This is a genomic window from Novosphingobium sp. PhB165 (genome assembly GCF_004341845.1).
GTDB lineage: Bacteria > Pseudomonadota > Alphaproteobacteria > Sphingomonadales > Sphingomonadaceae > Novosphingobium.
Window position 1 is genome coordinate 115,343 of record NZ_SLVB01000001.1, and the last position, 54,085, is coordinate 169,427.

The window sequence follows — 54,085 nt, forward strand, 5'->3', positions numbered from 1 at the left end:
CTGCCGGGTGCGTCCCGCCGGAACCGCCCAAGCGAAGAGCGCGAAGCCCGCCCAGCAGGCCAGCGCGGCGATCCCGGCCTTGCGCGGATCGATGCGGTGCCGCGATGTCGCGGGGGCTTGGGGCAAGTCGCTCATGACGTTAGGAAACTCCGATGGCCCATCTGCGTTCCGCTTCCATGAATGTTCCCCGGATCGTCTGGCTGCGGCGCGACCTGCGCCTGTCCGACCAGCCTGCCATTGTCGAGGCTGCGAGCATAGGGGCGGTGATCCCGGTCTATGTCCTCGATGACGAGACGCCGAAGCACCGGTGCATGGGCGGCGCCTCGCGCTGGTGGCTGCACCATTCGCTGGCCAGTCTGGACAAAGCCCTGCGCGCCAAGGGCTCGCGCCTGATCCTGCGCCGGGGCAAGTGCGAGGACGTGCTGGCCGAAGTCGCGCAGGAGACCGGCGCGCGCGAGGTTCACGCGCTGCACCATTATGAGCCGTGGTGGCGCAATGCCGAGAAGGCGGTGGGCAAAGTGCTCGACCTCCATCTCCACCACGGCAACTACCTCGCGCCGCCGGGGGCGGTGCGCAACGGCGCTGGCAATCCCTATCGCATCTACACGCCGTTCTGGCGGGCGCTGAGCGAGCGGATGCCGCCGCACGAACCGTTATCGGCGCCCCGGAAGATCGATGCACCTGACGTCTGGCCGAAATCGGACCGGCTGGAGGACTGGAACCTTCTCCCGGCAAAGCCCGATTGGGCGGGCGGCATGCGCGCGATGTGGGAGCCGGGCGAGCACGGCGCGAAAAAGCGCCTCGATGCTTTCGTGGACGAGGCCGCGCGCTATGAGGCGCAGCGCAACCTGCCATCGGTGGAGGGAACCTCTTTTCTCTCCCCCCATCTGCATTTCGGGGAAATCTCGCCCGGGCAAGTCTGGCACGCGGTGGCGGGGGAGGGCGGCTCGGTGGGCACCTTCCTCGGCGAACTGGGTTGGCGTGACTATGCGCAGAACGTGATCCTCCAGCTTCCCGATTACGGCAGCCGCTCCGCCAAGGAGGACTTCACTTTGCTCGGCTGGCGCGGTGGCAAGGCGGCGGCGGAGGACTTGCGGGCGTGGCAGCGCGGGATGACCGGCTATCCCATCGTCGATGCCGGAATGCGCCAGCTCTGGCATACCGGCTGGATGCACAACCGCGTGCGGATGATCGCCGCCAGCTTCCTCATCAAGCACCTGTTGATCGACTGGCGAGAGGGCGAGCAATGGTTCTGGGACACGCTGGTCGATGCCGACTACGCCTCCAACGCCGTCAACTGGCAGTGGAGCGCGGGATCAGGCGTCGATGCCCAGATGTTCGTGCGAATCATGGCGCCGCTCAGCCAGTCGGAGAAATTCGATGCCGCCGCCTACATCCGCGAATGGGTGCCGGAGCTTGCGGATCTATCCGATACGGAGATTCACGATCCCCCTTCCATGGTCCGTCCCAAGGCCTATCCGGCGAAGATTATCGAGCATCGGGCCGGGCGCGAGCGTGCTCTTGCGGCTTGGCAGAAGGTAAAGGCAAGTGATTTGACGGCATAGGCAATTGCCCGTGAGCGGCTTCGGGTTCATATCCCTATTCATGAACGCGCATCTACCGGGCAGGGGTGAGGAGCTGGTCGAAGGCGGCCGCGCTATCGGCGTGGGGCCGCAGTGGCTGGCACGGTTGTGGTCGGGCGGCATCGCCCGGATACTCGACCGGATCGACGCGGGGCTTGTCCGCGGCTCGATCGAGGCGACGCTGCCCTCGGGCGAGACGCGTCTGCTGGGCGGGCGAGAGCCGGGCTTCGGCGCGGTGGTGGAGCTGAAGAGCTGGCGCGCCCTGCTGCGATTGGCGACGGCGGGCTCGGTCGGCTGGTATCAGGCCTGGGAAGCCGGCGAGTGGGACAGCCCGGACCCGGTGCCGCTGTTCGCGCTGTTCATGGACAATGCCCTCAGCCTTGGCGGGGCCGCGCGGGCGCGCGGGCCGTGGCGGCTGGCGGGGCGCTTCGTCCACTGGCTGCGCCGCAACAGCCGCTCTGGATCACAGCGCAATATCCATGCGCACTACGACCTCGGCAATGACTTCTACAGCGCCTGGCTGGGCGAGACGATGCTCTATTCAAGCGCGATCTTCGCCCGCCCCGGCAGTGGCCCCAATGCGCTGAGCCAGTTCGTCACCCCGCTCGATGCGGCGCAGTCCAACAAGATCGTCACCATCGCGCGGCGACTTGGGCTCCAGCCCGGCGGCAGCGTGCTGGAGATCGGCTGCGGCTGGGGCACCATGGCGGCGTTCCTGGCGGAGTGCGAGCAAGTCTCGGTCGACGCGATCAGCCTCTCGGACGAGCAGCTGGCCTACGCGCGTGAGCGCTGGCAGTCGACGGTCGGCTCGGTCGATTTCCGCAAGCAGGACTATCGCGACGTATCCGGCCAATACGATGCCATCGTCTCGATCGAGATGGTGGAGGCGGTGGGGCGTGGCTACTGGCCCGAATTCCTCGACTGCGTGGCCCGCAACCTCAAGCCCGGCGGGCGCGCGGCGATCCAGTACATCATGATCGACGAGCGGATTTTCGAGAACTACGCGCGCAGCGCCGATTTCATCCAGACGTTCATTTTCCCCGGCGGCATGCTGGTGAACGAACCGGAATTCCGCAGCCTTGCCGCCGAGCGCGGGCTTGCGTGGGAAGATCGCACCGGCTTCGGCGCGGACTATGCCCGCACCTTGCGCATGTGGCGCGAGAACTTCGACACGGCGGTTGAGGAAGGGCGGCTTCCCGCCGGTTTCGATGAGCGCTTCATTCGTCTCTGGCGCTTCTACCTGATGTACTGCGAAGGCGGTTTTCTGGGGGGCGGCATCGACGTGGCGCAAGTGACGCTCGTCAAGCAGGGCTGAGCGTCTGCTATAAAAATGCGAAAGGGCGGCGGAGAGGATCCGCCTCTCCGCCGCCCTTCCGACAAGTGCTGATCGGTTAGCGGAAGCGAACGCCCACGCCGCCCATGATCCGCTGACGCGCTGTATGATCGTCATATTGCGAATAGACGTACTGCGCGTTGAGGTAGACCGGCATACGCCCTTGCGTGAGGGTATATTCCACGCCGCCGCCAAGCTGGTAGCCGCCGGTATTGAAGTGATCGCGAACAAGCTGGGTGCCGAAGGAATCGTCGATCCGGCGGCGCTGTTCATTGTTCACGTAGCCGCCCTTGGCGAACACGAGCAATTGCGGCGTCACGAGATAGCCGGCCCGCACCGCCGCGCCCCATTCCTCGAACGACTTGTGGCAGATGTTGTTGGTATCGGGGAGAACCTGGCAATTCTCGGCCGAACTGCTTGATTGCCAGTAGCTGCCTTCAGCGCCGATCACGATCCGGTCGCCGATCATGCCGTCAAAGCCGACCGTACCGCCATAGCCGAAATTGTCGTTATGAATGCCTTGCGACTGGAAACGGTCGCCGCCGAAGTTGCCTTCAACGCGCAGGCCCCGGAATGAGGTGCCGTTGGTGGAAGGTGCCGAAGTGTCTGAAGTGGTGGTGGAATCCTGCGCCGCAGCAGGTTGCCATGCAATGCCTGCTGCCAGGGCGGCGGCCAGTGAGAGGGACTTGATGGTCATTGCCTCATCCTTTGATGCTCGTCAGTTGCCCAAGACCCAACAGAACAGGACCATGCTTGGTTGCCCTGGAACTGGTAGTTTTCCGGAAAAGGCGAAGAACTGTGACGTAAGTGCAACGGTTCGGCGGCGCGCGAATCGGGTCGCAAAGGCGCGGTTCGGCACGTCCGGGCTGTGATCGCACCGACGGCCATGGCATTCATGGTCAGAGGCAATTCTGGTGGAATATTAATGACTAATATGACGGATCTGGAACGCTATCTGCACCGGCAAATTCCCCTGTCGGCGGCCATGCAGGTCTCCGTTCTTGAGGCGACGGGGCGCTCCGTCACGCTGGGCGCGCCGCTGGAACCGAACATAAATCACAAGAGCACGATTTTTGGTGGCAGCGCCTCGGCGGTCGCGATTCTGGCGGCATGGGCGCTGCTGCATGTTCGGCTTCTGGAGGAGGGGCTGGCCTCAGAGATCGTGATCCAGTCCAATCGGATGGATTATGATCGCCCCATCGGCGGCGCGTTCACCGCGACGTCGTCGCTGGCGGATCCTGATGCATGGCCGCAGTTCGTGAACACGCTGACGCGCCGGAAGCGCGCACGTGTGGAAGTTCAGTCGGTGCTGACGTTTGAAGATGCCATTGCCGGCCGACTGAGCGGCCGGTTCGTGGCGTTCCTGCGAGAAACGTAGACTCTAAGCCTCAGCCGCCCGCGCCGCTCCAGCGGGTGAGGATCGTCTCCAGGATGATCGGGCTCAGCAGTTGCTCGAAGGAGCAGCCGACAAGCCCGTCCTGCCACCAGACCACGCGGCCGGGCAGCGCTTCCATGCCGGGCAGGGTCAGCCAGCAATAAGTGCCGGGCTGAATGCGGCTGATCGCGGTGGCCGAAAAGCCCGAGAGCGAGAGGTCGCGCACCGCCGTCTGGTAGCCCTTGGTACCGGACGCGCGGAAACCGGCGGGGATGGAAATGCGGATGCGCGGTGCGCTGCGGTCTTCCTGTGCCGCCAGTTCGTAGCGCTGCGGAGGCTGCGTCTTGATCATCGTGCCGGTAACCTGCTTCCCGTGTTGGACGGCGCGGGGATCGTGCGCCGTCCGGATGGATGATCGCCGATTGAGGTTACCGCGAGGTTACGCTGATTGGTTAATGGATTCGCGGTGTCCGCTCGGGAACTGTTCACCAAGCAGCGCGACAAGCCGTTCGGCAACCGCTTCGGGCGGCTTGACCGAGGCGGGCGCTTCGCCCGGATAGGCGCGGGCGCGCATGGCGGTGCGGGTGGCGCCGGGATTGACCACGGCAACGCGCACTTTCGAGGTGTTGCGCGTTTCCTCGGCATAGCATTCCAGCAGCACGTCGCCGGCGGCCTTGGTGGCGGCATAGGCGCCCCAGAAAGCGCGGGGCTTGGTGGCCACGCCGGAGGACATGCCGATCACGCGGGCGTCCTCGCTCTTGCGCAACAGCGGATCGAAATTGGCGATCAGCGCCTGTGTGGCCAGCACATTGGTGGTGAGCGCCTTGTTGAAGGCGCGCTGGTCGATATCGGCCACGCTGGTCAGCTCGGGCAGGATGGCCGCATTGACGATCAGGATGTCCAGCTTGCCCCAGCGCTGCGAGACGGCGGTGGCGAGGCGGGCGATGCCGTCCGGCTCGACCAGATCGACCGGCGCGATGGTGGCCGCGCCGCCCGACTGGTAGATCTGGTCCTCGATCGCTTCGAGCGCCTTGGTATCGCGCCCGGTCAGCAGTACGTGCGCGCCCGCCGCGGCGAGCGCGATCGCGGTCGCCGCGCCGATGCCACGGCTGGAGCCGGTGACAAGCGCGACCTGCCCGTCGAAGGGCTTGGTCGCGCTCTGGTCGACGACCTGCTCGCTCACGCCGGTCTGCTCGCTCACGCGGCGGTCAGCTCAGTGGCGAAACGCTCGGCGAAGTCGGTCAGCTTGGTGGGATATTCGCCCGAGAAGCAGGCGTCGCAGAACTGCGGGCGCTTCTTGTTGCGCTTTTCCTCGCCGACCGCGCGGTAAAGACCGTCGATCGAGACGAAGGCCAGGCTGTCGGCCTTGATGAAGTCCGCCATGGCCTGGATGTCCATGTTGGCGGCCAGCAGCTTGGAACGCTCCGGCGTGTCGACGCCGTAGAAGCACGAATGCTCGGTCGGCGGGCTGGCGATGCGCATGTGCACTTCGGCAGCGCCGGCATCGCGCATCATCTCGACGATCTTGAGCGAGGTGGTCCCGCGCACGATCGAATCGTCGATCAGGATGATGCGCTTGCCTTCGACGATGGCGCGGTTGGCATTGTGCTTGCGCTTCACGTCGGCATGGCGCGCCGCGTCACCCGGCTGGATGAAGGTGCGGCCCACGTAGTGCGAGCGGATGATGCCCAATTCGAAGGGAATGCCCGATTCCTGCGCATAGCCGATGGCGGCCGGCACGCCGCTGTCGGGCACCGGGATCACGACGTCGGCAGCCGCGGGGGCTTCCTTGGCCAGTTCCATGCCGATCTGCTTGCGCACCTGATAGACCGAGCGGCCGTCCATCACCGAATCGGGTCGGCTGAAGTAGACGTGCTCGAAGATGCAGGGGCGCGGGGCCGGATTGCCGAACGGGCGATGGCTGGAGATGGTGCCCTTGTGGTCCACCTGCACGAGTTCGCCCGGCTCGATCGAGCGGATGAACTCGGCGCCGATCACGTCGAAAGCGACGGTTTCGGACGCGAACACGGTGGCATCGCCGATGCGGCCCATGACCAGCGGGCGAATGCCCAGCGGATCGCGGCAGGCGATCATGCCCTCTGCGGTCATGCAGATCAGCGAGTAGGCGCCTTCCACCATGCGCAGCGCGTCGACGAAGCGGTCGAGCAGGGTGGGATAGCGGCTGGTCGCGACGAGGTGGATGATCACCTCGGTATCGGAGGTCGACTGGAAGATCGAACCCTTCGACACGAGATCGCGCTTCAGCGTCATCGCGTTGGAAATATTGCCGTTATGCGCGATCGAGAAACCGCCGGCGGCAAGATCCGCGAAGAGCGGCTGCACGTTGCGCAGGCCGGAACCGCCGGTCGTCGCATAGCGCACATGGCCGGAAGCCATGGTGCCGGGCAGGGTGTCCAGCTCGCGCTGCGAGAAGACCTGCGCGACATGGCCAAGGCCACGGTACGAGTGGAACTCGGAGCCCGAGAAGCTGGTGATGCCCACCGCCTCCTGGCCACGATGCTGGAGCGAGTGAAGCCCGGCAGCGGCGATATTAGCCGCTTCGCGAGCGCCGATTACGCCGAAGATGCCGCACTCTTCGCGCAGCTTGTCCCCGTCGGCGTCACGAAAGGGGTGTGTGATGTTCATGAGTTGTTTCCGGCCCAGGGCGCGTCAAAATCTGCCGCGCATTTGGAGCGGTTCGGTCGTAAATGCAAGGGGAGAAGGTCGCCGGACGCTCACTTGGCGCCAAGGAGCGCGGACAGCCGGGGCTCAGCATGCCGATTGCGCCGCCAAGATGACCATCTGATGACGGCGGTTCACGCGGCAGGTGCGATGGTGAGAGCGGTAACCTGAAGGATCGGCGGCGAATCGCAAGCGGCCTGACAGGTCAAACGCTTCACGCATTGTTCAGCCTTGGAAATCCAGTCGTACAGGGCATGCGGCGGCACATGCTTGCCAGCCCCGCCGCATGCCCTTAATGCCGCCATATCCTCCGATCACAGACGGACCGTCGCTTGATCCTGTCCCCCTTCGAATGGACCATCGCAAAGCGCTACATGCTGCCCGGCAAGGGCGAGCGCTTTATCGCACTGGTCGCCGGCATCAGCCTCTTCGCCGTCATGCTCGGCGTCGCGGCGCTGGTCATCGTCATGAGTGTCATGAACGGCTTTCGCGCCGAACTGTTCGACAAGATCGTCGGGCTCAACGGCCATGCCATCATCCAGGCCTATGGCGGCCGGCTCGATAACTGGCAGGACGTTCTCAAGGACGTCAAGGGTACGCCAGGTGTCGTTCGGGCCTCTCCGCTGATCGAGCAGCCGCTGATGACCACGTTCAACGGACGTGTCGAAGGCGTGTCGGTGCGCGGCAACACCGCGGAAGACATCGCCCGGTTGCATGACAAGCTGAAAAGCGGCGATCTCGCCACGCTGGTCCCCGGCAGCAACACCGTCGCGATCGGGTCGGAACTGGCGAAAAACCTGGGCGCGCAAGTGGGCGATACGATCACGCTGATCAACCCGCTGGGGCGCTCCACGCCGTTCGGCACGGTGCCCCGGCAGGTGGCCTACCGGGTGGGCGCGATCTTCGAGATCGGCGTCTACGACTATGACAACATGTTCGTCATCATGCCGATGCAGGACGCGCAGACGCTGCTGCTGACGGGCGATACCGTGGCCATGATCGAGGTGACCACCAACAATCCCGATCAGGTGGGCCGCATCCTCGCCCCGGTCGAGCGCAAGCTGGCCGGCCGTGCGGTGGTGACCGACTGGAAGACCCTCAATGCCTCGCTGTTCGAGGCGCTGGCGGTGGAACGCGTGGCGATGTTCGTCGTGCTTTCGATCATCGTGCTGGTGGCGGTGTTCAACATCCTGTCCTCGCTGATCATGCTGGTGCGCGCCAAGACGCGCGACATCGCGATCCTGCGCACGATGGGGGCGACGCGGCGGTCGCTGCTCAAGGTCTTCGTGACCACGGGCTTCTGCATCGGCGCGATGGGGACGTTGGCCGGGCTGATCCTGGGCTTCATCTTCCTCTATTTCCGCCAGCCCATCGTTCATGCGGTGGAGATCATGACGGGCCAGAATCTCTGGGACCCCTCGATCCGCTTCCTGACCGAATTGCCTGCCCGCTCGGACCCCGTCGAAATCGCGGTGATCTGCGTCATGGCCCTGATTTTCAGTTTCCTCGCCACGCTCTACCCGGCCTACAAGGCGGCGAGCACCGATCCTGTGCAGGTGCTGCGTTATGAGTGAGTTCGACACCACCACTGCCGCCCCGACTGCTGTCGTCCGCCTCGAAAGGCTGACCCGCAGCTTCGAGCAGGGCGGCGTCACCATCGACGTGCTGCGCGGCGTCGACCTGACCGTGCGGCCGGGCGAGATTGTGGCGCTGCTGGGGCCTTCGGGCTCGGGCAAGTCGACCATGCTCCAGGCCATCGGCCTGCTCGAAGGCGGCTTCGGCGGCCGGATCGAGATTGCCGGGATCGATGCCTCGAAACTGGGCAAGGACCGCCGCGCGGCGGTGCGCCGCGATCACATCGGCTTCGTCTACCAGTTCCACCACCTGCTGCCCGACTTCAACGCGATCGAGAACGTCGTGCTGCCCCAGCTCATTGCCGGCAAGAGCCGCGAGGATTGCGAGCAGCGCGCGACCGAACTGCTCAGCGCGCTGGGACTGGGCCAACGCCTTGAGCACCGGCCGAGCAAGCTCTCGGGCGGCGAGCAGCAGCGCGTCGCCGTGGCCCGCGCGCTCGCCAACAAGCCGCGGCTGGTGTTGGCGGACGAGCCCACCGGCAACCTTGACGAGGCGACTGCCGACAAGGTCTTCGCGCAGTTCCTGGAACTCGTGCGCGGGCAGGGCAGCGCCGCGCTGGTCGCCACGCACAACGAGCGACTGGCGGCGATGATGGACCGCGTGGTCCGGCTTCACGAAGGCGTGCTGAGATGACGCAACAGGGGTGATGGAACCCCGTTGAATTCAGTGATTTCACATACCAGATACGATAGAACGAAAAGTACTAAACAAGGGACTGCACAATATGAGCGACATTCCGTCCACCATTCGGGCCGAAAGCTCCGGGCCGGAACGCTTCCACTGGGAAGATTCGGCGGAATTGCACAAGTGCGCGGACGGCGGCGGCCTGTTCCACAACCTCAAGGTGATCCGTCGCGGCACCGTGGTTGCCCTGATCAATTTCGTGATGAGCCTGCCTGAGAACGAACAGGACGATTACGCCATCCAGAAGGACGGCGATCGCACGTTCCGCATCGGCGAGATCCGCGCTCTTTCCCGCCGCGCCGACTTCCCCAGCAAAGACGCGTGAGTTCGGACCCGCGCACGATCGCTGATTTCACGGCGAACCTGCCCAATGGCGAGATCGCAAGTCTCGCCGACCGGGCGGGCAAAGTGCTGCTCGTCGTCAACACGGCGAGCAAGTGCGGGTTCACGCCGCAGTACAAGGGGCTGGAGGAACTCTGGCGCAAGTACGGCGAGCGCGGTTTCGAAGTGATCGCCTTTCCCTGCAACCAGTTCGGCAAGCAGGAGCCGGGCTCGGCCGATGAGATCGCCAGCTTTTGCGAGGTGAATTTCGGCCTCTCGTTCCCGCTGATGGGCAAGGTTGAGGTCAATGGCGACGATGCGCCGCCGCTTTGGCAATGGCTGAAGGCGGAGGCGCCGGGTCTGCTCGGCAGCAAGTCGATCAAGTGGAACTTCACCAAGTTCCTGCTCGATCGGGATGGCAAGGTGGTCCGCCGCTACGCGCCCACCGACAAGCCGGAATCGCTCGAAAAGGATATCGAGGCGCTGCTCTAGCGGCCATCCTCAGGGCCGGCTTAAGAAAACGGGGAATGCGCTTTGGTGCATTCCCCGTTTTCGTTTCTCAATAATAGAACGCGCTGTAGATCACGTCGACCACCATGCGGGTGCGGCGATCGACCAGCAGCAGGTCAGGCCCATAACGCACCCAGTAGTAGCCCGGAGGCGGCGGGCCGACCCCCATCATCGCATAGTCCTGGAACAGGTATGGCGCCGACAGGAACAGCGACGGCAGGATCATGTGCGTCTGCCAGCGCCGATAGGAATAGCCGTGCGGGTAGCGGTACGGCGGCGCGTGCATCGGGCGGAACGTGCTCGGCCGTCCGGATCCGGGGCGGTGGGGTTGGGTGACGACCGGCGGCCGGTAATTGTTCGAGGGCGGCCGGTAGTTGTTCGACGGTGGGCGATAATTGTTCGAGGGCGGACGCTGGTTCCCGGAGGGCGGTCGCGGATTGCCGGGCTGCGGCGGACGGTTCCCGCCTTGCTGCGGAGGCTGGGGATGGGGGCGATTGGCGTTCCCGCTACCTCCGCCGGGGCGTGGGGGCTGCGGTTGGGGTTGTGGATGCGGCTGAGGTTGCGGGCGAGCAGCGTTGCCGCCGCCGCTCGGTGGACGACCCGGATTGCCCGGATTGCCCGGCGGGTGACCGGGGTTCCCGCCCGGGGGGCGTGCTCCCTGCGGCGGCCCTCCGGGATGGCCCTGCTGTGCAGAGGCGGCGAATTCGCCGGGAAGCAGCGCGTCTGGCGCAAGCAGCAGGGGGATGAGGGCGAGGTAGGCGTACTTCATTCAGGGTCTCCCAGTACGGCCATTCATGGAACGACAGGGCAACGGACGATGGAGCATTGAACCATAGGCATGGCGCCCATTTTGCGCCGTCCCGGACTCTATCGAGACTTGTCTGAATATTTGCGGAAAGCCCGATGCGGGCTAGGGAATTTCAGGCAAATCGGAATCGATGACGTCTCGCCGACGATGCGCCTGTTTTCGCGCGCTTTCAAGGCTCTGCGTCCTCGTCGGAAGCCGGGCCGCATGCCGGTGCGGCCAGCTTTGCGTTTCATTTCCCGGCGGAGGTAAGTGGCCTATCCCCCGGCTTATCCCCAGCGCCGCCTTGATCGCATGGGGTGGCAATGCCTAAATTCGGGGATGGCCCATGCACCTTTCGTCCCCCTGCGCATCTTTTCGAGCTTTACGATGCTGGACGGGGCGATCGATCCCAAGGCCGCCGCCAAGCTGGCCAAGGAGCGCAAGTTCCCGGCCGCGGCAATCTGCGACCGCAATGGCCTCTATGGCGCGCCCGCTTTTGCGCAAGCCTGCAAGGGAGCAGGCGTGCAGCCCATCGTCGGCACTTTCCTTGCGGTCGTCCGCCCCGGCGCAGTGTCGCAAGGGCAGGAGCGGCCGATCGACTGGCTGGCGCTTTTTGCGCAGAGCGAGGTGGGTTGGCTCAACTTGTGCGATCTCGTCAGCCGCGCACACCTTGACCGGCCGCTGGAGATGGACGCCCATGTCGAACTGGAGAGCCTACGCGGTCACACCGATGGCCTGATCTGCCTGACCGGCGGGGCCGAAGGCGCGCTTGCGCGGCTCTACGCGGCGGGCAAGATCGAGGCGGCCGAGAGCTATTGCGATACGCTGCAATCCCTGTTCGGGGACCGTCTCTACATCGAGATCACCCGCACCGGCGAAGCGGTGGAGGATGAGAGCGAGGAAGACCTCATCGCGCTCGCCTACGCCCGCGATATCCCGCTCGTCGGCAGCAATCCCGCGCAATATGCAGAGGCCAAGTTCCACCCCGCGCATGACGCCATGCTCTGCATCGCCAATTCGACGCAGGTGGATGCGCCGGAACGCCCGCGTTCGTCGTCCGAGCGCTGGGTCAAGCCGATCGAGACGATGCAGGAGCTGTTCGCAGACCTGCCCGAGGCTCTGGCCAACACGCTCGTCGTCGCACAGCGCTGCGCGTATATGCCGCCGCGCCGCAAGCCGCTGCTGCCCAGCCTTGCCGGTGACCTTGAGGGCGAGGCGCGGATGCTGGCGGACAATTCCCGCGCCGGCCTTGCCATGCGTCTGGCGCCCTATTGGCCGGAGGTGACCGAGGCCGAGCTGGATGCCGCCATGGCCCTTCAAGGCGAAGAGCGCGAGGCGGCCTACAAGGAACTGGCCGAACGCGGCGTTACCGAGGACTTCCTCGACTATGCCAAGCGCCTCGATTTCGAGGTGCAGATCATCGTCGGCATGGGCTTCCCCGGCTACTTCCTGATCGTTGCCGACTTCATCAAGTGGGCCAAGGACAACGACATTCCCGTGGGTCCGGGCCGTGGTTCGGGTGCAGGCTCGCTGGTGGCTTGGGCGCTCACCGTCACCGACCTTGACCCGCTGAAGCTGGGCCTGCTGTTCGAACGCTTCCTGAACCCGGAACGCGTCTCGATGCCGGACTTCGACATCGACTTCTGCGAAACCCGCCGCGGCGAGGTGATCCGCTACGTCCAGCGCAAGTACGGGCACGATCACGTCGCCCAGATCATCACCTTCGGCAAGATGAAGGCCCGCGCGGTGCTGCGCGATTGCGGGCGTATTCTCCAGATGGGCTATGGCCGCGTCGACGGCCTCTGCAAGATGGTGCCCAACCATCCGACCGACCCCTGGACGCTCACCGAGGCGCTGCATGGCCGCAAGCAGCACGGTGTGACCAAGGATCCGCCGGTGGCCGAATTCCGCCGCGAATACGATCTGGACCACGAGGTGAAGCGCCTTGTGGACCTTGCCGTGCAGCTGGAAGGCCTGCCGCGCAACTCGTCCACCCACGCGGCGGGCGTGGTCATCGGCGACCGTCCGCTGGCGCAGCTGGTGCCGCTCTACCGCGATCCGCGTTCGGACATGCCGGTGACGCAGTTCGACATGAAGTCGGTGGAAGACACCGGCCTCGTGAAGTTCGACTTCCTCGGCCTGAAGACGCTGTCGGTGCTGAAGAAGGCCTGCGACCTGCTGGAGCGGCGCAGCATCTCGATCAACCTCTCGACCCTCGCGTGGGACGATGCGGCGGTCTACGAACTGCTGAAGCGCGGCGATACCGTGGGCGTGTTCCAGCTGGAATCGGAAGGCATGCGCCGCACGCTCGCGGCCGTGAAGCCGACCAATTTCGGCGACATCATCGCGCTCGTCTCGCTCTATCGTCCGGGTCCGATGGACAACATTCCGCTGTTCGGCAGGCGCAAGAACGGGCTGGAATCGATCGAATATCCGCACGACAAACTCTCGGGCATCCTGGGTGAGACCTACGGGATCTTCGTCTATCAGGAACAGGTCATGCAGGCCGCGCAGATCCTGGCGGGCTACTCGCTGGGTGACGCTGACCTTCTGCGCCGCGCCATGGGCAAGAAAGTCCAGGCGGAAATGGACAAGCAGCGCCAGCGCTTCGTCGATGGCTGCAAGGAAGTGTCGAACATCGATGCCGCGAAGGCCAACGAACTGTTCGACTTGATCGACAAGTTCGCGGGTTACGGCTTCAACAAGTCGCACGCCGCCGCCTACGCGCTGCTCGCCTACCACACCGCGTGGTTCAAGGCGCATTATCCGCATGAATTCTACGCCGCATCGATGTGCTTCGATATGCACCAGTCGGAAAAGCTGGCGATCTTCGTGGACGACGCGCGCCGCAACGGCATCGAACTGGCCCCGCCGGACATCAACATGTCCGAAGCCGAGTTCTGCGTGGAAGAAACGCCGGACAGCCACGCCGTGCGCTATGCCCTCGCGGGTATCCGCAACGTCGGCGAAAAGGCGATGGACGCGCTCGTCGCCGAGCGAGAGGCGAACGGCAAATTTGTCAGTCTAGACGACGTGTTCCGCCGCGCCCCGGCCGGATCGATGAACCGCCGTCAGTTGGAAAGCCTTGCCGCAGCGGGCGGTTTCGACGGGCTGGAGCCGAACCGAGCCAAAGTCCTGGCCAATGCCGATACGCTGCTGGCCGAGGCGGATCGATCCTCGCGTGAGCGCAATTCGACCCAGCACGGCTTGTTCGGCGGCGACGATCATGTCGAACAGGGCCTGCGCCTTGTCGACGCCGAGCCGTGGAGCCGCATGGACCAGATGGCGAAGGAGCGCGAGAACTTCGGCTTCTACTTCGCCGCCCATCCGGTGGAGCAGTATCGCGCGGTCGCTTCGGCCAATGGCGCGCGAACCCATGCCAGCCTGATGACCAGCGGCGCTGGGGCAGGGCGCACCGGTGCGGTCATGGCGGCGATGGTCGAGAACGTGCAGAAGCGGAAGACCAAGCGCGGCAAGGACTTCGTCATGGCCGATTTCTCGGACCAGTCGGGCAACTTCTCGGCCTCGTGCTTCGAGGAGAGCATGGTCGAGAACTTCGTGAAGTGGGCCAAGGAAGGCACCTGCGTCCTGCTCAATGTCGAACTCGATTCGCCCAGTGCGGACGAACCGCCGCGCGTCACCGTGCGCGCCGCGCGGCCGCTTGCGGAAGTGAAGGCGGACGCCCGCATGTTGCTCTCGCTCGATATCGACCGGATCGAGGCCGTGCAGGAACTGGCGATGCTGATGCGCCCGGGCCCGGCGGGTTGCGGCGAGGTGATGGCGACGTTGCACCTTGGCGGTGGGCGGACCCAGAAACTCCGCCTCGGCCGTGACTTCGCGCTGGATGGCGACTTTGCCGAGCAACTGGCGAGTGTGGCGGGGCTCTCCAACATCTCGCTGATAGCGCGTCGCGGGCCCGAAGGACTGCGCCGGGCTGCTTGAATGAATCTCGAAATGGGACGGTGAAGGCGGGTGTTTGCGATGGACCGAACGGTCCCCGCTTGCCTTGGCCGTACAACTACCCATAACCTCCGCGTGTCAGCGGGAGATGGCCATGCCGGGGGACATGCAGGACTGGGACCTGCGCGTATCGGGTCTGATCGATCACGCGGCGCGTGAGCACGGTCGGCGTGAGATCGTCACGCGCTGGGCCGATGGTTCCGTTACGCGCACGAACTGGGCCGGCATTCGCCGCGATGCCCTGAAGATGGTGCAGGCGCTGCGCCGGCTCAACATCTATCCGGGTCAGCGCGTGGCCACTCTGGCGATGAACCATGGCCGCCATCTCGCCGCGTGGTTCGGGGCAACCGGGGCGGGCTGCGTGCTCCACACCGTGAACCCGCGCCTGTTCGACGATCAACTGGCGTGGATCGTCAATCATGCAGAGGACCGGGTGCTGCTCTACGATGCTGCCTTCCGGCCGATCGTCGAGCGTTTGCTGCCGCTGTGTCCGCGTCTGAAGCACGTAATCTGCTTCGATTCGTCGGAGTGGGGCGCCGATTTCGAAAGCTGGATAGGCCGCGAGGATGGCGATGCGCGCTGGACGACGGGCTGCGAACGCTCCCCCTGCATGCTGTGCTATACCAGCGGCACCACCGGCGATCCCAAAGGCGTGCTCTATACGCATCGTTCGCAAGTGCTGCACACGCTGGCGATGATCGCGCCCTCGGCGCTGAATCTGGAGCCGCGATCGGTAGTGCTGCCGATCGTGCCGATGTTCCATGCCAACAATTGGGGGCTGCCCTGGGCATCGGCAGCCAGCGGGGCGAAGATGGTCTGGTGCCAGACCAACGATCCCGAAGCGCTCTGCACGCTGATGCGCGAGGAGCGCGTGACGCACGTCGCCGGCGTGCCGACCGTATGGTTCGCGATGTTCGAGCATCTGGAGCGCACCGGGGATGACCTCCCGCCGATCCGGCAAGTGCTTTCGGGCGGGGCGGCGGTCCCGGCCAGCGTGGTCGAGCGGCTGATGCGTGCAGGCGTGCGTGTGTCTCAGGCCTGGGGCATGACCGAAACGTCGCCCATCGCCACGGTCGCCTACGAACCGGCCGAGTGGGACGAGATGACGTTTGCCGAGCAAGTGGCGCTCAAGAGCAGCCAGGGACGGCCTCTCTACGGTGCCGAAGTCCGCGTGACCGCGCTTGACGATCCCGACCGGGAACTGCCGCATGACGGTACTTCGCCCGGCGCGTTGCAAGTGCGCGGCCCCTGGACGGTGCAGCGCTATTTTCGCGCCGAGGACGATGCGGTTACGAAGGACCAGTGGTTCGACACCGGCGATGTCGCGACCATTTCGCCCGATGGCACTTTGCATCTGACCGATCGCACCAAGGATCTGATCAAGTCGGGCGGCGAGTGGATCAGTTCGGTCGAGCTGGAAAATGCCGCTGTCGGCCATCCGGAGATCGTCGAGGCCGCCGCCATCGGCGTGGCTCATCCCAAGTGGGACGAGCGCCCGCTACTGGCCGTCGTGCGCAAGGAGGGCAGCACGCTTACCGCGTCGCAGTTGCGCGATCATCTTGCTGGAAAGATCGCCCGCTGGTGGCTGCCGGATGCGATCGAATTCGTCGATGCGCTGCCACACACCGGCAGCGGCAAGCTCGACAAGAAGGCGCTGCGCCGGCTTTTCGCGGACTACAGGCTTCCCGCTTAAGGGCGTGGATAAATACGGAGGGCCGCCGCGCCCCTCAATTTGCAAAGACAAAGCCCGTCATCCCCGCGAAGGCGGGGATCCCGCTTCTGTTGTGCGAGGCGAGAGGTTGCCAAGAAGCGGGGCCCCCGCATTCGCGAGGGCGACGGTGGTGTGCGTTTGCAAGTTCACCATCGATTATGAACGGGGAAGCATCTCTAGCGCACGCCTAGTCCATGTGCTCGATATCGTCGCCCAATATGGCGACCCAGGCGTGTTTGCGCTCCTCGTAGACCGAGAACCTGGGCGGCGGAAAGCTGGGATCAGCGAATGCGCCGACGGGGATGGCGGTGACGTCCGGCATTCCCGCGCCGAAAAATGCGACTGTCGCGCCGCAGTGGGGACAGAAGTGGTAAATCGCGAGCGATCCGCTGTCCGTCGTTCGCGTCCATTCGCGGAATTCGCCGCTTAGCTCCACGTTTGCCTTGGGCCAGCGGGCTTGCACTGCGAAGGCGCTGCCGGTGCGCTTCTGGCAGGCGAGGCAGTGGCAGACCGACACGCGGACAGGATCGCCGGTGCAGGTTGCACGCAGTTGCCCGCATCGGCAGGTGGCTGTGCGAAAGGTCAAGCCCGCTCAATTGTCCTTGTGATTGACGCTGTTCGCCGCGTCCTGCGCGGCATCTCCGACCTTGTTGGCGGCCTGTCCGACATCGTGGGCGGCCTGTGTCACCGCATCGTCGCGCGTCGTCTCGCTCTGGTTCAGGCGGCTGAACAGATAGAGCGCGCCAACAACGGCCAGGAGCAGGGCGAATGCCAGCAGAATACCCGTCGCGCTGCTTGAAGTGCTGCGTTCGTGGATCACGGTGGTGGTATGGACCGGCGCTTCAGGTGCGCGCTCGGTCTCGACGATCCTTTCCTCCATTCGGGCCTCCTGTTCTCTCCCGTTCGTTGGAGTGAACAACTCGCAGAGAGGCCGAAGAGTTTCAGCGGTCGCGATATTCGGGCGTTCGCCGGGCGCGGAAAGCCGAGACGCCCTCGGCGAAATCCTCGCTCATCAGCATCATCACCTGCTGGCGGTCCTCCAGCGCCATGGCGTCCGACAGCGAGCGCGCGTCGAGATTGCGATTGATCGCGTCCTTGGTGAGCCTGAGGCCCATGGGGGCATTGGCGAGCATCTCGTCAGCGACGGCAAGCCCCTTGTCGAGCAGATCCTCGTGCGGCACGACCGCGCCCAGCAATCCGTGGCGCAGCGCCGTTTCGGCATCCATGAAACGGCCGGTGAGCATGTATTCCGCCGCCACCGTAGCGCCGACCATGCGCGGCAGGAAATAGCTGCACCCCAGATCGCAGCCGCCAAGCCCGACCTTGATGTATGCCGCATTCATCCGGAGATCCGGCGTGCCGTAGCGGATGTCGCAGGCGAGCAGCAACGAGAATCCGGCCCCGCAGGCGGCGCCGTGGCCGAGCCCGATGATTGGTTGCGGGCATGCGCGCATAAGCTCCAGCAGGCCCGCGATTGCGCGCTGGAGGTGCCAGCAGTGCTGAAGCGCGCCGCGCGTCCGGTCGTTTTCCCAGCTGGCCAGATCGAGACCCGCGCTGAAATGGCGCCCTTCCGCGCGCAGGATCACGACGCGTGCCTCGTGCCGCTCGGCCAGCGCAGTGAAATAGTCGCGCAGAGCGAACGTCATGGGCTCGTCAAACGTGTTGAGCGCGTCGGCGCGGTTCAGCGTGACGATCTCGACCGCACCGTGGGTGACGATGGTTATGGGCTTCTCGAACATCGGCGCACTCCCTTGTTCTTTGCCGGACCTAAGCGGAGGTGCGTGTCGGTGACACGACTGCGCCGGAACAGGGATTTGTCTAGAACAGCGCCAGTTGTCCGTCGCGGCTGGGCGGGCGGAATTGCGAGCAGTCGAGCATCACGTGCGCCTTGCTGAAGCCCAGCCGCTTCATCGCCACGGCAAAGCGGCGGCGGAAGACCTCCGCCCAGACTCCTTCGGGCCGCATGCGGGCGAAGAACTTCGGATCGTAGTCGCGCCCGCCGCGCATCGACTGGATCGTGGCCATGACTTTGGCCGCGCGGTCGGGAAAATGGGTGTCCAGCCATTCGCGGAACAGCGGGGCGACCTCGTGGGGCAGGCGGACCATGATCCACGACACGCTGCGGATGCCTTGCCCGGCCGCAGCTTCGAGAATCTCCTCGATATAGGGATCGGTGATCGCCGGGATGACCGGAGCGATCGAAACATGCGCCGGCACGCCAGCCTCTGCCAGCTTGCCGAGCGCGGCGAGCCGCTTGGCGGGCGAGGACGCGCGCGGTTCGAGCAGGCGCGACAATGCCGGATCCATGCTCGTCACCGAAATCGCGACATGCGTGAGGTTGTGCTGCGCAAGCTGGGTCAACAGGTCGAGATCGTGCAGCACGCGGTCCGACTTTGTGGTGATCGTCACCGGGTGGCGCACTTCCAGGCAGAATTCGAGCACTTGCCGGGTTATCCGGTAACGTGCCTCGATGGGCTGATAGGGGTCGGTATTGGTGCCCATGGCGATGGGGGCAGGGCGGTAGCTCGGCTTGGCGAGCGTTTCGCGCAGCAGCTTCACCGCCTGGGGCTTGGCGAAGAGCTTGGTCTCGAAATCGAGACCGGGCGAGAGGTCGTGATAGGCGTGGGTCGGCCGGGCGAAGCAGTAGATGCAGCCGTGCTCGCAGCCGTTGTAGGCATTGATCGAGCGGTCGAAGGGCACATCGGGAGACTTGTTGAAGGACAGGATCGTGCGGGGGTGAAGCTCGATCACTTGCGTGCGCAAAGGCGCTGGCTCCCCATCGACGAGCGCGGCTTCGTCCAGCCAGTCGCCATCGGCCTCCCGCTGGGGAAGGTTGAAGCGCTTGCTGGCCTGTCCGCTGACGGCGCCTCTTCCTTTGTGGACTCGCATGCTGGTAATTTGAACATAAAGGGAACAAATGGCAAGCGAGTCGGTGCTGTTGATGGCTGTGTTGATCTTGTGGTCAGCACGCCCTAGGCAAGTGCCTCTTAAGAGGAGATCAAATGGCAGGGGCAGTGCGCAGGGTCGGCGCTGAAACGTCCGCAACGCGGGCGCGCATCGTCGAGGCGGCCGTCGATCTCATCCGCGATGAAGGCTATGCCGCCGCCAGTACGCGCCGCGTGGCCGCGCGCGCGGGGCTCAAGCCGTCGCTGGTCCATTACTATTTCCCGACCACCGACGATCTTCTGCTGGAAGTCTGCCGGCAGGGCGCGGAAGACAGCGACGGTATGATCGAGGAGGCGCTGGCCTCCGAGGATCCGGTGCGTGCACTCTGGCGCTTCTTCGTCGATACCAGTCGCACGGCGATGTCGCTGGAGTTCATGGCGCTTGCCAACCACCGCCCCGCCGTGCGCGAGAAGATGGCGCAGCACAGCGTCGCCATGCGCCAGCGACAGGTCGAGATCATCGGACAACTGTTCGGGGAACGGCTGCGTGCGGTTGACGGTTTCGATCCGGCAGGCCTGTCCGTGCTGCTGGCGGGCATCGGCCGCTGCATTGTCATGGAAGAAGCGCTGGGCGTCACGGCAGGTCATGAACAGGCCCGGGCGATCGTCGAATCCTGGCTGACCCGGCTGGAAACGCGCGCCTGAAACGCATCCAAACACGCAAGGGCGATTGATCGCAGTGGCAATCGCCTGCCGGTTTGAACAGGCGTTCAGTCCATGGTAGCGGACCCTCCAAGCGCCGCAGAGCGGTGCAAGATGAAATTTGGAGAGTTTGCACGATGTCGGTCGACACGAAGACCCAGCTGAAGGCGGAAAATCTCAAGCCGAAAATCGGCAGCCGCGTTCTCAATACCACGGAAGAATTGCTCTCGGGCGAAATCGCCACCGAAATCCGCGAGCTTCTGGAAGCGCGCGGCGTGCTGGTCTTCCCGGAAGTGAACTTCTCGGACGAGGAACAGATCGCCTTCACCAAGACGCTCGGCACGTTCGCGCCTGAGCGCAAGGGTGGCGACGAAGTGATCTCGAAGATCACGCTCGACGCCAAGGAAAACCCGATGGCGGCCGAGTACCTCAAGGGCTCGCTTTATTGGCATATCGACGGTACCCGCAACGACGTGCCGATCCTGGCCTCGCTGCTGTCGTGCCGCGTGCCGAGCCCCAAGGGCACCGGCAACACCGGCTTCGCCAATACCTACGCCGCATTCGAGGACCTGCCTGCCGACAAGCAGGCCGAGTACGAGCAATACCGCGTGGTCCACGGCCCCTGGGCCAGCCTGTTCTACTATGAGCCGGAACCCAGCCTCGCCAAGCTTCAGGGCTATGCCCAGATCGGCGAGCAGGAATTGCCGCTCGTCTGGAAGCACGCTTCGGGCCGCAAGAGCCTCGTGATCGGCTGCACCAGCGCTCAGGTCGTCGGCAAGTCGGCGCTGGAAAGCGCGATGATCATCCATGGCCTGCGTGAATGGGCCACCGGTCCCGAGTTCACCTACAGCCACGAATGGGAAGTCGGCGATCTCGTCATGTGGGACAACACCGGCACGATGCACCGCGCCGAGGCCTATGACCCGACCTGCGGGCGCATGATGCATCGCACCAAGCTGGAGGGCGAAGAGCCTTTCGAATAAGGGATTTTGAGAAAGAGGGTTGGCTTGACGGCGTCGGGGGGCGCCGTCCCGCCGTCCTTTGAAGCCCGTCGGACTCCGGTCCGGCGGGCTTTTTCGATTTCGGCCGTTTCCTCCCCATGAGCCCCTATCCTTGACGCTGTTCGGATGCGTGCTGTACCCATGTTCAGCAGAAGCGCCAAAGAGCGCATGGGAGAGTATTCGATGGCAACGACTTCGACTCCATCCGTTCATTGGGACGTTTCCGATGCCGCGCCCGATATCGGCGCCGTAATTCGGGCCGACAAGGAAACCCTGCTGTCCGGCAGGCGCGCCGCCGAGATCCGTGAGCTGCTGGAAGCGCGCGGCGTTCTGGTGTTTCCCGAGGCCCATCTGAGCGACGAAGAACAGATCGCCTTCACCAAGACGCTCGGCACCTTCGCGCACGAAATTCACGAGCAGAACGGCAAGAAGGGCGACAACGTCTACCCGATCACGATGGACTCGCGCATCAATCCCAATGCCGATTACCTGAAAGGCGCGTTTTTCTGGCATATCGACGGCACCATGTCGCAAGTGCCGATCCGCGCTTCGATCCTGTCGAGCCGCAAGCTTTCGGCAGAGGGCGGAGACACCGAGTTCTGCAATACTTATGCCGCCTACGACGCGCTTCCCGATGAGGACAAGGCCGCAATCGAGCGGCTTCAGGTGGTTCACTCGCTCTGGCGCTCGCAGCTCTATCACCAGCCCGAGCCAAGCCATGAACTGCTGATGGCCTGGAAGTCGCGTGGCGAAAACACGCTGCCGCTGGTATGGACTCATGAATCGGGCCGCAAGTCGCTGGTGCTCGGCAATACCGCGCAGCAGGTCGTGGGCATGGACTGGGGCAAGAGTGAGGAACTGCTGGTGCGCCTGCGCGATTGGGCGACGCAGCCGCGCTTCGTCTATCGCCACAAGTGGTCGCTGGGCGAGACGGTGATCTGGGACAATACCGGCACCATGCACCGCGCCACCTGGTATCCGACCGACAGCGGCCGGTTGATGCACCGCACCAAGCTGGAGGGCGAGGAAGCTTTCGCCTGACGGTGACGCGTCCGGGGCAGCGGACCTGCGGCCTTCATTTACAATGCCCCGTCATCCCCGCGTAGGCGGGGATCCCGCTCTCTATTATGCACGCAGAGACGCGGAGACGCAGAGAGATCGTTGGCCGCACGACCTCTTTGCGTCTCCGCGTCTCTGCGTGAACCAAAGAAGCGGGGCCCCCGCCTTCGCGGGGGCGACGGGGTTTAAACGGCCAGATTCAATTCGCCGACAGTCCGACGGTCTGAAGTCGCCCAAAAGAAAAACCCCCCGCCTTTCGACGGAGGGTCTTCTTCGAACTCAGGTCCGGTCAGGCAGGGCTCAGGCCCAGGTTGCCATCTCGGTTTCGAGGTTCTTGACGATTTCCTCGAAGAACTGCTCGGTGGTCATCCAGTTCTGGTCCGGACCGATCAGCAGCGCGAGGTCCTTGGTCATCTTGCCGCTTTCGACGGTCTCGATGCAGATGCGCTCGATGGTCTCGGCGAACTTCACGACTTCCGGGGTCTCGTCGAACTTGCCGCGGTACATGAGGCCGCGCGTCCAGGCGAAGATCGAGGCGATCGGGTTGGTCGAGGTCGCCTTGCCCTGCTGGTGCTGGCGGTAGTGACGGGTCACGGTGCCGTGGGCGGCTTCGGCCTCAACGGTCTTGCCGTCGGGCGCCATGAGGACCGAGGTCATCAGGCCCAGCGAGCCGAAGCCCTGTGCAACGGTGTCCGACTGCACGTCGCCGTCGTAGTTCTTGCAGGCCCAGACGAACTTGCCCGACCACTTGAGCGCCGAGGCGACCATGTCGTCGATCAGGCGGTGTTCGTAGGTGATGCCGGCGTCCTTGAACTTCGCGGCAAAGCCTTCGTTGTCGAAGACTTCCTGGAACAGATCCTTGAAGCGGCCGTCATAGGCCTTGAGGATGGTGTTCTTGGTCGAGAGGTACACCGGCCACTTGAGGTTCAGGCCGTAGTTGAACGAAGCGCGTGCGAAGTCGCGGATCGATTCGTCCAGGTTGTACATCGCCATGGCGACGCCCGGAGCCGGGAAGTCGAACACGTCGAGGTCGATCTTCTCGCCGTTTTCGCCGTCCCAGACGAGGCGCAGCTTGCCGGCGCCCGGGATCAGGGTGTCGGTGGCCTTGTACTGGTCGCCGAAAGCGTGACGGCCGACCACGATCGGGTCGGTCCAGCCGGGAACCAGGCGGGGCACGTTCGAGATCACGATCGGCTCGCGGAACACGACGCCGCCCAGGATGTTGCGGATCGTGCCGTTGGGCGACTTCCACATCTTCTTGAGGTTGAACTCGGTGACGCGCGCTTCGTCGGGGGTGATGGTGGCGCACTTCACGGCAACGCCGCATTCCTTGGTGGCGTTGGCGGCATCGACGGTGATCTGGTCGTTCGTCTCGTCACGCTTCTCGACCGAGAGGTCGTAGTACTTGAGATCGATATCGAGATAGGGAAGGATCAGTCGTTCACGGATCCACTGCCAGATGATCCGCGTCATTTCATCGCCGTCCATCTCGACGATGGGGTTCTTGACCTTGATTTTCGCCATTTCTGAAACTCCCCTGGGGATGAGATTTGCGGGTCTCTTAGGCAGCAGTGGGGCGCTTAGCAAGGCAGGTATCGGCCCGGCGGCGCGCAATGCGCGGCACCGGACTTGCGCGGCGCGGTATCGTCCGGACGGTCTCGGAAGCGTCGGGCTTATCCGTGTCCGTCATGGTCGCCGTGGACCTTGCGCAGCCGGTGCGTGGTCCAGGCGACGAAGGCGATGACGAAGGGCACGCTCACGCCGGTCGCCAGTTCGTAATCGGGCCAATGCCATGCCGCGTGCGAGGCCTTGGCAAGATAACCGACCAGGCTCACGGCATAGTAGGAGATCGCAGCCACCGAGAGCCCCTCGACGGTCTGCTGGAGGCGCAGTTGCATGGCGTTGCGCCGGTCGAGCGAGGCCAGCAGATCGCGGTTCTGAGCGGCGATTTCGGTGTCGATCCTTGTGCGCAATAGCTCGGCGGTCCAGGTGACGCGGCCTGCAAGATCGTCGAGGCGTTGTACGAAGCTGGCGCAAGTCTGCACTGCCGGGTGAAGGCGGCGCTGGGTGAAGCCGACCAGCGTCTGCCCGCCGCCCACCGCGCTGACGGCCAGCGAGCCCACCCGGTCGTCGCAGATCGCGGCATAGGCGGCGGTCGCGCTCATGCGGTAGCGGGTCGATGCGGTGATCTGCGCAAGGCGCGAGCCGAGTTCGCCGATGGCATGGAGCAATTCCTCGCGCGGGCGCGTGGCGCGATCGATATCGCCGCTGAGATGGGCGAGGCTCTGCTCGATCTGGCGCAGCTCCGGCCCGTGGCGCTGCGCTTCCGGCAGGCCGAGCAGCGCGAGCTTGCGGTAATTGCCGAGTTCCAGCAGCGACTGGGCGAGAGCTGGGATCCGGCGCGGATCGTCATCGCGCACGGCCACGAACATGCGTCCGAAGCCGCCATGGAGCCGGAAGTCGGACCAGATCCGCGCCATGCCGTCGTGAACGTCGCAGACGACCAGATCGTTGGCGTGAAACCACTGTTCGAGATGCTCGGGCAAGCGGGCGGGATCGCCGGTGCGCGCAATCGCCAGAAAGCTGGAGCGGATGATCTCGCCCGGCATGCGGTCCAGCCACTGCGCCACGAACGGGGCGAAGGCGGTCTCGTCGAAGGGGGCATCGAAGGCGCCGGGGATGATGAAGCTGTATGTGGTGAATTCGCTGTGGCGTTCCCAGACCAGCGTAGCGCCGCCCAGATCGAGAATCGCGTGCTTGGCACCATCGGCGCCGAAGTGCGCGGCGGCGGCGTCGAGTTCGGCATCGTCCGCCAGCAGCATGATTTGCATAAGCCGGGCCGGCGCGGAGAACGGCGGCAGCTTGCGGCTGTGCATTTCGGCCGTCAGGCTTGCGCGTTCGGGCCGGCTGCGTCGTGCCATTTCCGTGCGAATATCGTCGAACATGGCAGGGCCCCCGGACTTGCGCAGGGCAAGTTCTCGCCTTGAGGCGAAACAGGCAAGCGCGAAGAGCGGTGCGGCAGTTGTCTTTTTCGGGATGGGGCCGGGACCCGCGCTTCACGCAAAATTTGCGTTTGTCGCGGCGTCGGGAGCCTAAAGAAAAACCCCGCTAAGCCCTTGGCTTACGGGGTTTTCTCGAATGGTGGGCGTAGCAAGGATTGAACTTGCGACCCCTACGATGTCAACATATCGGCGAGACTCGTTTTCGGCGGAAATGCGAGGTTTTGAACCTCGCCGAATCGCCGGATATGCGGAACGAGCCATGAACAAACGGCAATGTCGGGTGAATTTCACCCGAACTTCACCCGACAAATATGGCGCGTGCGAATCGGCATCGGTGACCGTGACTGCGCGCGTGGGTCTCGAACCTGCGGCCCTCGAATTGCGGAGCGCGAATCATGGCTGATCTCATCATCCCCGTGAAGGGCATCTACTTCGACGCGATTCGCGATGGCACGAAGTCGCATGAGTTCCGCGAGCGCAAGCCGAGCTGGGCCAAGAAGCTTGAGGGCCGGACCTATCGCCACGTCGTGATGCTGCGGGGCTATCCCAAGGGTGGCGGCGTCGAGGGCGTGACCCGGCTGACGCGGGTATGGCGCGGATTCGATCTGCGCACGATCCAGCATGAGCACTTCGGGCCCGAATCGGTCGAGGTGTTCGCGATCGATGTTTCGGAGGCGGCGGTATGAGCGGATGGCCCGAAATCGAGTATGACGATTGCTATCCGGTGGACGAGGATTTCGTCGAATGGGGCGTTGTCTCTTCACCTAAGCTGGACATGGCGAAGGCTGGTGAGTGGCTGCTCCGGGAACTGCCCCGCGCGGCCGAGCACATGTGCTGCTCCTGCCGCGTCCGGAAGGGCAAGAACAGCTTTGGTGAAGCGGTCCTGCTGATCGAGTTCAGCACGTCAGGATGGTCGGGTGCAGAAAGCATCATCGCGCTTATCGAGCGGCGCGTGGATCTAAGGCATCACATGCTGAGCTGGCGCCGGGGCGGACACTACGTGTTCGAGGTCAAGGCGCCGCCACCCCGGCCAATATCCGAAGTTCGCGCCCAAGCATGGGCGACCCGCCGCGCCAAGTACGGTGAGCGCGGCCATCATGGGAGCTATTCGCGATGACCATGCCTGAGACCACCCAGAGCGATCTTGTTGAGCAGCTTGAAGCCTGGTCAGACATCGACGCTGAGTATGGGCACCACGAGAGGTCACAGGCGCTCGCGCAGGCCGCCGCCGAGATCACCCGCCTGCGCGCCGATTCTGAACGCCTCCGGACGATCGAAAACCAGATCGACGGCGGCCGGTTCAACGAATGGCCTACTGCGACTTTCGCGGGCCAGCTTCGCATGCAGTCGCGTGACAGCCTGGACCCCGAATACAGCCAGTTCATGGCGGCCACGGCGACCCACTTGGGAATTCTGAGTGGGCAGTGTGATGCGCAGCGGGAGATCGCTGAGCGCGCGAAGGAGAATGCTGCCCGCCTTCGCGCCCAATGCGAGGCGATGGCCGCCGCGATGGAGCCGTTCGCGAAAAGCGGCTCCATCGCTGGTGAGCGCAACCCTTACGGCGACTTCTACGCCTACCGTCCCGCCGCTGGCGATGAATACGCGATCTTTGGTGACCACCTGAGAGAGGCGAATCGAGTGTTCGCCGCCTACCGCCAGGAGACCCCCCATGTCTGACGCAAAGCCGCACCGCGTCCAGCTTCGCCGCACCAAGGGCTGGCGGATGCCGGAGAACACCGTGAAGGTTTCGCGGCCTGGCAAGTTCGGCAATCCCTTCGTAATCGGCGAGACCGCGCACGTGTGGCATCGGCCTGGTACGGCGCCTGGATGGCCCACCGAACCGCTCTACATCGACCGCTTCCGCGTCGTTGCGGCTTGGCACGCGGTTGAGCTGTTCCGTAAGGCTATGGAGGGGGATCCTGAATGGTATCCCGCAGCGGAACATTGCTGGACGCTGCCCGATCTGACCGCTTTGCGCGGCAAAAACTTAGCCTGCTTCTGTTCGCTCGATCAGCCCTGCCACGCCGACGTACTACTCGAACTCGCGAACGAGTAGTCAAGAGGGCTCGATTTCCCCGTCCTGCCGATTATATGTCAGTCGATTGGGGGGGGGCGGCTTCTTAATGACTGAATTAATGACCGTTTGGAGCGGGCTTGGACCAACCATTCAGGCCGCCGTTATTGGTGCAGTTGCGACTTGCCTTACCGGCGCCTTAGGTATCACTGGCATCATGTGTCAGATCGGCGCACAAGGCAGAGCTAACCGGCAGAGTATTGCAGAAAACGAACGTCGTCGTCTTAAGTCTGAATTGTACGAGCAAACGGTGGCTGTTTGCACCGCTACTCAGGATGCCTTGATAACATTCTCAAATTTGATGTTAACGGTCGGCCAAGCAGTCTCATACGATGCTGCGGCGCGAGCAGCAAACAAGCCGATGAACCTTCAGATTCCTCGGATGCACAGGATTATTGACGCTCATTCTGCGCTAAGTGATGCAACCTGCAATTTCATATTCATGATCGAGCGCAATCAGGTAGTCGATCCGCGATTATTAATATTTAGAACTGCAATGAATGCATCTTTATTTGTCGTAAATGAGGCATACAATCGTAGATTTGTGCCAAATTCCATCACTCTATTGCCTGTTGATCTTGAGAATGGACAAGTTGTTTATGAATCGCCGGACGTACGTGTCGCTGAGGCATACAGAAATATGACCTTGGAGATTTTTAATAGTTGCAGCGCGATTACGACTTGCATTGAAGATTTCATAATCGAAATGCAAAATTTGCTTCTCGGGGATTTGTTTGAAAATAAAGCACAGCATCGTGTCCCAATTGATCCTCACGCGCACGTAGTTACCTTGGATCATGCTAGCGTTCTTGAAACGTACTACATGACTCAAACCCCGTGGGGCCAAAATGTAGCTCGATTGGAGGAAAACGCGCGTGCAGCATTTCCAGCACAAAACAACGCGGGTCGCCGCGGCGGGATATTATTCCGCCTCAAAATGCTATTTCGGCACCGCCGATTGTCGTCCTGAATTGCCACAAGGTGAGCAAATTTCATGGATTGAAGGCTGAGCAGATCAAAGCTGATTTCGTGGGCGATCGCTTATGGCATCATGATGTCTCCCGACTCGTGAGGACCTCATGACCGACATAGAACGCCTGCGCATGGCCTCCGAGGATGACGTGGAGCGCGCCCTGAAGGATGCGTCGTTCGTTTCGTGGCCCAATGACGAGGCCGCGCTGCTCGAATTCTTCAACCTCATGCTCGACACGATGCTTGGGCAGACGGCCGGAGACAGCGTGATGTGGCCGGGGCTCAGGAAGCCGAACCAATAGGGCGACATGCTGGGATTTGTTCCCAATATGTTCTATGCATCGTCGCGATATGGAAAAGCCCAAGCCAGACGATTCGCAAGTACGTGAGTACGCCGCAGCGCACGACATGCACTTCCAGTGGCGCACGATCCCGGAGCACGGATGCTGGAAGGCACAGGTGACGCTGGGCCGCTATGGTACTCCGGGATGCACTTGGGTCGGGAGGGGGGAGACCGATCAGGAAGCCCTCGACGAGGGGATGCGCTACGCGACCTCGTATTACGAAGAGACCAGCAACGCCTGCAAACAGATCGGAAACCCGCCGGTAGGGTGGTGAGGCGTTAAGCGCCGCCACAACCGGCCTGCGCTCGAAAACCAGTCATTGCGGCTGTTTTGGCATCTGGCTTCCGTCGCGCATTTTGTCTAGCAGGCCGACCGGGGTTCAAATGGGGGCAATCGATGAAAAAAATGTATTTGGCAGCGGGGGTTGCGTCCGTCTTTTTTGTGCTGGGCGGAGTGGCAGTTGCCGCTCTACCGAAGGTCAATTCGGTTTTCACCGAGTTCGCGTCAAATATTGGGCGTCCGGGGCAACCTGAAGTCACCATCCCGGCATTCGGGATGGCTCAGCAGCAGAAAGCGCAGTTCTTTTCCGCCGGGCAGATGGCTCCGCTGATCGTCGACCTGCACCAATGGTCCGAGGATGAATCCGGCTATGCCGGCAACGATGAGCCGCTCGACAAATTGGTGCTGGCGCGAGGATGGAATTTTATCCGACCGGCCCTCGCGGGGCCTAACCGAACGCCCTCGGCCTGCTGTAGCACGGCTGTGATCGACGGGATCCGGGCAGCGATCAAATACGCAACGGAAAACGGCAAGGTCGACGTGAGCAGGATTTACGTAGTGGGCGTCTCTGGCGGCGGCTACACGGCACTTTGCGCGGCAGCGAGCGGCAAGATTAACGCCAGAGGATTCTATGCCTGGGCGTCGATCACCGATTTGAACACCTGGTACGAAGCGCACTCTCGCGATCATTACGGCGCTGACGTGCTGCAATGCACGGGCTCCAAAGGGGCGCTGAACACAGCAGAAGCGAATCGCCGCTCCCCCTACTTCATGCCTCTCTCGACGGCGCCCGTGCACATATATGCTGGCGTGCACGACGGCTTCACCGGGTCGGTGCTTCCCAGCCACTCAATCAAAATGTTCAATCGCTACGCGCAGCAATATGCGCCGAACGAGAGCATCTCACCGGATGCCGAGCTTCGGATGCTGGAAGGTCGCCGTGGCCCCGATGCAGACGAAGGCAAAACGATTGGCGGCCGTCTGATTCATGCCGAAAGGCAGGCCGGTCCTGCCAGCGTCGTGATTTTTGAAGGGGGCCACGAAATGCTTGCCCGGCCGATGGTCGAGCAGATCGCGAAGGATGCAAAGTCGCCGCGATAAGGGGCGAGTGCCGTCATAAGACGGTGGGCGGTCGCTATCTGGGCTGGCCGTCACCACTATTCTGGACGGCAAGGCCCTTCGCGATCAGCCCTTGAGCCCACTCGTAGGCGGGGCGGGCGTAGCGATAGAGGGCGTCGCAGGACCTGACATCGTCTTCGGGCATCGCCACGAGGGGCAAGGCGGCGGGGTCATCAGGAAAGGGGGCACCGCTATCTTGGGCGGTGCCGGAGGCAACGGCTCCGGAGGGCTGCCGCACGCGGTGAGCAGCGATGTAATCCCGAAGGCCAGCGTTATCGGCCAGCAGCGCATCATGCGTGGTCTGGGCATCTTGAGCGATCTCCTGTGATTTGTGCTCGGCTGATGCGGTGGCGGCCTTGGCGGCGGCGACCTGCTTGGCCCAATCGGTGCGCGCGCTGGCCAACTCGGCCTTCGCGGCTGTGAGCGATGTGCGCGCGGCGTCGCGCTCGGCAAGCGCGCCGTTCTTTTCGCGCGACTGCCATCCGGCGAGCGCGAGCGCGGCGATGAGGGCGAACTGCCACGGGTGGCGCTTGGCCACCCCAAGCAGCCACGACAGGGCAGACTTACCGACGCCGAGAATGGCAAGAGCCCAACTCATGCGACCCGCCTGGAACTGAGCATAACGGGTCCGGACAGGTCATTTTTCATGCCTACGTACTTTCCCTTAGCGGATTGATAAGGTTGGATTAACCGGATGAAGCGTATTAGGTGTGCGATGAAATGAGTGGGTGATATTCCGATGAGGCAGGCCGCAAGCTCGAAATTTGGCGTGATCGTGATTTCGTCTGCGGTGCTTTGGTCCATGATCTTTGGCGCAGCGTTGATCATAGACGGCCCGTCGCTTCCGATTTGACCTCGGCGTCCCGCGCACGAGTAGAGTCCGCGGAAGCAAGATCATCCGCCACGGCTTGCGCGGCACCGGCCGCGACCTGCGCGCCAGCGGCGGCATCATCCGAAATCTCGATTCCGTCCCGCCCGGCGCGGATCGTCCGCTTAACCAGCAGGGCCGCAAGGCCGGTGGTACCCACAAGCACCTGCACGTGCGCGGCGAGCGCGAGAAAGAACACGTGATCGGGTACAGTGCGGCTCAGGTAGACGCCAACGGCGGCGAAGGCAGTGAACACGATGCAGCCGCCGACGATCGCAATGAACGCCCACGCGCGCCGACCATCGGGGGTGGTGATGGTGATCATGCGGGCGTTCCGTAGAGCTTGGCCTCATCGGCCCGGCGCGCGGTGAGGCCAGCCATCGGCTTGCCAGCAGCCTTGTTCCACGCCGCGAACTGAGCTGCGGCACCGGAGAAGTCTCCGGCCCTGTGCTTACGCAGCAGCGTGGACGCATTGAAATTCGCCTGACCCACATTGTAGGCCAGCGAAACCATTGCATCGAACTGGTTCTGCGTAGCCGGTGCGCCAGCGAGAGCCTTGGCCACGCCTGTCACGAACTTGGTCGCATCATTGTCGAACCGCTGCTGCGCCTGCTCGCGGGTCCAGACCGTTCCCTTGACGATGTCGGGCCCGGTCGAGCCCCATCCAATGGTCCACGGCGCGCCGCCGGTGGCCGGGTCCGGGTACGCCTGAACCTTCCCGTTGCCGAGGTCCTTGGAGTAGCCCTCCCACTTCTTCATGAGCGCTTCGCCCTTGGGGCCGAGTTTCGTAGGGGTCATAGACCTACTCCTTTGGTGACAACGGCGGCCGCGCCACCGGCTGCGATGGCAGGCAGCAACCAGGGCAGCGCTTTCATGATCGCAGCGCCTAGTGACATCGCACCGCGGCGCTGCTGCTCGCTCGCCTCAAGCGCCGTGACGCGGACTTTGAGGGCCTGCAATTCCTCTGGAAGATGAGCCGCCTGGTTCACGGCCGTGGTGAGCGCATCAATTTTGCTCGCCAACACTGCGACATGATCGACAACTTGACGCACTTCGCCCCTGATTTCCCCCAGCATCAACGCCATCGAGTTGTCCGTTTCAGACATGGCGGCCACCCGGGACACGCTTCGCTCTGAGCATCAGACAGCGACCTCCAGCGGGCGCTTTCACGCTCGAAGCAGCCGCGTGCGCCACCGGGCACCGGTGCCGGGCGGGCTCAATAGCCACCGGACACCATCTCGAAGATGACGCACCAGTTTTGCAGCGGGTACGGCTGTCCGGAAGCGTTCGTGTAGTAGCTGACCGTCGCGTCCTGATCGCGCAGGTTGCCGCGCGCACCGGTCGTGGGGCCAGAGCCTTGGCCGCTGGCACCCCACGCATAGCGAACACGCACTTCCTCGCCGGGGTCGGCCGCAAGAACGATCCGAACTCCGGTCTTGCCGCGCAGCGCGACCGACGAAATCGTGACGGCCGACGCATCGCTGTTCTTGACGGCGGTGAACCCCATGTTCGTTGCCGCTGAGACGAGAGACGTGTCGAACACGAGCTGCCCAACGGGTACGTGGAATTCCAGATCGATGATGACGCCCTGACGGCGACAGGCGACCGGGTATAGCGGTTGCCAGTCGAGGCCGAGGGAGGAGACAATGTGGTCCACCTTGGCGAAGTACTGCCCGATCCACCGCTCGCTGTGGTTGGTCAGGTGGACGTTGTCCGCGTTGTAGGTGACGAAGTACATCGGGCAGACGAGGAAAATGTTGTCGTCTTCCAGCGACGCCTCAAGCTGTGCCTGCGCGATATTGGGCGGCACCCATGTCGTCCCAGTGCCGCGCACTGCGTGGCTCGCCATCTGATAACTGAGCAGCGGGACGACGTGAGATTGCGGCAGATCCGCATTCCAGTCGGCAAGAAGCTGCTTCAAGGCAGACTTGTACGTTGCCTTGTCATTGGCCGCACTTGCATCTGCCTCGCCCTGCATCCACCAGATGGACCGCTGCACGTAGGACTTGCCCTGCGCGTTCGCGAGCGACTTCAACAGAGCCTGCTGCTGCAAGCCCCAATTGTAGTAGTTCGTGCCCTTCGACAGTCCGGCAATCGCCGTGGCACCACGGCCATTGTTCGACCAGGAGAAGTTCACGGCCGGTCCGCCCGCGGCGTTGAGCTGCGACTTGACCATGTTCGTGCCGCCGAGACCGACGGTTTCGCCTACCGCAGTATAAACCAGGGGCGCGAGCGCGGTCGATGTAGGCGGCCCCGTGATGCCTTGCCCATCGCCAGACGTAAAATCGTGTTCGCCATTGGCGAGCATGACGTTGGCGAAAGGCTGGACGGTCGTGAGACCGGGGGTGGCGTTCACGCCAACCATGAGCGATTGCCCCGAGCCCTGAATGCCGTTGATGTCGGCGAACACGGTGTCGCGGAACTGGCCATCGCCCGCAAGGGCCGCGACCTGAGCGGTGAGCGTTCCGAGCGCGGTGTTCGTGCCCGCTATGCTGGCGTCATGTCCAGACAACCGGGAAAGGATCGTCGCCGTCGTCGAATAGACGCGCATCGAGAGCGTGGCCGTCGTCGAAGGGGCATTGAAGGTGACGGTATCGCCGACGTTGTGGGACTGGGAAAGCGTGAATGACAGGGTGTTGCCGGTAGGCTGGATGAAGCGCTGAAGCCCGCCGCCGGCGCTGGGCTCGAAGAACATGTACCAGGACGGGTGATCCACCATGCTCGCAAGGGTCGTGGCGCCGAAGTAGTTGCCGCCCACATAGTAATCGACCGTTACGGAGGCCAACACCACGCCAGACGTTGCGATCTGGAGCAGCTTGCCCGCCGACCCCGACGCGGAGAGTTCGATTTCGACTCCGGTCGGCTTGCCCGATTGCGCGACGTAATTGGTGTAGGCCGAAGTGGTGCCGACAACTGCTGCGGCTGCTGCGCCAAACTGACCGACGACAAGCTCGTTAGGCGCAGAAAGGCTGGCACCGATGTATGATGCCGTATTGACGGTGTCGGTGGTGTCGGGGGCGCCGTAAGCCGTAACCAGCATGTCGCCGATCGTTTGCCCGATAAACCTGATTTGCAACTGGATGTTGGAGACCAGCGAGGCGTTCGTGACCAGCCTATCATTCGAGACGTAATATCCACCGCTGTCACCAGCGGCAGAAATCTGCCGAATCATGCCGCCCGGACGGTTGACGAATTGCAGATACTCGCCTGGCTGCAAGTCCAGAGGAGCCGAGAGCGCGTAAGTCTGGTCACCTGTTGCGGCAATCGTCGCGGTGCGCTGCGAGCCTCGCCGAGGAACAAAGATGCCTCCGACCAGCGACACCGCAGCCACCATGAGCATCCCGGTGGCATTGAAATGCCCCTGAACTTGCGAAAAGAGGGTGCGCTTGCTGACCGGCGTAGCGAAGACGTACGTCTGCGCCGTGGAAATCGTGGTTCCGGTGGCTACCGTCGATGGCCGCCCAATCACAGCGGGTGTGAGAAGGCTCGCCGCTGCTGCAACTGCTACGTCACGCGCCGCTTCTGCCTCGTCCACCAGCGGTTGCACGACCGCTGCGAGGCCGTTGTAGAACCCCAGGGCGATCCTCGCCGTACCGGCTACATACTCGTAGACACCATTCAGCGGGTCGGTAGCAGACCCATTGTTGTTGTTGACGTAGACCAGCTTGCCTTGGTTCGCAGGGATAGCGAAAAAGGCGTCACGGGCAGCGATGTTTGCGACCGTTGTGATGCCGGCCATCGCCGTATTGATGGCATTCTCGATCAGCTTGCCGATGGGGCGGATTTCCCCCTTGGCAGGCTCATTGGCGCCGGTGGCCGGGACGCCATCGGTCGTGAAGTCCCTCCAAGCCGAGTTCCAGCGGTCGGTGATATCGCCCATCAGGCATAGCTCCCGGTCATGTCTTCGACGAAGCGGACAGAACCACTCGCGAACTTGGGGTTGGTCATGGGAGCGCTCATCTGGCCGTCTACGCGAGCGACGAAGCGCGGGTTGTTGAAGTCTACCGCATTCCCAGTGGCAACGGCCTCGCGGAGCGGCGGATGGAACTGCACCGTTGCGGAGGTCGCATCCTGAGCGATGATTCGGCCGATCTGATAACAGCGGTGCCGCCACGTCGGGTGATCGATGGAGAAGCGTTCACCGCCGATCAGCGGGCGGCCGAGGCTGGCAATGCTAAATTGGATCTGCGTGGCCCGTAGAGGCGCGTCGGCACTGACGTAGACCTCGCAATCGCCCTGCGAATAGAGCGTGTCGTCGGAGAACGAGGTCCCGTCAGAATGGGGGACCTTGGTCTTTCCTCGAGTGGGCTGATGGCGGGCATCACAGATCGGGAAGACAAATGGATCGATGCCGCCGCCGGTCCCCGACTTGAACGCGCGCCAAGCCATGATCTTCTCGCGTGTGTGCAGCGCCGCATTGTCGGCAGTAGCGTACCAACGGCCGCCACCGTCCGTCGCGATGCTGTCCTCGATGCCGGACAGCGACACCCCGCCGGAGATACGGGCAGTCTCGATATCTACGTCTTTTGCGACGATCGAGAAAAAGCAGCTCGGGAAGACCAACATGGCTGAACCATGGCCGCGCTTCTCGGCTGCGCTCTACGGACGGCCTTAGGTGATCGTGACCTGAATCGGACCTGTGCGCGATGATGCGGTGCCGCCTGAGTTGTACGCGACCGTCCACAGGAACAGGTTCCCTGGCGAAACCGCCTCGCTGAAAGTCTCGCCTACGCCGCGGGCGCCAGTGTAGTCCGCGCCAAGCTGCGTAGCTGCCGCGAAGACCGAAGTGGGCCCGGCCCACAATTCGGAATGCCCGAAGTTGGTTGATACGCTGTTCGACCAGCCACCGGTGACGACACCGGCGCCTCCGTTCGCTATGAAAGCGGTGTTGGGGCTTGGCGCCAGGCTGGCTGTCGAAGTGCTGACCGTGACCGTGTCCGACCATGGTGAGACTCGGCCGTCACCGGTCGAATACGAAACCTCGACATCAACGGCTATGTCTGTCGGCACGACATTCGTGACGAGTAGGACCTCTGCGGTAGGATCCTGATCGGTATATTGCTGCTCGTCCAGCTCGCATCTGTGGTGGATCTCCATCGCGCGAACCAGGTAAGGTCGTTCCGGTCGAAGCCATCGACGATGATCCTCACTCTTGCGGCCGTGCCGGAGGCATCGAGTTCCGTCTCGGCGCTGCTGATCACCGGAGCCTCTAACGGCTCTTGAGCTACACGGTCGCCGACGGGGGCAGGATCCCCTTCTTCCGTTGCCGGGTTCCAAGCATCGACATTCGCGTCCGCAGCTACCCATGAGAAGGTGACGCCGCCTGAACCGAGATTGCGGGTAACAGCGGTGATTTCTGCCGGGCCGTCGAAGAAAGTCGCGCCAGATTCTGCGAGGGTGAGGTGGATGAACCGCTCGCCTCGTACCGCCCGACCCGACGCGTTGGTGGTCACGGTTCCGCGATAGAGCGCGTTCTTGCGGGCCATCATGCGCTTAGCAAGGCGGCGGACCTGCCCGTGTGACGGAACCTGAGGCTCCAGGGAATCAGACAGTACCTCGCCGCGTTCGGTGATGTCGTCCTCATCGCGCCACGCGTCCGTCTCGACCGTGTTGTAGTCGTGATTGGCGCTGACGTAGGAGCAAGAGATTTCGTTGACGGCGTCGTCGTCATCCACGCCGACGCCAGACCAATCGAAGGAAACAATCTCGTCGGCACCGATGGTGACAGTGGGGGCGTAATACTGCCCGGCGTAGACCACAAATGCTCCGTCAGATCGTGTCGCTATCCATCCGTCGCAGGCCTGGAGGATAGATGATTTCACGGCGGAATGCGCGTCGGTGTGCTTGTGGGCGACGCATGAACGCCAGCGCGCTTCCGTGGCGGGATTGGCTGGATCGCTTGCCCAGGAAACAGCCGATCCAGACGTGTGGTCCCAGTGGAGGCCAGCGCTGAAATGGATCGTCAATCCGGAGATCGATGTGACGATGCGATTCTCAGTGCGAGCGGTGTTGTCGCTCTGCGTAATGCTGATTGCCATGCCCACAGCCAGGCCAGATACGGAGGCAACTGGAACCGAGGTCGCGCCATCGTTGACGTCTGCGGTAAGCACCGTCTGCACGCCCTTGAGCGGGACCAACTGGTCGCAGACGTCGGAGGCGGCTTTCCAGTAGTCCAGCGCTGGAGCAAACTTGCGGGCCCAGTACGAGGCGCGCAGAGTGGCTAGAGCGGCGGGATAACCCGGGGCATCCTCTGCCAATGCCGGCTTCGGTCCCTCCCGCACGATCATGTAGTGCATCAGCTGCCGAATAGCGTTCTCTGTCCACGTCCACGCGCTTTCGTCCAGCGGATCGACCGCATAGGGATCGGGGCACTTCTGCCACATCGCGGCTATCGAGGCGGTGGGTACGCCATTGGGGTAAATGTCGAGGAAGTTCTTCGACTTCACCGATTTGCAGAGCAAAGCCATCTGCACAACGCCGTCGCCCCGATGGTCCGTGGTCCAGATTGTCGGCAGCAATGATACCACCGCCGAGATCGCAGTGCCGGGATTTGCCCCTGTCGTCGTATAAAAGCTCAGATTGCCGTCGCCGTATCGGCCATCTTCACCAGCTTGCACGACATTCCCCGAGAGCGTGATCTTGTCGTCCGCGAGATATCGCTGGACGATCGCGGTCATCTCCCCATCGTGGACCGAGTAGACGTCAACCGCCGTTCCGTCCTCGGCGGTCTCGTAGAGGATATAGGCTCCATAAAGCCGGGATGTGCCGTAAGCCGATACTCTTGGCGGCCGGGCCGACTTGATCGCTGTTTCGCTTTGATCGGGCTTTTGGGACGGTGGGCCCAGCAATCCGCCTATGACCCCAGCTACGCCACTTACAATCAAGCCGGCGCCGATGCCGGACAATGCAAGACCAACAGGGGCGGCGATCCCGGTCATGATAAGCGGGGCGGAGAAAGCCACCAGAAACGCGCCAGCGATGGTCTGGATGATATTTCCCAGCGTTTTACCCATGCCAGCTTTAGGCTGGATGGCGCGCTGTTTCGCTACGGACGGCCCACAGCCCACACCGCCGCGACGGCTTCCGGCAGTACTGTCGCGAAGCCGATCCCGCGCTTACCGATGAACGTCCAACGCCGGCCGGTGAAGATGGAGCCTGCTTCCTCGCCAGCTACTCGTAGCACGCCTATATCGCCTTCGACGGGATCGCCGTCCCTGCGCGGAACGCCAATCGAGGCGTATCCCTCGTCGAATAGCGGTACGAGGCCGCCGGCGCGTGCAATGATGTCTTCGGCCTCGGCATCTGTGACGTATGTGCCCCGCCATGCCGCCATAGGATCGCCCAGGCCACATGCAACGACCCAGTCCGATGGATGCGTCACGCAATCGTGAATGCCCGGTTCGCGCGCCCGGCTCTGCAGGCTCAAGAGATAGTCTCCCAGCGTCATCTACTTCGGCCCAAATCGGCGCGACGTGCCGACGGAGATGCCGGCCACGTGGCTGAAAATCGTATCGGTTGACGACCGGCGGCGCTGGTCGGCATCCGTGAAGAATGCAATCTTGGCCCGGCTGCGGGTGGTCGAGCCTTGCACGATCGTCAGCGTGATCGAACGCGTCACATTCCCCGCGCCGTCCGATTGCGGCCGGCTGATGCTCAGGGATCGCGCCTCGAATACCTGCTCCCATTCGACCGTCATAAGTTGCCAAGCGGAATCGAAGCGAACCGTCCCGACGTCTACCTGCGCACCTCGGACGCTCGGTGCGTCATCGATGGCGAGCCTGATAGTTTCGTCTGATACGCCGCTGACCGTTAAGTCGAGGCGCTCCGCCGTGCCTCCAATCAGCTGCTGAAAATCCGGCACGTTGACAAGCTCTCCGCCGCCCAGCGCTACGACGGGAAATGGATTCACATCATCTGCTGGCAGCAGCAGGTTGCCTATGCCGGACCAAAGAATGGCTGGCGGATCGCAGTCGATGCGGACCACGATGCTTTCACGGAAGCTGGCCATCAGACCCCGTCCCGTTGATACGATGACAGACGGGTCGGAATGGCTTGGTAGACCTGCTTGCCCATCGCCGCCGACGCTTGAACAGCCTTGGTGTTGGCCGTCTGGTTGATGTAGTCGATCAGTTCCGGCGTGGTGATGCCGCCGCGGTTGTCGAGGACGAAGGTCTGTTGGATCACTGCGCTTCCAGATTGGCCTTTCAGCGAGTGGTTGGGAATGATGACCCCATTCTGCTGTGGGCGAAACAGTTCGGCTCCGCTCTCTCCGACCTTGTAGACGCGACCAGCAGTCACAGGTCCTCCAGTCGCCCGGCCTCCGCCGAAAAGCGAGCCAATGCCTCTAGCTAAATTTCCAAAGAAATTACCGCTACCGGATCCTGCATCGCTTAATGCATCAGTGATGGGCCTGATGAGAACCTGCTCGAGCAGCATATTGAGCAATCCGCTGATCAGCGGGTCTTTTGTCCCGATCATCTTTTCGATGCCACTGCGAATGCTGTCGCGGAAACTATCCAGCTCGTCGACGACGTATCCTTCTACTTCGTCGTTGACCTCACCTCCCGACTTATCAAGCTTGCGCTTGTAGGCTTGGAGCGGGCTCTCATTGTCCTGGGTCGCGATTTCGCGGCGACCATTAGTGATCTCACCCAGGGCATTGAGTGATAGTTGCGCTCGCTTCTTTTCAGCGTCGGTCGCTGTTTTGCTGGCAATCGTCGCCTCTAGCGCCGCCTTCTGCTGATCGTATTCTAGATCGATCAGCTTAAGCGCGATATCACGGCGCATCGCGCTACTGCGAGCTAGGTCGTGCTGGTTTTGCAGGATTTCCCGCTGTACGTCGTAAACAGCCTGAGATTGGTCCAATTTATCTCGCTCAAGCTGCTGATCCTTTTCGCGATCAACTCGCGTCCCGTATAAGCTAGGCGAAACAACCAACTCACCCGGCTTACTTGCAGGCCCGTAGAGTCGATCGATAGCTGCGAGCGCGGCCTTCTTCTGTGCGGCGTCGTAATCCTTGTTCGCATTCACCTCGGCGATTCTGGCGGATCGCTCCTCATCAAGGATCTGTTTTTGGATGTCGGCCCGATCCTCCGCGTTCGTCGCCAGATCCAAACGCGCACGGAGCTCCTCTTCACGCAGACGAGAAAGATCTTGCTCGGAATGATCAATTTTTTCCGCGTGATTTGCGGCAGAACCGGTAGCGGCGGCAAGTGCCGCAGTTTCGCCGACGCCCTTTTGCAGATTGCCGATAATGGCCTGCTCACGAGCAATTTTCTTATTGATTGTCGCAAGGTCTTTGCCGCTGGCGCCAACCTTCAGTTTCTCCAAATCGGCGAGCGTTGCCTGATGCTTCGCAAGCGCCTTGGCGTTTGCGCTGTTGGGATCTGCGGCGGCCGGATCCTGCCTGAAATCTTTGAGTGACGCCTTGAGCGTATCCGCTAGGGCGGTCCGTGCATCGGCCTCATTCTGCACGGCGACATCGAGCCGCTTCTGATTGTCCTGAGCCTTCTTGGCAATTTTTGCGGAATCGGTCAGGCCGATTGCATTGAACAATGAGTTTAGACCGCGACCGATCGTGCCTTGCGGGCTGCCCGATGCCTGATTGCTGGGGCGGTTCTGCTCTATTGCGTTTTGCGTGTTGACCGCAGCCTGGGCTTCAGTGCGATTGGTTGTCGCCTTGGACAGCGCGGCCTGCGCGTTCGCTATCGCCGCCTGCTTGGCCTCGACAGCGACGCGTGCCCATGCGTCCGCTAGGAGATTCGCCTCGCCAGTCAGGTTTGCTGTTGCCACCTGGGCTTCGCGCTGGCCCTTGGTAAGTTCGCCCGTCCGAGCCGCAACCAATGCTGCCTGCTTATGCGCTGCCGCGAAACTGGACGCCTGCTGGTCGATAGATGCCGTGAGGTCCGCGCTTGCGGCCTCGGCTTCCTTTTCCTTGATGTAGAGGTAGGCAATACCGCCTGCGATAGCGGCAATGCCGGTCACTACGGCTCCCGCTCCTGCGAGACCCGCCAGCGCAAACGACAGCCCCTCGGTGGCAGTTGCAGCGCCCCCGACAACCGCAGTCATGGCGAAGAATGCATCGCTGGCCGCTACGCTGGCTAGGACAGAAACGCCCGCTGCCGCGACGTACCTCGTACCCAAGGCGACGGCGATCACACTGAGCGCCTCGGCAAGCGTGCCGATATTCTGGCTAAGCGTGACGATGCCATCGCTGATGATGGACGTCGCTCCGCTGCTTTGCCCAGCTGTCCCGATAAACTTGGTGAGGTTATTCTCCAGCACTGTAAACGCGCCAGAGAGGGTCAATGTGGAATCGGCCGCTTGCTTGATGACCGTGTCTGACCCCTTAAGCAGCGCAGCTACGAATTCCTGGACAGAAACCTTTCCCGCCTTCACGTCGGACGTGAGCTTGGCGACTGAACCACCCCATTTGTCGCTGCCCGCAGCAACCGCTTGCAGGAGCGGGCGGGCGCCATCGATCAAGCTATTGTACTCTTCGGCTTGGATCATTGTCCCACCGAGGGCCTGAGAAAGCTGGAGGAGGGCGCCAGCGGCCTCTTCACTGCTCTCACCGCTCACTTTGAGCGCGGCGCTTGTGGCTTCGACTATGCGAAGCTGCTGCCCCTGAGTTAGGTTCATTTCCTTGGCTGCGGCCGAGTTACGACCAAACAGTGTCCCCACTGCCTCCAAGCTAACGCCATACTTGTTTGCGATATCGAGAAGCTGCGTCTGCACATCGACCAGCTGCGCGCCCTCATAACCCGCGACTTTGAGCTGGTTATTGTATCGGGTCCAAGAATCTACAAATCCGGCAACCTGTTGAGCGCTGAACGCCGCAGCAATAGTGCCAGCGAGGCCTTTTAGGCTGCTGCCAATGTTGCTGCTGGACGAACGGATTTGGCGCTCAAGTGCGAGAATTTGCTTTTGCTGCTGCCCGGTGACGCGTTCAAAAGTGGCAGCAGAGCGCTTCAGGTCGGATTCGTACTGACCGACGCGCGCTTCAAATTCGACGATCACTTCATCAGCAGTAGCCATGAACCATGCGTCACCTGATGCCGCCTCGACCGCTACGGACGGCGACTAGTGCAGGATTTTTACTCCCCGCGCTTCAAGTGCTCGGCGACGCTTTTCGTTTTCTTCGATTGATGGCGGCTCGGGGGGCTCATCGCCGGTCTTGTGTGCCTCTTCCCAGCCATGCAGAAGGGCTTGATACTCATAGAGAGTAAGCGCCTTCGCCTCACTGGGTGGAACGTGCATCATAGCGCAGTTAGCCAAAACCTGACCTAGGTCGATCCGGTCAGGTCCGTCTCTTCGTTTTTTTTTGAGTCTCCGACCTGCGCAGGCTCGTAGCCCTGCATGAAGGTATGCAGAACGACCTTGGCCAGATTCCAGCTCTCCACGAACGGGCGGGGATTTTGGCCCGTGACGTAGCGATCGACGAGGCTGTTCACCATGGCTGGCTTACATTCGACAACCTGTTCATCAACCACTCCGCCGGCGCCACCAAGCAAACCTTGGCGGATTATCTCTGCGACATCGGAAAGATGAGCTTGGCCGATCATGAGGCGCTCATAGATGACTTGGATGCCAGCGTTGGATTTACGCTCAACCTCGGCGCAAGCGGCCCACGGCAGCTTAAAATCATAGCGGCCGTCGGCAAAATCGAGCGTGATATTGGTCTGCATCAGGCAGCATCTGCCCAAGTGAGCAAGCCAGTGCCAGTGATGGTCAGGTTCGCTTGGGTCCATTCACCATCATTGCCCGTGATTTCGAACGATGAGATGAAGCCAGGCCCCTGCCACCAGCCTGCGTCAATGGCAGTCGCCGGGGAAGCGGGTTCGTCGAGGGCAAATCTCCAGCTTTGCGAAGACCCCATAAGCGCGCGGATCGCTGCCATCTGGCTTCGGTTGTAGAGCCCAGATCCTGTGATCGACCAGTCCTGAGCGCCGACTTCGCGGAGCGTCTGACCGACGGCTTCGGGATCTTGGCAATCGTAGTCAGTCGTTTCGAACGCATTGGCATATGTGATCGTGATGCCGCGCGTGTTGATGCCGCAGAGCTGAGTGAAAACCTCGGGGTCGTCACCATCGCCGAACATGATGTCGGCGTAATTGCCCTTCACTCGGCCGGTGGTGTAAGCCATGGGAATCGTCCTCAATCGTGAACTTTGGACGACATTGGAGGGGCAACAAGTCCCGCTCTACGGACGCCTATACCGGGGCAAGGGCGTTGAACGTAAAGATGACAACGCCGTGCCAGACATCGACCTCGTCAGGGTCTGAAAGGATTTGCGTGCGCTCGACGAAGCAATCTGAGAGCGCATCAATCACGTCTGCAATCGCGGCGGTAGCCTCTTCGCAATAGGTCTTGGGGTCGGGGATGGCGGACGTCACGCCAACCCAAATATGATAGGATCCGTCGACATCTCCACCTTTCCAACCCGACGGACGAAGAGGGGTAGAGGTGTCCCCGCCGCCGTAGCGTCCAAATGGCTTCGGCGGGTTATTTGGGGTTTTTGAAGGATACAGGCTGGCGGCAGGTATAAGCGCGGTGACCTCAGCGTCGGTCTGGATTGCCGGAAGGATGATCTGCCGGGCATAGAGGGTCGGGCTTATTGTCATTGTTTGCCCATATCCTTGACGGGAAGGACATCACCCAGCCCAGGGCTGACAGCAGATTCCAATTCGTCCAATCGTGAGATGTCTCGATCCGGTCTAGGATCAGGTCCATCCATTCGCCGAGGCGATCCACGTCGAGCCGATTTTTCACCGATTTGTCGAGTAGCACGGCTATCAGCCTCTGTCGCCACGCCTTTTCGTAGAGCTGCTTCGCGCACCTCAGGCTTGACAGTGTACGTCCTATCGGCCTTGAAGTGCGAAATGGCGCGCGAAGGCCAACGATGATTGTAGTCGGCCGAAAAGGTGATGCGGCGGGTCATGGCCCAGTGGAGCCATCTGGCGGGCTTTTTGACTACGGACGGGGATATATGCTTCAGATCATTGGTTGGCTGGGATGCCTCTATCTCGTCATAAAATCTCTTGAAATCGCAGCTAATCCAGCTTTCCGGTACGAAAATGGCATCTTGAAGGGATATGCCATCATCGCGTGCATCCTTGGGTGGTTTGGGGCTGTCGGTTTCGCACTTTGGTTGGGCGTCCAAGGGGCAGCCATTCCGGCGCTGGGTAATGCTACAGCTGAATCCTCGCGAGAAAGCTCGCTGGACGCATCAATTCGAGAGCAGTGCATTCAATTCGCAAAGACACCGGAAGAAATTCTCGACTGTAAGTAGTGCTGCAGATTAAAGCTTTCCGCCTTTAACAACCATATTGAGTGCCGCTTTAGATAGGCTGCCTGCCTCTTTTCTTACCTTCTTGGCTGCTGGCCGCATGAACGGGCGTTCCTCAACCTTCTGTGTCCCGAATTCGAGTGCCGCAGCATATGGCGCATCTGCGGCAGAGATGGCCTTGAGGGGGCCTGTACGCTCCGCGTGCACAGATCGATCCAGCAGGTGCGTGTCGGCGTTAGGCGCATCGCCCGGCGTAGATACGACGTGGTTTTTGCCGGAGACTGCGCCACTCGTGATCAATAGGGCTGCTTCGGTCGCATGCATGTCAGCCAGCGTATAGACGAGCTTTCCAGCCTCGCGGCGCATGCCTGATGTCATCTTACGGAGACGTTTTAGATGGTCATCGGCTCCAGTAATCCGCGCCATCAGCCCTTACGCCCCCGACAGACCCAATGCGACCGCGCCGCATCGAGCGAGGCCCGCTGGATCGAGAACTTCTCCCCGTACCCATCCGTCACCTCGTGGTCGCTGGTGATCTGGGGCACATTAAGCGCGAGAATGATTAGGGTCACGTCACCCTCGGCAAAACCCACGTCATCGCGGACAGCGTCGCCGGTGGCATCGGTCTGGACCTTGATGTCGGAATCACCGCCGGAGTAACCTGTGATGACGCTGCCGGGGCCGTAGATGGGCTCACCGGTGCCGGCATGAAGCGTCCCATCAAGGTAGATCCCTGAGAAGACGCTGTGAAAGACGCTGGCGATACCGCCGTTGAGAAGGCCCATGTCAGTAGCGCTGCCACGGCATAGGACCGGCCCGGTAACCGAAGACCCCCACCACGCGGCCGGTTCCGGATACGAGCGGCCCGCTGCCTGCGCAGGCGCTCAGCATTGGCCATACCCGCTGACCGTATGAGGTAGTGGCCCAATCGCCGCCATCAGCATCGGTCCCGCTGCTGTCCGATCGCTGCAATTCGAGCTGGCCAGACTTGATGCGGGTGAAGCCGGATGCACCTTGAGCTGCCATCTCGGCTTCAGTCCCCGTGCCGATTCCCTGCTGGGTGAGGTAGTGAGCGGTCACCAGCATGGTTGCGAGATCCATGCGCGCGCCCAGGCAGGCCTCCATGGGATCGGTGATCAGGGCAGCTTGGGCCGACCAGAACGCGTACTGCTCATCCGTGACCGCGGCGAACGCGGGGAAGATCGCGATGAAGGTCGCCTTATTGGGCGGGGTATAGGCCACGGATCAGGCCTTCCGTGCTTTGGCGATTTCGGTTTCGAGGCGTTTAGCCCCCCAGCGGCCATCCACTTCGATACCCAGTTCTTCGGCCTGCGCGCGGAGAGCATCGAGTTCGGCATCTTCCGCGGGCTCGCTAACCTGCACACCAGGCGAGAGACGTAGGGCCGCCGCATAATCATCGCTGAAGTGCTCGGTCACCGATCCCATTGCAGGCAGACGATGGCCGCCCTCAAGATCGAAGGGGGAGTTGGTCAGATTGGTGATGGAGAGCTTCGTCATTTTGGGTCCTGTCGATTAGGGCCACGGGGATGACGGCCCCGGAGTAGTAGCCCCGCCGACCGTAGCCAGCGGGGCTTGATGTGTTAGGCGGGCGGCTGCGAGATGCCGTCGATGTAGCGCATCGCCACGGTCGTCAGCAGTTCGACGCCGCCGGTGCGGAAGATGCCGGGAATGGTCCAGTTCAGCGGGCCGTCCTGATAGACCGGCAGGAACTGGTGAGGCATCGGCAGATGCAGCTTCACGTAGTCCTGATCGTTCTTGTAGACGACCATGCGGCCGGTGCCGGCAGCGCCGCCGGTCGCGGCGGTGCCAAGTTCACGAACCGTGCGGATCGTCAGCGGGCGGCCGGTCGTGAGCGTGTAGATGTTGGTCCGCATAACGAACGAGAGGATCGTCTCCATCGTGGTAGCGCTGTAGGGCGTTGCCGCGATGTAGTTGTAAGCCTCGACCGGGAGCAGGATCGTATCCGCGAGTTCGGTCTCAAAGGTGGCAAGGCTGACGCCCTGGAGGCCAATGTTGATATCGCGGACGATCTGCGCCGGGGTCTTGATGCCAACGCCTGCCGAGTTCACCCAGTATGTGGACGATCCGGTACCGTCAGCCGGGGCAATCGTGACGACCACGCCCGGGTAGTTGGTGAGACCACCGAGGCCCTTTTCGGCCGAGCCGAACAGGGTGATGTCGAACATGAACTTGGTGTAGGCGAGGCGTGCGGCGCGGGCGCGACGATCCGGCAGGCTTGCGCCGACCTGGACGGCCGTGTTCACTTCCTCGATATTCCACTGGTAGCCGATCGCGGCGAGCTGGAACGTCTTGGTCGTGATATCCTGCGACACATCGGCCAACGGGATGTCCTTGGCGTAGCCCGACTGCCAGTTGGCGCGGCCGGTCAGGTCCGACGTGTAGGTCAGGATGCCCGGCGACCATGCGGGGCCGCTGGTGTCCACGTAAATGAGCCGGCTGAAATCCCAGTCCGGGAACCGGGTCTCGTAGACCGTCTGATTGACCTTGTAGGCCTGCGCAGTGACCAGCGTAAGGGCCTGAGAGTCGGTAAGAAGCTTCTGCATGATCGATTACCCCGAAACAGAGAGAGAGGGAACGGGGCGGCGGTAGCGTACAGCGCCGACAGCACCGCTGGAGCCATCTTCCTCGAACTGAGCGCCCGGGATGGTGACGACGGTTGCTGACTGGGCAGCGCCGGTCCACGTCTTGTTCGTCGTGTTCCAACGGGCCTGGGCACCCTTGGTGACGTTCGCGCCGAGAAGCACGCCGATGACGCCGCTTTCACAGATGCCCACGTTGTCATACTGGGCATAGTTGTCGCCAGGACGAGGGAGCGTGAGCGAAGCCTCGGTGATGCCGAGCACGTTTCGGCCGGTCGTCGCATCCAGTTCGATGCACGTATGCGCACCGGTTCCGGGCATCACTGGTGTACCAAACCCGAGAGACGCAGCGGCCTCAGCCGTGCGAGTGAACGTGTTCCACTCTTCCATGTTGACGCGGCAGCCAACCTGAAATGCGGCGAGGGAGTTGCGGAACGTGAGAGCCATTATGCGTTCCTCCAGGCGTTGAGGTCATTGTTGGCCTTGGCGAGGGCCTGATCAGCCAGCGCCGCGGCGTCGCCGAGGTTCTGGATGCCGCCCTTGAAGGCGCTGGCATCGAAGGTCTGGGTTTCCACCTTCGCGTCCTTGGCCAGCACGGCGAACGAAGCGGCGATCTGTTCGGCGCTCCAGCCCTTGGCGATGTCGCCCATCTTAGCGTCCACGACGGCCTTCATGATGGCGTCGCTGTCGGCATCCTCGGCAAAGGTCACGCCGAGTGCCTTGGCCTTGCCACACACGCCCGCGTAGGCTTTGGCCGCATCGCGCAGCTTCGCCGGGGTCATCGCCGCATCCGCCAGCTTCTGGTTGAGCGTGACGATCTCGGCATCCTTCGCCGCTAGGGTGGTAGTCGCGGTCGCAAGGCTCGTTTCCGCCGTGGTCGCGCGCGTGGTCGCATCGACCAGTTTGCTATTGAGGCCATCGACTGCGATCCGAACGGCCTCACCGTTCGTCGCATCGACTTCGGCATCGCCGATCTTGATCTTCATCGTAGATTTCTCCGGGGGCAGCGAGCGTTCATCGCTGATCTTGAGTTCCGGCCCGCCCCGAGCGGCAGGAACTGCGGCGATATGGTTGATGCGGATTTCTCGCTGCACGGCGTCGTAGGCCTCGCCGGCGGGGGTGGTGCCGGGGGTCCAGTCGAGGGTGCAGGTGTAACCCATCGAAAGCTGCTTGTGGGTGGTGCGGACCTTCTCGACCGCAGCGGCATCCCTGACGATCACCGGGACGCGGACGAACTCGCCGTCACGGGCGATATCGCCGTTGATCTCACCGACGCCGAGCTGACGCCAATTGCTGGCGTCCACCATTTCGGAAGGGTGGTTGATGGTGAATGGTGCGGCGGCGAATGAGGCCATGCTGTCGCGGCTGAACACCTCTTCCGCCGGGCGATAGACACGCACAACCGAACCGGAGAACCCGTCAGGGGCTCCGGCTTCGGCGGGAAGATAGTTCTGGATACCGACGCGGGCGCCGCGCACTTCAGCGACAAGCGACCCGTCCGCACATATGCGGGCTGTCGTGGTAGCGTCGAGGGTGTCGCAAAGTTGCACCATGCCAGCGTTGTGCTGGCGTTGTGAGGGCGCCTCTACGGACGGTCGCCGCAGTTGCGCCCTCTCGTCTGTTACTTGGTGGTGCGATCCTCGAACATGCGGTCAATGCGCTCCTGAACGAGTTTCTTCGCCGACCCATTGCCAGCCATGACTTCGTGCAAAGGTTTTCGCCAGTTCTTGCTACTGTCTTCGTCGTCTTCATGACGAACGAAGATCGAGCCATCCGCATCTTGCTCAAGGTACCACCAGCTATCTCGCAGGCTCGACGTGTGGCTTCCAAGTACCGATGTTTTTGTCATTTTCTCTCCTGAATGGTGTCCCTTAAGATACAACATCCAAGCGATTCTGGCGATATTATTGACGCCAGTCAGTTCTGGCTTTCGGCCATCATTGCCAAATAAGCCTGCTCGCGGCAGCCGCAGAATGGTGGCATCCCCGGCCGGTCGTCAGCTGCGATCACATCGCCGCCAGACATAGCCGACCCATCCGTATCGACCTGCTTGCCGGTGGCACTGTCGTAGATCTTGCCGTCCCGCGCTTTGTGCCAGGGCCGTGCATGAAGTTTGCCGGAATGCCGGTACTTGAACAGCGCGACGCCCGCTTGATCGCGGCGCACCCGGTCGAGGGCAGCGCTGATCTTGCTGTTCTGGTCGGAAGCAATGCGGATCGATCGGGCGCGGGCCAGCCCGGTTGCATCGCTGATGGACTTCGCGACCTCGCGCGCGGGCAGGCGCTCCTGATAGCCCCGGTAGACGGCATCTGCGATGCGCCCGCGCACTTGGGCGGTCACATCGCTGACCAGCGCCACGTTGCGGTCAATGAACACGGCCAACGTCTCGGCCGTGTCCCCGTCGGTGAGGATCGGCGTCAGGTCGATGTCGGTCGCGGCATCCACGGCTGCGATCCACTTCTTTCGGTGCCATTGCTCGATGCGAACCGCCCAACGAGATAAGCCAGCAGTGAACTCGCCAATCAGGCGTGTGCTTTCGCGCTGCGCCTCCGCGATGGCCTGCGTCTGATCGCTGGGCGCGTCGAGCGTGAGGGAATCGGAGACGCCCTTGGCTGGCTGATCATAGCCGGCAAGGATGGCGTTGGCCGACCATGGTTTGAGCACGGCGAGATAGAGCGCGGCCAAGTCGTCTGCGTTCGCTTGCGTTGGCTGGATCGGGCGGACAGTGACGTTTCGGCGGATGCCCTTCTGTCGGGCCATCGTCACCAGATTGAAGGCCACCATGTCAGGCCTCCGCTATCTTGAGCTTCCAATCGAGGTCGAGTGGTTCGAAGATCTCCGGGCCGAATTCCAGCGCACCGGCGTACGGCTTGATCGTCGAGAGATCGACGTCAGCCGGAACCCCATACGAGATCGTCACGTGCGGATGGTATTCGGAGAAGTCGTGACTTCCACCAGCTTCGACCATCGACCGATGCCGGCTCTCCAGATCCCACGATGCGAACAAAAGTACGACAGCGCCTTCACCGAAGCGCTCGATTGCCCGCGGGCCGCCGGGCTTGATCATGATTCGACCCTTGTCGTCGCCAGCCCAGCTTTCGCCCATCTTCATCGGGTCCACCGGATCGCGAGAATAGAGCACGGTCACGTGCATATCATCGGCACGCAGCGTCGAGGTGAAGCCATTTTCCTGTGCCCATGCGATAAGGTCTTCGCCATTGAGCAACTTGCGCTGGACGTAGAGTGGGCGAGGCTGTGCATCGGCAAAGAACGCATCCTGAGCCGCACGGCCCGACGCCCCGATTCCATTCAAGGCGCCGGCACCGGCAGACGAAGGATCACCTCCTTCCGAACCCACAATCCCAAGCTCCGCTTCATCACCGCCGGGTTCGATCTCGCCCGCAGCTTTCTGCTTATCGCGCTCGTCCTTGTATCCCGGCCAGCGGCCGCTCTCGATCATGCGGTTCGAGTACGATTGCTCAAGCGCATCGTCGGAAAACAGGCCGGTGTTGACCAGCTTGGTAAGCGTGTCCGCCTCCTTGTTCTCCACGTCTGCGGCCTGTTGAGCAGTGAGTGTGCGGATCGCCGAGAACGTCCACGACAGATCGGTAGGCACGCCCGCGCTGGGCAGCAACACCTCGTCGAGTTCGTCCAGGGCAGGGCGGAGATCATCGTCCTGCTGGGCGGCAATGCCGTCGTAGTAGTTGGTGAGGTCGCTCTCACCCGTGGAATTCATGCCGTCCGGTGACTTGCCGAGCAACCGTGTGGCGGGAATGTTCGACGCGCCCGCCACGATAGACAGGTACGTGGTGATGATATCCTTCCAGCCCGAGAAGTTGAGCGTCCGGGTTTCCCACTTGTCGTTAGCGTCAAGCGTGAGGGAGCGGTTGTTGGACTTCTCGGTCGTGGCGATCTGGATGCGCTGACGAACCTTGTCCTCGCCGCCGGGTTGGGCGAGCGTTTCGGCAAGTCGATCAAGGAAGAAAACGTCGACCTTCGCTTCGTCGATGAGGCCCGCGAAACCTGCGGTCGCCGTCGTCGCGTCCTGCACGGCTTCATTGACCGACTGGACGATGGAATCGCCCCAGAATTTGTCTTCCCAAGAGGTAGTAGCGCTGAAGCTCGGCACCGGCTGCCCCTTGAAGAACACAAGGCGGCTCGGATGGATAAGCGGCGTCTGCGCGGTGTTGAGGCGGAAATCCGAGGGCTTTCCGAAGTTCGGATCCAGCACATTGTCGATCATCTGCTCGACCGTAAGCTGGGTACGGTAGAGCGGCACGAGACTGACGATCTGTTCCGGCCGGATAGTTGCCGGCAACGGCTGCGAAGGATCGTCGCCCAGGTTGATGAAGATGGCACCACCGCCAAGGCGCCCGTAGGTGAGCGCAAGCCGGACGGCAGGCCAGTAGCCGATGCGCTTTTCCTCGGCCTCGATCTTTTCGATTTCGTCGTCCGTCGCGTCCCAGCTACGGCCGGCGCGGGTCATGTCCTGCGCGGGAATATCGACGACCTGCCGGGTGAGCCACGACGTGCGATAGGCTGCCTCGATCTGCTCGGGCGGCATGCAGCGGTTGACCCAGAAGTTGTGAACCGCCCGGTCGACCGTGGTCCCCCGTCCGGTCAGTACATTCGCCAGGCCGTCAGCGAAGCGGCGGATCGGAGAGACGTTGCCCATGCCCGAGACGGTGCGGGGGCATGGGCTGACTTGCTACGGACGGCGATGTTCAGATTTTCAGCGCAACAGTCTGATCGGTCACTTCTGCGAGAACAACCTTTTCAGTACCGGTGCCTGTCACGACATTCCAGCGTTTGAAGCCATACCCTCTGTTGCTCCCCTCATCGCCGATAGCATCTCCATCAATGCCGACGAGTATGGATGTGTGCCAACCATCGTCTAGCGTCGCAGCAACATAAGCATTGTCGCCTCGGACGATTAAATCACCCGGACTATAGCGAACTCGGCCTTCGTCGAAACGAGTAGTCGGATCCACTTCAATCCGTATCCCTTGAATTGCAACCCCGCGCCATGCTGTGTTCCCATTAGACCGGAAAGCTCTCCATTGATCTGTTGTTATAGCATACGACGGATTACCTAGAACTAGGACTGGTTCATCGCGATAAAGTAGCAGGGAATTGGCTTTGATTGACTCTAGAGTGCCAGTCGAGAACGCGTTGATTGGAAGCATATTATCCCTTTGGATCACAGAACATCAAACGCAGATGCTTGCCGGAGTGATACAACGTCAAATCCTCGCGACGTGGCATCCGCTTCGTCATCATGCTTTGCCGCCGGGAAGCTCTCAAGAGCGGTGAACCATTGTTCATTCCATGGTCCGCGCAGGACATCGACGTTACCGGCTTCTGCCTGGGCAGAGAACGGACCGAAGCGTGTGACTTTATCGCCCGTTTCAGTCGAAGACCGAACGTTGTAGCCGCTCAGCATCTTCACCATCTGCGCGACTTGGCTCTTGCCGGCTTGTCCGGGGTCTTGCGGGAGTGAAATCTCCACGGCTACGCCATCTTCCGAGGCAGTGTTGAGGATGAAACGCTCGACTCCTGCGGGCGTGGTCTTCGTCGTCCGGCAGTCGGCCACGATGTATCGGCCGTCAGGTGCGCGGCCGATCTTCACCGAAGCCGTAGCGTCAGGGTCGGGATTATCCGGCGTCGGCGGTGTCGCTGCGAGATCGTATCCTCGGCCCCATACCACGCCGGCGGGGATCGCATCGACCACACGGCACCAGGCGCGCTGGAAATACAGCCCGGCGGCGGGCCGGATCTTCCAGTTGCCGCCCAGCAAGCGCTCGCGCTCCACGAGGGGCAGCGCCAGCAGCGACGCCATGTACCCCGGATCGGCGGCCATCAGCGCCTTGTTGTCGGTCAGCTTGGCCGGGATGAACGTCAGTGACTTCGCGGGGATGGCGACCTGCTCACCCGCGTCGTTGATCATGGTGTAGCAGGCCAGGTTTTCGGGGCTGTCTGCCCACTTCAGGTCCTCGCCGACGCGGACGAACCACCGCAGCTTGCCCGCGCGTTCCGGGATGGGCAGGCCGGTGTCTTGGTCGATCCACCACGCGATGAGGTCGGCGACCCAGCTATCCGCGTCAGGATTGCAGGTCGCCCGGATGTAGGGGCGCACACCGCACATCGAGCGGTTGCGGCTGACCATGTACCAGAACTGGACCGCGGAGAAGTGCGTCAGCTCGTCGAAGCAGATCAGCGGGATCTGCGAACCCTGCCAGTTGAACCGGGTCTTGTCGTGTTCGAGGTGGGCGAAGCTCACGCTGGCGCCGGTGGGGAACGACCACGAGAGCGTGTGCTCCTTCGGATCGCCGCCGACCTGCGGGTAGAGGACGGCGCTTTCGTCCCATAGGCCGCCCTCGTTGCGGATCTGCACGGTGGACCGGCGGAAGAACACGGCGCCGAAGCCAGAGTTGGCGATGTGGCGCAGCGGCTCCATGAGTAGGCCCCACGTCTTCCCGCCGCCGGCACCGCCTCCGTAGATGGCGATGTCGGCAGGCGACGACAGGAACGCGGTCTGCGGGCCGGGCTGCGGCTTGATCGTTTCGGCGGTGATCTGCGGGCCGCCGTTGTGCCCTATGCCCGCTACCGGATGATCGTTAGGCTCTGTGAGGAATCCGACTGCGGGGCTCATGCGTCCGTCGGCGCCCCTTTGGGCAGGGTGATGCGCTTAATTTCGATCCGCCATTCGCCAAGGTCAATCACGTCCGGCTCTATGCCGGAAGACAAAGATGCGGAGATAAAGAACCCGCCATCCACGTCCTGACCATTGGCCAGAGCGTAGAGGACAAGCTCTCCCATTGCGTTGAGTACACGTTGCGGAGGTCGCGTCACGGACATCACTCACCCCCGCTGCGAGAGAGGGCGGCAAGCACTGCACGGGCCTTGTCGGCGTCTTTACGGCCGGCCGCCCGGATGATGCGAAATAGGTCGATCTCGTCCGGCAGTGCGCGAAGTACTTCCTTCAGCGCCTCGGCGCGGGCTTGCTGGAGGGCGGCTTTGATGACGGCAGCGGCGGCAGGATGCGCCTCGGGAGTCATAGCGCCCTGCTGCCACTTCTTTAGACCAAAGGCGCCGTGTGCAGTTCTCCACACTGTCATTGCGGCCTCATCCAGCGCGCGCAGCTTGTCGGTGTCGATTTTGGTCATGCCGTTGCCTCCCGCGCTTCCTTGTCACAGTCGCGGCAGGGTTCGCCGATCCGGTTCCCGTGAATGCAGCGTCGCGGAGCGTCCCCATCCTGCGCAGGAGCGGCGGAAAGAGCGGCCTCAATGC

Annotated in this window: 62 protein-coding genes (2 of these 62 cut by a window edge); 21 read left to right on the forward strand and 41 right to left on the reverse strand. The window is 62.5% G+C overall.

Annotation, left to right across the window (positions count from 1 at the left end; all coding sequences use genetic code 11):
- On the reverse strand, nucleotides 1-135 hold the beginning of the coding sequence (locus EDF56_RS00485) for a phosphatase PAP2 family protein (protein ID WP_132384792.1). It extends 606 nt beyond the left edge of the window; the window shows 135 of its 741 coding nt (coding positions 1-135); its start codon is at nucleotides 133-135; the stop codon falls past the left edge of the window.
- 41 nt (nucleotides 136-176) lie between these two features.
- On the opposite strand from EDF56_RS00485, the gene EDF56_RS00490 reads away from it, so the two are divergent.
- Together EDF56_RS00490 and EDF56_RS00495 are read left to right on the forward strand one after the other, a co-directional pair.
- Nucleotides 177-1,565 carry a deoxyribodipyrimidine photo-lyase gene (locus tag EDF56_RS00490; protein ID WP_132385710.1) on the forward strand — a complete coding sequence of 463 codons (1,389 nt, stop codon included), beginning with the start codon at nucleotides 177-179 and terminating at the stop codon, nucleotides 1,563-1,565.
- A 40-nt stretch (nucleotides 1,566-1,605) separates the two neighbouring features.
- Nucleotides 1,606-2,898, forward strand: a complete 1,293-nt coding sequence (locus EDF56_RS00495; RefSeq protein WP_132385711.1) for a cyclopropane-fatty-acyl-phospholipid synthase family protein — start codon at nucleotides 1,606-1,608, stop codon at nucleotides 2,896-2,898.
- A gap of 76 nt (nucleotides 2,899-2,974) precedes the next feature.
- Here the strand turns inward: EDF56_RS00495 and EDF56_RS00500 are convergent, their stop codons facing one another.
- Entirely contained in the window at nucleotides 2,975-3,613 is a 639-nt protein-coding gene (locus EDF56_RS00500; protein ID WP_132384793.1) for an outer membrane beta-barrel protein, read from the reverse strand.
- 228 nt (nucleotides 3,614-3,841) lie between these two features.
- Here EDF56_RS00500 and EDF56_RS00505 point away from each other — a divergent pair, with 228 nt between their 5' ends.
- Nucleotides 3,842-4,294, forward strand: coding sequence for a YiiD C-terminal domain-containing protein (locus EDF56_RS00505; RefSeq protein ID WP_132384794.1), 453 nt, complete (start codon nucleotides 3,842-3,844; stop codon nucleotides 4,292-4,294).
- Nucleotides 4,295-4,304: 10 nt separating this feature from the next.
- On the opposite strand, the gene EDF56_RS00510 is transcribed toward EDF56_RS00505, so the two are convergent.
- The 3 genes from EDF56_RS00510 to purF form a co-directional block, all read right to left on the reverse strand.
- Nucleotides 4,305-4,643, reverse strand: a complete 339-nt coding sequence (locus EDF56_RS00510; RefSeq protein ID WP_132384795.1) for a PilZ domain-containing protein — start codon at nucleotides 4,641-4,643, stop codon at nucleotides 4,305-4,307.
- Nucleotides 4,644-4,730: 87 nt separating this feature from the next.
- Entirely contained in the window at nucleotides 4,731-5,474 is a 744-nt protein-coding gene (locus tag EDF56_RS00515; protein WP_132385712.1) for an SDR family NAD(P)-dependent oxidoreductase, read from the reverse strand.
- 14 nt (nucleotides 5,475-5,488) lie between these two features.
- The gene (purF, locus tag EDF56_RS00520) at nucleotides 5,489-6,937 is read right to left on the reverse strand and encodes an amidophosphoribosyltransferase (protein WP_132384796.1); all 1,449 of its coding nucleotides are present in this window, start codon (nucleotides 6,935-6,937) and stop codon (nucleotides 5,489-5,491) included.
- A 368-nt stretch (nucleotides 6,938-7,305) separates the two neighbouring features.
- Here purF and EDF56_RS00525 point away from each other — a divergent pair, with 368 nt between their 5' ends.
- The 4 genes from EDF56_RS00525 (at nucleotide 7,306) to EDF56_RS00540 (ending at nucleotide 10,105) form a co-directional block, all read left to right on the forward strand.
- Entirely contained in the window at nucleotides 7,306-8,547 is a 1,242-nt protein-coding gene (locus tag EDF56_RS00525; RefSeq protein ID WP_132384797.1) for a lipoprotein-releasing ABC transporter permease subunit, read from the forward strand.
- Nucleotides 8,540-9,241, forward strand: coding sequence for an ABC transporter ATP-binding protein (locus EDF56_RS00530; RefSeq protein ID WP_132384798.1), 702 nt, complete (start codon nucleotides 8,540-8,542; stop codon nucleotides 9,239-9,241). The genes EDF56_RS00525 and EDF56_RS00530 overlap by 8 nt, the downstream gene beginning before the upstream one ends.
- A gap of 91 nt (nucleotides 9,242-9,332) precedes the next feature.
- Nucleotides 9,333-9,617 carry a hypothetical protein gene (locus EDF56_RS00535; protein WP_132384799.1) on the forward strand — a complete coding sequence of 95 codons (285 nt, stop codon included), beginning with the start codon at nucleotides 9,333-9,335 and terminating at the stop codon, nucleotides 9,615-9,617.
- Nucleotides 9,614-10,105: a glutathione peroxidase gene (locus EDF56_RS00540; protein ID WP_132384800.1), complete on the forward strand. Its 492-nt coding sequence runs from the start codon at nucleotides 9,614-9,616 to the stop codon at nucleotides 10,103-10,105. The genes EDF56_RS00535 and EDF56_RS00540 overlap by 4 nt, the downstream gene beginning before the upstream one ends.
- Nucleotides 10,106-10,172: 67 nt before the next feature.
- Here EDF56_RS00540 and EDF56_RS26560 read toward each other — a convergent pair whose 3' ends face one another.
- Nucleotides 10,173-10,892: an RcnB family protein gene (locus EDF56_RS26560; protein ID WP_132384801.1), complete on the reverse strand. Its 720-nt coding sequence runs from the start codon at nucleotides 10,890-10,892 to the stop codon at nucleotides 10,173-10,175.
- Between the two features lie 357 nt (nucleotides 10,893-11,249).
- Here EDF56_RS26560 and dnaE point away from each other — a divergent pair, with 357 nt between their 5' ends.
- Nucleotides 11,250-14,852 (forward strand): DNA polymerase III subunit alpha, encoded by a 3,603-nt coding sequence (gene dnaE, locus EDF56_RS00550; RefSeq protein WP_132384802.1) that lies wholly within the window; start codon nucleotides 11,250-11,252, stop codon nucleotides 14,850-14,852.
- Between the two features lie 112 nt (nucleotides 14,853-14,964).
- The gene (locus EDF56_RS00555; RefSeq protein ID WP_132384803.1) at nucleotides 14,965-16,563 is read left to right on the forward strand and encodes a long-chain fatty acid--CoA ligase; all 1,599 of its coding nucleotides are present in this window, start codon (nucleotides 14,965-14,967) and stop codon (nucleotides 16,561-16,563) included.
- A gap of 205 nt (nucleotides 16,564-16,768) precedes the next feature.
- On the opposite strand, the gene EDF56_RS00560 is transcribed toward EDF56_RS00555, so the two are convergent.
- The 4 genes from EDF56_RS00560 to EDF56_RS00575 form a co-directional block, all read right to left on the reverse strand.
- Complete coding sequence (locus EDF56_RS00560; protein WP_132384804.1) at nucleotides 16,769-17,167, reverse strand: GFA family protein; 399 nt, start codon at nucleotides 17,165-17,167, stop codon at nucleotides 16,769-16,771.
- A 6-nt stretch (nucleotides 17,168-17,173) separates the two neighbouring features.
- Nucleotides 17,174-17,461 carry a hypothetical protein gene (locus EDF56_RS00565; protein ID WP_132384805.1) on the reverse strand — a complete coding sequence of 96 codons (288 nt, stop codon included), beginning with the start codon at nucleotides 17,459-17,461 and terminating at the stop codon, nucleotides 17,174-17,176.
- A gap of 61 nt (nucleotides 17,462-17,522) precedes the next feature.
- On the reverse strand, nucleotides 17,523-18,320 hold the full coding sequence (locus EDF56_RS00570) for an enoyl-CoA hydratase-related protein (protein ID WP_132384806.1): 798 nt from the start codon (nucleotides 18,318-18,320) through the stop codon (nucleotides 17,523-17,525).
- A 79-nt stretch (nucleotides 18,321-18,399) separates the two neighbouring features.
- A complete protein-coding gene (locus EDF56_RS00575) occupies nucleotides 18,400-19,470 on the reverse strand; it encodes a PA0069 family radical SAM protein (RefSeq protein WP_132384807.1) in 1,071 nt (356 codons plus the stop codon).
- Nucleotides 19,471-19,583: 113 nt separating this feature from the next.
- Between EDF56_RS00575 and EDF56_RS00580 the strand changes: the two genes are divergently transcribed.
- The 3 genes from EDF56_RS00580 (at nucleotide 19,584) to EDF56_RS00590 (ending at nucleotide 22,210) form a co-directional block, all read left to right on the forward strand.
- Nucleotides 19,584-20,171 carry a TetR/AcrR family transcriptional regulator gene (locus tag EDF56_RS00580; protein WP_132384808.1) on the forward strand — a complete coding sequence of 196 codons (588 nt, stop codon included), beginning with the start codon at nucleotides 19,584-19,586 and terminating at the stop codon, nucleotides 20,169-20,171.
- Nucleotides 20,172-20,305: 134 nt separating this feature from the next.
- Nucleotides 20,306-21,151: a TauD/TfdA family dioxygenase gene (locus tag EDF56_RS00585; RefSeq protein WP_132384809.1), complete on the forward strand. Its 846-nt coding sequence runs from the start codon at nucleotides 20,306-20,308 to the stop codon at nucleotides 21,149-21,151.
- A gap of 201 nt (nucleotides 21,152-21,352) precedes the next feature.
- Nucleotides 21,353-22,210 carry a TauD/TfdA family dioxygenase gene (locus EDF56_RS00590; protein ID WP_132384810.1) on the forward strand — a complete coding sequence of 286 codons (858 nt, stop codon included), beginning with the start codon at nucleotides 21,353-21,355 and terminating at the stop codon, nucleotides 22,208-22,210.
- Nucleotides 22,211-22,528: 318 nt separating this feature from the next.
- Here EDF56_RS00590 and EDF56_RS00595 read toward each other — a convergent pair whose 3' ends face one another.
- On the reverse strand, nucleotides 22,529-23,752 hold the full coding sequence (locus tag EDF56_RS00595) for an NADP-dependent isocitrate dehydrogenase (protein ID WP_132384811.1): 1,224 nt from the start codon (nucleotides 23,750-23,752) through the stop codon (nucleotides 22,529-22,531).
- 149 nt (nucleotides 23,753-23,901) lie between these two features.
- Nucleotides 23,902-25,173: a DUF3422 domain-containing protein gene (locus EDF56_RS00600; protein ID WP_243652310.1), complete on the reverse strand. Its 1,272-nt coding sequence runs from the start codon at nucleotides 25,171-25,173 to the stop codon at nucleotides 23,902-23,904.
- A gap of 452 nt (nucleotides 25,174-25,625) precedes the next feature.
- On the opposite strand from EDF56_RS00600, the gene EDF56_RS00605 reads away from it, so the two are divergent.
- From EDF56_RS00605 to EDF56_RS00635, 8 genes are all read left to right on the forward strand, one after another.
- Entirely contained in the window at nucleotides 25,626-25,916 is a 291-nt protein-coding gene (locus EDF56_RS00605) for an ASCH domain-containing protein (RefSeq protein WP_132384812.1), read from the forward strand.
- Entirely contained in the window at nucleotides 25,913-26,347 is a 435-nt protein-coding gene (locus EDF56_RS00610; RefSeq protein ID WP_132384813.1) for a hypothetical protein, read from the forward strand. Before EDF56_RS00605 ends, EDF56_RS00610 begins: the two co-directional genes overlap by 4 nt.
- Nucleotides 26,344-26,907, forward strand: a complete 564-nt coding sequence (locus EDF56_RS00615) for a hypothetical protein (RefSeq protein ID WP_132384814.1) — start codon at nucleotides 26,344-26,346, stop codon at nucleotides 26,905-26,907. The genes EDF56_RS00610 and EDF56_RS00615 overlap by 4 nt, the downstream gene beginning before the upstream one ends.
- Complete coding sequence (locus EDF56_RS00620; protein ID WP_132384815.1) at nucleotides 26,900-27,286, forward strand: DUF4326 domain-containing protein; 387 nt, start codon at nucleotides 26,900-26,902, stop codon at nucleotides 27,284-27,286. The genes EDF56_RS00615 and EDF56_RS00620 overlap by 8 nt, the downstream gene beginning before the upstream one ends.
- A 67-nt stretch (nucleotides 27,287-27,353) precedes the next feature.
- Nucleotides 27,354-28,274 (forward strand): hypothetical protein, encoded by a 921-nt coding sequence (locus tag EDF56_RS00625; RefSeq protein WP_132384816.1) that lies wholly within the window; start codon nucleotides 27,354-27,356, stop codon nucleotides 28,272-28,274.
- A gap of 109 nt (nucleotides 28,275-28,383) precedes the next feature.
- Entirely contained in the window at nucleotides 28,384-28,578 is a 195-nt protein-coding gene (locus tag EDF56_RS00630; RefSeq protein ID WP_132384817.1) for a hypothetical protein, read from the forward strand.
- Nucleotides 28,579-28,627: 49 nt separating this feature from the next.
- The gene (locus EDF56_RS25775; protein WP_165912035.1) at nucleotides 28,628-28,894 is read left to right on the forward strand and encodes a hypothetical protein; all 267 of its coding nucleotides are present in this window, start codon (nucleotides 28,628-28,630) and stop codon (nucleotides 28,892-28,894) included.
- Between the two features lie 122 nt (nucleotides 28,895-29,016).
- On the forward strand, nucleotides 29,017-30,000 hold the full coding sequence (locus EDF56_RS00635; protein ID WP_132384818.1) for a prolyl oligopeptidase family serine peptidase: 984 nt from the start codon (nucleotides 29,017-29,019) through the stop codon (nucleotides 29,998-30,000).
- A gap of 34 nt (nucleotides 30,001-30,034) precedes the next feature.
- Here EDF56_RS00635 and EDF56_RS00640 read toward each other — a convergent pair whose 3' ends face one another.
- From EDF56_RS00640 to EDF56_RS00705, 14 genes are all read right to left on the reverse strand, one after another.
- The gene (locus tag EDF56_RS00640) at nucleotides 30,035-30,616 is read right to left on the reverse strand and encodes a hypothetical protein (protein WP_132384819.1); all 582 of its coding nucleotides are present in this window, start codon (nucleotides 30,614-30,616) and stop codon (nucleotides 30,035-30,037) included.
- 226 nt (nucleotides 30,617-30,842) lie between these two features.
- A complete protein-coding gene (locus tag EDF56_RS00645) occupies nucleotides 30,843-31,211 on the reverse strand; it encodes a hypothetical protein (RefSeq protein WP_132384820.1) in 369 nt (122 codons plus the stop codon).
- A complete protein-coding gene (locus EDF56_RS00650; RefSeq protein ID WP_132384821.1) occupies nucleotides 31,208-31,684 on the reverse strand; it encodes a lysozyme in 477 nt (158 codons plus the stop codon). Before EDF56_RS00650 ends, EDF56_RS00645 begins: the two co-directional genes overlap by 4 nt.
- Nucleotides 31,681-31,992: a hypothetical protein gene (locus EDF56_RS00655; protein ID WP_132384822.1), complete on the reverse strand. Its 312-nt coding sequence runs from the start codon at nucleotides 31,990-31,992 to the stop codon at nucleotides 31,681-31,683. Before EDF56_RS00655 ends, EDF56_RS00650 begins: the two co-directional genes overlap by 4 nt.
- Before the next feature lie 110 nt (nucleotides 31,993-32,102).
- On the reverse strand, nucleotides 32,103-34,766 hold the full coding sequence (locus EDF56_RS00660) for a sialate O-acetylesterase (RefSeq protein ID WP_132384823.1): 2,664 nt from the start codon (nucleotides 34,764-34,766) through the stop codon (nucleotides 32,103-32,105).
- Nucleotides 34,766-35,452: a hypothetical protein gene (locus tag EDF56_RS00665; RefSeq protein ID WP_132384824.1), complete on the reverse strand. Its 687-nt coding sequence runs from the start codon at nucleotides 35,450-35,452 to the stop codon at nucleotides 34,766-34,768. Before EDF56_RS00665 ends, EDF56_RS00660 begins: the two co-directional genes overlap by 1 nt.
- Before the next feature lie 45 nt (nucleotides 35,453-35,497).
- Nucleotides 35,498-35,896, reverse strand: a complete 399-nt coding sequence (locus EDF56_RS00670) for a hypothetical protein (protein ID WP_132384825.1) — start codon at nucleotides 35,894-35,896, stop codon at nucleotides 35,498-35,500.
- On the reverse strand, nucleotides 35,881-37,899 hold the full coding sequence (locus tag EDF56_RS00675) for a hypothetical protein (protein WP_132384826.1): 2,019 nt from the start codon (nucleotides 37,897-37,899) through the stop codon (nucleotides 35,881-35,883). The genes EDF56_RS00670 and EDF56_RS00675 overlap by 16 nt, the downstream gene beginning before the upstream one ends.
- Before the next feature lie 32 nt (nucleotides 37,900-37,931).
- On the reverse strand, nucleotides 37,932-38,312 hold the full coding sequence (locus tag EDF56_RS00680) for a hypothetical protein (protein ID WP_132384827.1): 381 nt from the start codon (nucleotides 38,310-38,312) through the stop codon (nucleotides 37,932-37,934).
- A gap of 21 nt (nucleotides 38,313-38,333) precedes the next feature.
- Nucleotides 38,334-38,894, reverse strand: coding sequence for a hypothetical protein (locus EDF56_RS00685; RefSeq protein ID WP_132384828.1), 561 nt, complete (start codon nucleotides 38,892-38,894; stop codon nucleotides 38,334-38,336).
- Nucleotides 38,894-41,923 (reverse strand): tape measure protein, encoded by a 3,030-nt coding sequence (locus EDF56_RS00690; RefSeq protein ID WP_132384829.1) that lies wholly within the window; start codon nucleotides 41,921-41,923, stop codon nucleotides 38,894-38,896. The genes EDF56_RS00685 and EDF56_RS00690 overlap by 1 nt, the downstream gene beginning before the upstream one ends.
- 248 nt (nucleotides 41,924-42,171) lie before the next feature.
- Complete coding sequence (locus EDF56_RS00695) at nucleotides 42,172-42,573, reverse strand: gene transfer agent family protein (protein WP_165912036.1); 402 nt, start codon at nucleotides 42,571-42,573, stop codon at nucleotides 42,172-42,174.
- Nucleotides 42,573-43,031 (reverse strand): phage tail tube protein, encoded by a 459-nt coding sequence (locus EDF56_RS00700; RefSeq protein WP_132384831.1) that lies wholly within the window; start codon nucleotides 43,029-43,031, stop codon nucleotides 42,573-42,575. Before EDF56_RS00700 ends, EDF56_RS00695 begins: the two co-directional genes overlap by 1 nt.
- Nucleotides 43,032-43,098: 67 nt before the next feature.
- Nucleotides 43,099-43,509, reverse strand: coding sequence for a DUF3168 domain-containing protein (locus EDF56_RS00705; RefSeq protein ID WP_132384832.1), 411 nt, complete (start codon nucleotides 43,507-43,509; stop codon nucleotides 43,099-43,101).
- A 278-nt stretch (nucleotides 43,510-43,787) separates the two neighbouring features.
- Here EDF56_RS00705 and EDF56_RS00710 point away from each other — a divergent pair, with 278 nt between their 5' ends.
- Entirely contained in the window at nucleotides 43,788-44,177 is a 390-nt protein-coding gene (locus EDF56_RS00710; RefSeq protein WP_132384833.1) for a hypothetical protein, read from the forward strand.
- A 9-nt stretch (nucleotides 44,178-44,186) separates the two neighbouring features.
- On the opposite strand, the gene EDF56_RS00715 is transcribed toward EDF56_RS00710, so the two are convergent.
- From EDF56_RS00715 to EDF56_RS00785, 15 genes are all read right to left on the reverse strand, one after another.
- Nucleotides 44,187-44,600, reverse strand: a complete 414-nt coding sequence (locus tag EDF56_RS00715; RefSeq protein ID WP_132384834.1) for an HK97-gp10 family putative phage morphogenesis protein — start codon at nucleotides 44,598-44,600, stop codon at nucleotides 44,187-44,189.
- A complete protein-coding gene (locus tag EDF56_RS00720; protein ID WP_132384835.1) occupies nucleotides 44,600-44,959 on the reverse strand; it encodes a hypothetical protein in 360 nt (119 codons plus the stop codon). Before EDF56_RS00720 ends, EDF56_RS00715 begins: the two co-directional genes overlap by 1 nt.
- A 1-nt stretch (nucleotide 44,960) precedes the next feature.
- Nucleotides 44,961-45,416, reverse strand: a complete 456-nt coding sequence (locus tag EDF56_RS00725; RefSeq protein WP_132384836.1) for a DUF4054 domain-containing protein — start codon at nucleotides 45,414-45,416, stop codon at nucleotides 44,961-44,963.
- Between the two features lie 3 nt (nucleotides 45,417-45,419).
- A complete protein-coding gene (locus EDF56_RS00730) occupies nucleotides 45,420-45,692 on the reverse strand; it encodes a hypothetical protein (RefSeq protein WP_132384837.1) in 273 nt (90 codons plus the stop codon).
- A gap of 83 nt (nucleotides 45,693-45,775) precedes the next feature.
- Entirely contained in the window at nucleotides 45,776-46,759 is a 984-nt protein-coding gene (locus EDF56_RS00735; protein WP_132384838.1) for a DUF2184 domain-containing protein, read from the reverse strand.
- A gap of 6 nt (nucleotides 46,760-46,765) precedes the next feature.
- Nucleotides 46,766-47,242: a hypothetical protein gene (locus tag EDF56_RS00740; RefSeq protein ID WP_132384839.1), complete on the reverse strand. Its 477-nt coding sequence runs from the start codon at nucleotides 47,240-47,242 to the stop codon at nucleotides 46,766-46,768.
- Nucleotides 47,242-48,348, reverse strand: coding sequence for a DUF2213 domain-containing protein (locus tag EDF56_RS00745; protein ID WP_132384840.1), 1,107 nt, complete (start codon nucleotides 48,346-48,348; stop codon nucleotides 47,242-47,244). Before EDF56_RS00745 ends, EDF56_RS00740 begins: the two co-directional genes overlap by 1 nt.
- A 68-nt stretch (nucleotides 48,349-48,416) precedes the next feature.
- Nucleotides 48,417-48,644: a hypothetical protein gene (locus EDF56_RS00750; protein WP_132384841.1), complete on the reverse strand. Its 228-nt coding sequence runs from the start codon at nucleotides 48,642-48,644 to the stop codon at nucleotides 48,417-48,419.
- Nucleotides 48,645-48,712: 68 nt separating this feature from the next.
- Entirely contained in the window at nucleotides 48,713-49,579 is an 867-nt protein-coding gene (locus tag EDF56_RS00755; RefSeq protein ID WP_132384842.1) for a phage minor head protein, read from the reverse strand.
- Between the two features lies 1 nt (nucleotide 49,580).
- Entirely contained in the window at nucleotides 49,581-51,470 is a 1,890-nt protein-coding gene (locus tag EDF56_RS00760) for a phage portal protein (protein ID WP_132384843.1), read from the reverse strand.
- A gap of 49 nt (nucleotides 51,471-51,519) precedes the next feature.
- Nucleotides 51,520-51,786 carry a hypothetical protein gene (locus tag EDF56_RS00765; protein WP_132384844.1) on the reverse strand — a complete coding sequence of 89 codons (267 nt, stop codon included), beginning with the start codon at nucleotides 51,784-51,786 and terminating at the stop codon, nucleotides 51,520-51,522.
- Between the two features lie 209 nt (nucleotides 51,787-51,995).
- The gene (terL, locus tag EDF56_RS00770; protein ID WP_132384845.1) at nucleotides 51,996-53,447 is read right to left on the reverse strand and encodes a phage terminase large subunit; all 1,452 of its coding nucleotides are present in this window, start codon (nucleotides 53,445-53,447) and stop codon (nucleotides 51,996-51,998) included.
- Nucleotides 53,444-53,614, reverse strand: coding sequence for a hypothetical protein (locus EDF56_RS00775; RefSeq protein ID WP_165912037.1), 171 nt, complete (start codon nucleotides 53,612-53,614; stop codon nucleotides 53,444-53,446). The genes terL and EDF56_RS00775 overlap by 4 nt, the downstream gene beginning before the upstream one ends.
- A gap of 38 nt (nucleotides 53,615-53,652) precedes the next feature.
- A complete protein-coding gene (locus EDF56_RS00780) occupies nucleotides 53,653-53,961 on the reverse strand; it encodes a hypothetical protein (RefSeq protein ID WP_132384847.1) in 309 nt (102 codons plus the stop codon).
- Nucleotides 53,958-54,085 carry the end of a hypothetical protein gene (locus EDF56_RS00785; RefSeq protein ID WP_165912038.1) on the reverse strand. 604 nt of this gene lie beyond the right edge of the window, so the window shows 128 of its 732 coding nt (coding positions 605-732); the start codon falls outside the window, past its right edge; the stop codon is at nucleotides 53,958-53,960. Before EDF56_RS00785 ends, EDF56_RS00780 begins: the two co-directional genes overlap by 4 nt.

Coding starts and splice junctions, on each gene's coding strand:
- EDF56_RS00490 (WP_132385710.1), top strand. CDS start 177: ATGAATGTTCCCCGGATCGTCTGGCTGCGGCGCGACCTGCGCCTGTCC.
- EDF56_RS00495 (WP_132385711.1), top strand. CDS start 1,606: ATGAACGCGCATCTACCGGGCAGGGGTGAGGAGCTGGTCGAAGGCGGC.
- EDF56_RS00500 (WP_132384793.1), bottom strand. CDS start 3,613: ATGACCATCAAGTCCCTCTCACTGGCCGCCGCCCTGGCAGCAGGCATT.
- EDF56_RS00505 (WP_132384794.1), top strand. CDS start 3,842: ATGACTAATATGACGGATCTGGAACGCTATCTGCACCGGCAAATTCCC.
- EDF56_RS00510 (WP_132384795.1), bottom strand. CDS start 4,643: ATGATCAAGACGCAGCCTCCGCAGCGCTACGAACTGGCGGCACAGGAA.
- purF (WP_132384796.1), bottom strand. CDS start 6,937: ATGAACATCACACACCCCTTTCGTGACGCCGACGGGGACAAGCTGCGC.
- EDF56_RS00530 (WP_132384798.1), top strand. CDS start 8,540: ATGAGTGAGTTCGACACCACCACTGCCGCCCCGACTGCTGTCGTCCGC.
- EDF56_RS00535 (WP_132384799.1), top strand. CDS start 9,333: ATGAGCGACATTCCGTCCACCATTCGGGCCGAAAGCTCCGGGCCGGAA.
- EDF56_RS26560 (WP_132384801.1), bottom strand. CDS start 10,892: ATGAAGTACGCCTACCTCGCCCTCATCCCCCTGCTGCTTGCGCCAGAC.
- dnaE (WP_132384802.1), top strand. CDS start 11,250: ATGGCCCATGCACCTTTCGTCCCCCTGCGCATCTTTTCGAGCTTTACG.
- EDF56_RS00555 (WP_132384803.1), top strand. CDS start 14,965: ATGCCGGGGGACATGCAGGACTGGGACCTGCGCGTATCGGGTCTGATC.
- EDF56_RS00565 (WP_132384805.1), bottom strand. CDS start 17,461: ATGGAGGAAAGGATCGTCGAGACCGAGCGCGCACCTGAAGCGCCGGTC.
- EDF56_RS00570 (WP_132384806.1), bottom strand. CDS start 18,320: ATGTTCGAGAAGCCCATAACCATCGTCACCCACGGTGCGGTCGAGATC.
- EDF56_RS00575 (WP_132384807.1), bottom strand. CDS start 19,470: ATGCGAGTCCACAAAGGAAGAGGCGCCGTCAGCGGACAGGCCAGCAAG.
- EDF56_RS00580 (WP_132384808.1), top strand. CDS start 19,584: ATGGCAGGGGCAGTGCGCAGGGTCGGCGCTGAAACGTCCGCAACGCGG.
- EDF56_RS00585 (WP_132384809.1), top strand. CDS start 20,306: ATGTCGGTCGACACGAAGACCCAGCTGAAGGCGGAAAATCTCAAGCCG.
- EDF56_RS00590 (WP_132384810.1), top strand. CDS start 21,353: ATGGCAACGACTTCGACTCCATCCGTTCATTGGGACGTTTCCGATGCC.
- EDF56_RS00595 (WP_132384811.1), bottom strand. CDS start 23,752: ATGGCGAAAATCAAGGTCAAGAACCCCATCGTCGAGATGGACGGCGAT.
- EDF56_RS00600 (WP_243652310.1), bottom strand. CDS start 25,173: ATGTTCGACGATATTCGCACGGAAATGGCACGACGCAGCCGGCCCGAA.
- EDF56_RS00605 (WP_132384812.1), top strand. CDS start 25,626: ATGGCTGATCTCATCATCCCCGTGAAGGGCATCTACTTCGACGCGATT.
- EDF56_RS00610 (WP_132384813.1), top strand. CDS start 25,913: ATGAGCGGATGGCCCGAAATCGAGTATGACGATTGCTATCCGGTGGAC.
- EDF56_RS00615 (WP_132384814.1), top strand. CDS start 26,344: ATGACCATGCCTGAGACCACCCAGAGCGATCTTGTTGAGCAGCTTGAA.
- EDF56_RS00620 (WP_132384815.1), top strand. CDS start 26,900: ATGTCTGACGCAAAGCCGCACCGCGTCCAGCTTCGCCGCACCAAGGGC.
- EDF56_RS00625 (WP_132384816.1), top strand. CDS start 27,354: ATGACTGAATTAATGACCGTTTGGAGCGGGCTTGGACCAACCATTCAG.
- EDF56_RS00630 (WP_132384817.1), top strand. CDS start 28,384: ATGACCGACATAGAACGCCTGCGCATGGCCTCCGAGGATGACGTGGAG.
- EDF56_RS25775 (WP_165912035.1), top strand. CDS start 28,628: ATGGAAAAGCCCAAGCCAGACGATTCGCAAGTACGTGAGTACGCCGCA.
- EDF56_RS00635 (WP_132384818.1), top strand. CDS start 29,017: ATGAAAAAAATGTATTTGGCAGCGGGGGTTGCGTCCGTCTTTTTTGTG.
- EDF56_RS00640 (WP_132384819.1), bottom strand. CDS start 30,616: ATGAGTTGGGCTCTTGCCATTCTCGGCGTCGGTAAGTCTGCCCTGTCG.
- EDF56_RS00645 (WP_132384820.1), bottom strand. CDS start 31,211: ATGATCACCATCACCACCCCCGATGGTCGGCGCGCGTGGGCGTTCATT.
- EDF56_RS00650 (WP_132384821.1), bottom strand. CDS start 31,684: ATGACCCCTACGAAACTCGGCCCCAAGGGCGAAGCGCTCATGAAGAAG.
- EDF56_RS00655 (WP_132384822.1), bottom strand. CDS start 31,992: ATGTCTGAAACGGACAACTCGATGGCGTTGATGCTGGGGGAAATCAGG.
- EDF56_RS00660 (WP_132384823.1), bottom strand. CDS start 34,766: ATGGGCGATATCACCGACCGCTGGAACTCGGCTTGGAGGGACTTCACG.
- EDF56_RS00665 (WP_132384824.1), bottom strand. CDS start 35,452: ATGTTGGTCTTCCCGAGCTGCTTTTTCTCGATCGTCGCAAAAGACGTA.
- EDF56_RS00675 (WP_132384826.1), bottom strand. CDS start 37,899: ATGGGTAAAACGCTGGGAAATATCATCCAGACCATCGCTGGCGCGTTT.
- EDF56_RS00685 (WP_132384828.1), bottom strand. CDS start 38,894: ATGGCCAGCTTCCGTGAAAGCATCGTGGTCCGCATCGACTGCGATCCG.
- EDF56_RS00690 (WP_132384829.1), bottom strand. CDS start 41,923: ATGGCTACTGCTGATGAAGTGATCGTCGAATTTGAAGCGCGCGTCGGT.
- EDF56_RS00695 (WP_165912036.1), bottom strand. CDS start 42,573: ATGCAGACCAATATCACGCTCGATTTTGCCGACGGCCGCTATGATTTT.
- EDF56_RS00700 (WP_132384831.1), bottom strand. CDS start 43,031: ATGGCTTACACCACCGGCCGAGTGAAGGGCAATTACGCCGACATCATG.
- EDF56_RS00705 (WP_132384832.1), bottom strand. CDS start 43,509: ATGACAATAAGCCCGACCCTCTATGCCCGGCAGATCATCCTTCCGGCA.
- EDF56_RS00710 (WP_132384833.1), top strand. CDS start 43,788: ATGATTGTAGTCGGCCGAAAAGGTGATGCGGCGGGTCATGGCCCAGTG.
- EDF56_RS00715 (WP_132384834.1), bottom strand. CDS start 44,600: ATGGCGCGGATTACTGGAGCCGATGACCATCTAAAACGTCTCCGTAAG.
- EDF56_RS00720 (WP_132384835.1), bottom strand. CDS start 44,959: ATGGGCCTTCTCAACGGCGGTATCGCCAGCGTCTTTCACAGCGTCTTC.
- EDF56_RS00730 (WP_132384837.1), bottom strand. CDS start 45,692: ATGACGAAGCTCTCCATCACCAATCTGACCAACTCCCCCTTCGATCTT.
- EDF56_RS00735 (WP_132384838.1), bottom strand. CDS start 46,759: ATGCAGAAGCTTCTTACCGACTCTCAGGCCCTTACGCTGGTCACTGCG.
- EDF56_RS00740 (WP_132384839.1), bottom strand. CDS start 47,242: ATGGCTCTCACGTTCCGCAACTCCCTCGCCGCATTTCAGGTTGGCTGC.
- EDF56_RS00745 (WP_132384840.1), bottom strand. CDS start 48,348: ATGGTGCAACTTTGCGACACCCTCGACGCTACCACGACAGCCCGCATA.
- EDF56_RS00750 (WP_132384841.1), bottom strand. CDS start 48,644: ATGACAAAAACATCGGTACTTGGAAGCCACACGTCGAGCCTGCGAGAT.
- EDF56_RS00755 (WP_132384842.1), bottom strand. CDS start 49,579: ATGGTGGCCTTCAATCTGGTGACGATGGCCCGACAGAAGGGCATCCGC.
- EDF56_RS00760 (WP_132384843.1), bottom strand. CDS start 51,470: ATGGGCAACGTCTCTCCGATCCGCCGCTTCGCTGACGGCCTGGCGAAT.
- terL (WP_132384845.1), bottom strand. CDS start 53,447: ATGAGCCCCGCAGTCGGATTCCTCACAGAGCCTAACGATCATCCGGTA.
- EDF56_RS00775 (WP_165912037.1), bottom strand. CDS start 53,614: ATGGGAGAGCTTGTCCTCTACGCTCTGGCCAATGGTCAGGACGTGGAT.
- EDF56_RS00780 (WP_132384847.1), bottom strand. CDS start 53,961: ATGACCAAAATCGACACCGACAAGCTGCGCGCGCTGGATGAGGCCGCA.